This is a genomic window from Pseudomonas sp. VEM90 (assembly GCF_054611535.1).
The window spans coordinates 1-55,487 of record NZ_JBTRAR010000021.1 but is presented as its reverse complement, the minus strand read 5'-3'; the positions used below and the strand labels follow the sequence as shown (position 1 = coordinate 55,487).

At 62.3% G+C, this 55,487-nt stretch carries 51 protein-coding genes; 25 read left to right on the top strand and 26 right to left on the bottom strand.

Features of this window, described 5'->3' with window-relative positions:
• The first annotated feature begins 103 nt into the window (after positions 1-103).
• On the top strand, positions 104-670 hold the full coding sequence (dcd, locus tag ACYCCG_RS19420) for a dCTP deaminase (protein WP_176685345.1): 567 nt from the start codon (positions 104-106) through the stop codon (positions 668-670).
• A 94-nt stretch (positions 671-764) separates the two neighbouring features.
• Complete coding sequence (locus ACYCCG_RS19415) at positions 765-992, top strand: hypothetical protein (RefSeq protein WP_003254918.1); 228 nt, start codon at positions 765-767, stop codon at positions 990-992.
• 6 nt (positions 993-998) lie between these two features.
• On the opposite strand, the gene pdeM is transcribed toward ACYCCG_RS19415, so the two are convergent.
• The 7 genes from pdeM to ACYCCG_RS19380 all read right to left on the bottom strand — a co-directional run bounded on the left by pdeM (position 999) and on the right by ACYCCG_RS19380 (position 12,076).
• Positions 999-1,649, bottom strand: a complete 651-nt coding sequence (pdeM, locus tag ACYCCG_RS19410) for a ligase-associated DNA damage response endonuclease PdeM (RefSeq protein WP_176685344.1) — start codon at positions 1,647-1,649, stop codon at positions 999-1,001.
• Positions 1,646-4,096, bottom strand: coding sequence for a ligase-associated DNA damage response DEXH box helicase (locus tag ACYCCG_RS19405; protein ID WP_459671528.1), 2,451 nt, complete (start codon positions 4,094-4,096; stop codon positions 1,646-1,648). The genes pdeM and ACYCCG_RS19405 overlap by 4 nt, the downstream gene beginning before the upstream one ends.
• 68 nt (positions 4,097-4,164) lie before the next feature.
• On the bottom strand, positions 4,165-5,280 hold the full coding sequence (locus tag ACYCCG_RS19400) for a succinylglutamate desuccinylase/aspartoacylase family protein (protein ID WP_209967692.1): 1,116 nt from the start codon (positions 5,278-5,280) through the stop codon (positions 4,165-4,167).
• 113 nt (positions 5,281-5,393) lie between these two features.
• A complete protein-coding gene (locus ACYCCG_RS19395; RefSeq protein WP_209967690.1) occupies positions 5,394-7,052 on the bottom strand; it encodes an ATP-dependent DNA ligase in 1,659 nt (552 codons plus the stop codon).
• Positions 7,049-8,065 carry a ligase-associated DNA damage response exonuclease gene (locus ACYCCG_RS19390; protein WP_209967688.1) on the bottom strand — a complete coding sequence of 339 codons (1,017 nt, stop codon included), beginning with the start codon at positions 8,063-8,065 and terminating at the stop codon, positions 7,049-7,051. Before ACYCCG_RS19390 ends, ACYCCG_RS19395 begins: the two co-directional genes overlap by 4 nt.
• Before the next feature lie 126 nt (positions 8,066-8,191).
• Positions 8,192-10,633 (bottom strand): penicillin acylase family protein, encoded by a 2,442-nt coding sequence (locus ACYCCG_RS19385; RefSeq protein ID WP_209967686.1) that lies wholly within the window; start codon positions 10,631-10,633, stop codon positions 8,192-8,194.
• Positions 10,634-10,735: 102 nt separating this feature from the next.
• Positions 10,736-12,076, bottom strand: coding sequence for an aminotransferase-like domain-containing protein (locus tag ACYCCG_RS19380; RefSeq protein ID WP_176685338.1), 1,341 nt, complete (start codon positions 12,074-12,076; stop codon positions 10,736-10,738).
• A gap of 172 nt (positions 12,077-12,248) precedes the next feature.
• Between ACYCCG_RS19380 and ACYCCG_RS19375 the strand changes: the two genes are divergently transcribed.
• From ACYCCG_RS19375 to ACYCCG_RS19360, 4 genes are read left to right on the top strand one after another with little or no spacing between them, the layout of a single operon-like run.
• On the top strand, positions 12,249-12,962 hold the full coding sequence (locus ACYCCG_RS19375) for a serine O-acetyltransferase (protein WP_176685337.1): 714 nt from the start codon (positions 12,249-12,251) through the stop codon (positions 12,960-12,962).
• On the top strand, positions 12,959-13,747 hold the full coding sequence (locus ACYCCG_RS19370; RefSeq protein WP_459671525.1) for an alanyl-tRNA editing protein: 789 nt from the start codon (positions 12,959-12,961) through the stop codon (positions 13,745-13,747). Before ACYCCG_RS19375 ends, ACYCCG_RS19370 begins: the two co-directional genes overlap by 4 nt.
• Positions 13,744-14,955: an MFS transporter gene (locus tag ACYCCG_RS19365; protein WP_209967684.1), complete on the top strand. Its 1,212-nt coding sequence runs from the start codon at positions 13,744-13,746 to the stop codon at positions 14,953-14,955. Before ACYCCG_RS19370 ends, ACYCCG_RS19365 begins: the two co-directional genes overlap by 4 nt.
• Entirely contained in the window at positions 14,952-15,854 is a 903-nt protein-coding gene (locus ACYCCG_RS19360) for a pyridoxal-phosphate dependent enzyme (protein ID WP_209967681.1), read from the top strand. Before ACYCCG_RS19365 ends, ACYCCG_RS19360 begins: the two co-directional genes overlap by 4 nt.
• 169 nt (positions 15,855-16,023) lie before the next feature.
• On the opposite strand, the gene ACYCCG_RS19355 is transcribed toward ACYCCG_RS19360, so the two are convergent.
• From ACYCCG_RS19355 to ACYCCG_RS19340, 4 genes are read right to left on the bottom strand one after another with little or no spacing between them, the layout of a single operon-like run.
• Complete coding sequence (locus ACYCCG_RS19355) at positions 16,024-16,221, bottom strand: SEC-C metal-binding domain-containing protein (RefSeq protein WP_003254900.1); 198 nt, start codon at positions 16,219-16,221, stop codon at positions 16,024-16,026.
• Positions 16,222-16,228: 7 nt separating this feature from the next.
• Positions 16,229-16,702, bottom strand: a complete 474-nt coding sequence (locus ACYCCG_RS19350; RefSeq protein WP_176685333.1) for an LEA/WHy family protein — start codon at positions 16,700-16,702, stop codon at positions 16,229-16,231.
• A 2-nt stretch (positions 16,703-16,704) separates the two neighbouring features.
• Positions 16,705-17,181: a YchJ family protein gene (locus tag ACYCCG_RS19345; protein WP_209967679.1), complete on the bottom strand. Its 477-nt coding sequence runs from the start codon at positions 17,179-17,181 to the stop codon at positions 16,705-16,707.
• A 2-nt stretch (positions 17,182-17,183) separates the two neighbouring features.
• Complete coding sequence (locus ACYCCG_RS19340; RefSeq protein WP_209967677.1) at positions 17,184-17,678, bottom strand: DUF6231 family protein; 495 nt, start codon at positions 17,676-17,678, stop codon at positions 17,184-17,186.
• A 159-nt stretch (positions 17,679-17,837) separates the two neighbouring features.
• Here ACYCCG_RS19340 and ACYCCG_RS19335 point away from each other — a divergent pair, with 159 nt between their 5' ends.
• The 3 genes from ACYCCG_RS19335 (at position 17,838) to ACYCCG_RS19325 (ending at position 19,712) form a co-directional block, all read left to right on the top strand.
• Complete coding sequence (locus tag ACYCCG_RS19335) at positions 17,838-18,530, top strand: OmpA family protein (RefSeq protein WP_176685325.1); 693 nt, start codon at positions 17,838-17,840, stop codon at positions 18,528-18,530.
• Between the two features lie 89 nt (positions 18,531-18,619).
• Positions 18,620-19,339: an OmpA family protein gene (locus tag ACYCCG_RS19330; protein WP_209967676.1), complete on the top strand. Its 720-nt coding sequence runs from the start codon at positions 18,620-18,622 to the stop codon at positions 19,337-19,339.
• A 97-nt stretch (positions 19,340-19,436) separates the two neighbouring features.
• On the top strand, positions 19,437-19,712 hold the full coding sequence (locus tag ACYCCG_RS19325) for a DUF1145 domain-containing protein (RefSeq protein WP_209967674.1): 276 nt from the start codon (positions 19,437-19,439) through the stop codon (positions 19,710-19,712).
• Positions 19,713-19,828: 116 nt separating this feature from the next.
• On the opposite strand, the gene ACYCCG_RS19320 is transcribed toward ACYCCG_RS19325, so the two are convergent.
• On the bottom strand, positions 19,829-20,293 hold the full coding sequence (locus ACYCCG_RS19320; RefSeq protein WP_020191313.1) for a CopD family protein: 465 nt from the start codon (positions 20,291-20,293) through the stop codon (positions 19,829-19,831).
• A 98-nt stretch (positions 20,294-20,391) separates the two neighbouring features.
• On the opposite strand from ACYCCG_RS19320, the gene dinG reads away from it, so the two are divergent.
• The 5 genes from dinG (at position 20,392) to pdxH (ending at position 27,858) form a co-directional block, all read left to right on the top strand.
• On the top strand, positions 20,392-22,536 hold the full coding sequence (dinG, locus tag ACYCCG_RS19315) for an ATP-dependent DNA helicase DinG (RefSeq protein WP_209967672.1): 2,145 nt from the start codon (positions 20,392-20,394) through the stop codon (positions 22,534-22,536).
• A gap of 79 nt (positions 22,537-22,615) precedes the next feature.
• Entirely contained in the window at positions 22,616-24,850 is a 2,235-nt protein-coding gene (locus ACYCCG_RS19310) for a beta-galactosidase (RefSeq protein WP_209967670.1), read from the top strand.
• Positions 24,851-24,983: 133 nt separating this feature from the next.
• Positions 24,984-26,129 (top strand): serine hydrolase, encoded by a 1,146-nt coding sequence (locus tag ACYCCG_RS19305; RefSeq protein ID WP_176685320.1) that lies wholly within the window; start codon positions 24,984-24,986, stop codon positions 26,127-26,129.
• A gap of 99 nt (positions 26,130-26,228) precedes the next feature.
• The gene (locus ACYCCG_RS19300) at positions 26,229-27,191 is read left to right on the top strand and encodes an OmpA family protein (protein WP_176685319.1); all 963 of its coding nucleotides are present in this window, start codon (positions 26,229-26,231) and stop codon (positions 27,189-27,191) included.
• Positions 27,192-27,210: 19 nt separating this feature from the next.
• A complete protein-coding gene (pdxH, locus tag ACYCCG_RS19295; RefSeq protein ID WP_176685318.1) occupies positions 27,211-27,858 on the top strand; it encodes a pyridoxamine 5'-phosphate oxidase in 648 nt (215 codons plus the stop codon).
• 39 nt (positions 27,859-27,897) lie between these two features.
• Here the strand turns inward: pdxH and ACYCCG_RS19290 are convergent, their stop codons facing one another.
• Entirely contained in the window at positions 27,898-28,131 is a 234-nt protein-coding gene (locus ACYCCG_RS19290) for a hypothetical protein (RefSeq protein WP_176685317.1), read from the bottom strand.
• 147 nt (positions 28,132-28,278) lie between these two features.
• Here ACYCCG_RS19290 and ACYCCG_RS19285 point away from each other — a divergent pair, with 147 nt between their 5' ends.
• Positions 28,279-28,743 (top strand): outer membrane lipoprotein, encoded by a 465-nt coding sequence (locus ACYCCG_RS19285; protein ID WP_009684613.1) that lies wholly within the window; start codon positions 28,279-28,281, stop codon positions 28,741-28,743.
• A 69-nt stretch (positions 28,744-28,812) separates the two neighbouring features.
• On the opposite strand, the gene nhaA is transcribed toward ACYCCG_RS19285, so the two are convergent.
• The 8 genes from nhaA to ACYCCG_RS19245 form a co-directional block, all read right to left on the bottom strand.
• Entirely contained in the window at positions 28,813-29,988 is a 1,176-nt protein-coding gene (gene nhaA / locus ACYCCG_RS19280; RefSeq protein WP_176685316.1) for a Na+/H+ antiporter NhaA, read from the bottom strand.
• Between the two features lie 205 nt (positions 29,989-30,193).
• Positions 30,194-31,801, bottom strand: a complete 1,608-nt coding sequence (locus ACYCCG_RS19275) for an NAD(P)/FAD-dependent oxidoreductase (RefSeq protein WP_209967667.1) — start codon at positions 31,799-31,801, stop codon at positions 30,194-30,196.
• Positions 31,802-31,904: 103 nt separating this feature from the next.
• Entirely contained in the window at positions 31,905-32,579 is a 675-nt protein-coding gene (locus ACYCCG_RS19270; protein WP_084850151.1) for a COG3650 family protein, read from the bottom strand.
• 88 nt (positions 32,580-32,667) lie between these two features.
• On the bottom strand, positions 32,668-33,369 hold the full coding sequence (locus tag ACYCCG_RS19265) for an ABC transporter ATP-binding protein (protein WP_021785841.1): 702 nt from the start codon (positions 33,367-33,369) through the stop codon (positions 32,668-32,670).
• Positions 33,370-34,137, bottom strand: a complete 768-nt coding sequence (gene livG / locus ACYCCG_RS19260) for a high-affinity branched-chain amino acid ABC transporter ATP-binding protein LivG (protein ID WP_021785842.1) — start codon at positions 34,135-34,137, stop codon at positions 33,370-33,372.
• Entirely contained in the window at positions 34,134-35,390 is a 1,257-nt protein-coding gene (locus ACYCCG_RS19255; RefSeq protein ID WP_176685314.1) for a high-affinity branched-chain amino acid ABC transporter permease LivM, read from the bottom strand. Before ACYCCG_RS19255 ends, livG begins: the two co-directional genes overlap by 4 nt.
• Positions 35,387-36,310 (bottom strand): high-affinity branched-chain amino acid ABC transporter permease LivH, encoded by a 924-nt coding sequence (gene livH, locus ACYCCG_RS19250; protein ID WP_008097482.1) that lies wholly within the window; start codon positions 36,308-36,310, stop codon positions 35,387-35,389. Before livH ends, ACYCCG_RS19255 begins: the two co-directional genes overlap by 4 nt.
• Positions 36,311-36,495: 185 nt before the next feature.
• Positions 36,496-37,611: a branched-chain amino acid ABC transporter substrate-binding protein gene (locus ACYCCG_RS19245; protein ID WP_176685313.1), complete on the bottom strand. Its 1,116-nt coding sequence runs from the start codon at positions 37,609-37,611 to the stop codon at positions 36,496-36,498.
• Between the two features lie 358 nt (positions 37,612-37,969).
• Here ACYCCG_RS19245 and ACYCCG_RS19240 point away from each other — a divergent pair, with 358 nt between their 5' ends.
• Positions 37,970-38,275 carry a DUF2288 domain-containing protein gene (locus ACYCCG_RS19240; protein ID WP_209967663.1) on the top strand — a complete coding sequence of 102 codons (306 nt, stop codon included), beginning with the start codon at positions 37,970-37,972 and terminating at the stop codon, positions 38,273-38,275.
• Between the two features lie 197 nt (positions 38,276-38,472).
• The gene (locus ACYCCG_RS19235) at positions 38,473-39,360 is read left to right on the top strand and encodes an NAD(P)-dependent oxidoreductase (protein ID WP_176685311.1); all 888 of its coding nucleotides are present in this window, start codon (positions 38,473-38,475) and stop codon (positions 39,358-39,360) included.
• Here ACYCCG_RS19235 and ACYCCG_RS19230 read toward each other — a convergent pair.
• Together ACYCCG_RS19230 and rapA are read right to left on the bottom strand one after the other, a co-directional pair.
• Positions 39,260-41,524 carry a putative bifunctional diguanylate cyclase/phosphodiesterase gene (locus tag ACYCCG_RS19230; protein WP_459671519.1) on the bottom strand — a complete coding sequence of 755 codons (2,265 nt, stop codon included), beginning with the start codon at positions 41,522-41,524 and terminating at the stop codon, positions 39,260-39,262. The genes ACYCCG_RS19235 and ACYCCG_RS19230 overlap by 101 nt on opposite strands.
• A 268-nt stretch (positions 41,525-41,792) precedes the next feature.
• Positions 41,793-44,639, bottom strand: a complete 2,847-nt coding sequence (rapA, locus tag ACYCCG_RS19225) for an RNA polymerase-associated protein RapA (protein WP_209967658.1) — start codon at positions 44,637-44,639, stop codon at positions 41,793-41,795.
• A 150-nt stretch (positions 44,640-44,789) separates the two neighbouring features.
• On the opposite strand from rapA, the gene ACYCCG_RS19220 reads away from it, so the two are divergent.
• The 8 genes from ACYCCG_RS19220 (at position 44,790) to ACYCCG_RS19185 (ending at position 50,214) form a co-directional block, all read left to right on the top strand.
• On the top strand, positions 44,790-45,485 hold the full coding sequence (locus tag ACYCCG_RS19220) for a M949_RS01915 family surface polysaccharide biosynthesis protein (protein ID WP_209967657.1): 696 nt from the start codon (positions 44,790-44,792) through the stop codon (positions 45,483-45,485).
• A 63-nt stretch (positions 45,486-45,548) separates the two neighbouring features.
• Positions 45,549-45,878, top strand: a complete 330-nt coding sequence (locus tag ACYCCG_RS19215; RefSeq protein WP_176685307.1) for an aspartate-semialdehyde dehydrogenase — start codon at positions 45,549-45,551, stop codon at positions 45,876-45,878.
• 68 nt (positions 45,879-45,946) lie between these two features.
• Positions 45,947-46,108, top strand: coding sequence for a hypothetical protein (locus ACYCCG_RS19210; RefSeq protein WP_162948979.1), 162 nt, complete (start codon positions 45,947-45,949; stop codon positions 46,106-46,108).
• Positions 46,109-46,243: 135 nt separating this feature from the next.
• On the top strand, positions 46,244-46,360 hold the full coding sequence (gene ccoM, locus ACYCCG_RS19205) for a cytochrome c oxidase subunit CcoM (protein ID WP_003254862.1): 117 nt from the start codon (positions 46,244-46,246) through the stop codon (positions 46,358-46,360).
• Between the two features lie 205 nt (positions 46,361-46,565).
• Positions 46,566-48,554, top strand: a complete 1,989-nt coding sequence (locus ACYCCG_RS19200; protein WP_209967656.1) for an FUSC family protein — start codon at positions 46,566-46,568, stop codon at positions 48,552-48,554.
• On the top strand, positions 48,541-48,747 hold the full coding sequence (locus ACYCCG_RS19195; protein WP_012051433.1) for a DUF1656 domain-containing protein: 207 nt from the start codon (positions 48,541-48,543) through the stop codon (positions 48,745-48,747). Before ACYCCG_RS19200 ends, ACYCCG_RS19195 begins: the two co-directional genes overlap by 14 nt.
• Positions 48,748-48,759: 12 nt before the next feature.
• Positions 48,760-49,629, top strand: coding sequence for an efflux RND transporter periplasmic adaptor subunit (locus tag ACYCCG_RS19190; RefSeq protein ID WP_176685305.1), 870 nt, complete (start codon positions 48,760-48,762; stop codon positions 49,627-49,629).
• A gap of 246 nt (positions 49,630-49,875) precedes the next feature.
• Positions 49,876-50,214, top strand: a complete 339-nt coding sequence (locus ACYCCG_RS19185; protein WP_176685304.1) for a DUF2025 family protein — start codon at positions 49,876-49,878, stop codon at positions 50,212-50,214.
• A 19-nt stretch (positions 50,215-50,233) separates the two neighbouring features.
• Here the strand turns inward: ACYCCG_RS19185 and ACYCCG_RS19180 are convergent, their stop codons facing one another.
• From ACYCCG_RS19180 to ACYCCG_RS19170, 3 genes are all read right to left on the bottom strand, one after another.
• Positions 50,234-52,819, bottom strand: coding sequence for a bifunctional diguanylate cyclase/phosphodiesterase (locus ACYCCG_RS19180; protein WP_459671513.1), 2,586 nt, complete (start codon positions 52,817-52,819; stop codon positions 50,234-50,236).
• A gap of 51 nt (positions 52,820-52,870) precedes the next feature.
• Positions 52,871-53,944, bottom strand: coding sequence for a diguanylate cyclase (locus ACYCCG_RS19175; protein ID WP_176685302.1), 1,074 nt, complete (start codon positions 53,942-53,944; stop codon positions 52,871-52,873).
• 281 nt (positions 53,945-54,225) lie between these two features.
• Positions 54,226-55,122: a formate/nitrite transporter family protein gene (locus ACYCCG_RS19170; protein WP_339443713.1), complete on the bottom strand. Its 897-nt coding sequence runs from the start codon at positions 55,120-55,122 to the stop codon at positions 54,226-54,228.
• Between the last annotated feature and the right edge of the window lie 365 nt (positions 55,123-55,487).

Sequence of the window (55,487 nt, the reverse complement as noted above, 5' to 3'; positions counted from 1 at the left end):
CCCCACCCGGCGCGGGATTTGGGATGGAACTTTAACCTGGGCGCCGGGACCGGTAATATGCGCATCACGATTTTCACCACGCAACTCTTCAGGACACCCCGCCATGAGCATCAAATCGGACAAGTGGATTCGCCGCATGGCGCAGGAACACGGCATGATCGAGCCCTTCGTCGAGCGCCAGATGCGCGGCGAGCAGGACAGCCGTGTGATCTCCTTCGGCGTCTCCAGTTATGGCTACGACGTGCGCTGCGCCAACGAATTCAAGGTGTTCACCAACATCAACTCGGCCACCGTCGACCCGAAAAACTTCGATGCCGGCAGCTTCGTCGATATCAAGAGTGACGTGTGCATCATCCCGCCAAACTCTTTCGCCCTGGCGCGCACTGTCGAATATTTCCGCATTCCGCGTGATGTCCTGACCATTTGCCTGGGCAAGAGCACCTACGCCCGTTGCGGCATCATCGTCAACGTCACGCCACTCGAGCCCGAGTGGGAAGGCCACGTGACGTTGGAGTTCTCCAACACCACCACGCTGCCGGCGAAGATCTACGCCAACGAGGGCGTGGCGCAGATGCTGTTCTTGCAGTCCGATGAAGAGTGCGAAGTGTCGTACAAGGACCGTGGCGGCAAATACCAGGGCCAGCGTGGCGTCACCCTGCCGCGCACCTGAGCCGACAAGCGCGGGGAATTACCCGCGCATTTGGCACTCCAACGAAGTAACGCCGGTGTGCATGATGTGCATCGGCTTTCGTCAGGAGCAGCCTATGAAACTCCATCCCGCAATCAGTGCCAAGCTGGCAGGCCTGCAGCCCAATCACGTAGGGTTGTTGCCCTGGTCACTGCTGGCGCACCCGCTGCCCATGCAGGCGGGGGGCGTGCCCCATCAACCTGACCCCGATACTCCGCAACCGCCGGAACCTGGTGAGACGCCACCCATGGAGCCGGGTGAGCCGACCTTGCCGGACGAGCCGCCTCCCGCGCCAGTCGCCTGAGCGTCGCTATAGCGGCCAGATGCGGTCAGCGCCCGCCAGGTACACCCGGCTGGCGCTGGCGGGGGGGACTTCCCACCCTCCGGTGAACTCACCGAACGCAGGTAGCAGGCTGACCTGCTCATCGATCACGAAGCAAGGCAGGCGCAGGCGCTGACGGGCCTTACCGCGCAGGACGAACACCGGGTGTACATGGCCCGCGAGCACCGGATGGGTGCGGTGGGGCTGCGGTTCGTGCTGCAGGGCAAAGGGCTCCAGAACCCAAGGCTCGTCCACGATCTGAATATCGAGCGAAGCTGGTGGATCGCCGGCGTTGCGATCATGATTGCCGCGTATGAGGGCAATTTTCAGCTTTCTCTGTCGCTTCCGCCAATCATCCAGCTTGGCCAGTGTTGCCGGTGCTCGGGCCGTCCGGGCGTGAAGAAAATCGCCCAGGATGATCAGTTGCTCACAGTCGTGCTCGGCCAGCAGTCTATCGAGACGGGCGAGTGTCGCCTCAGTCGTTCCGCGTGGCACCGGTTGATGCAGGGCGCGGTAGCTGGCGGCCTTTCCGATGTGCACGTCGGCCACCAGCAGGGCGCGGCGGGCGGGCCAGTAGATGGCTTTGTCGGCGAGCAGCCAGAGCACCTGACCACAGTGTTCGATGGGTTGGTAATTCATTCCGCGTCCGCCGCTTGCTCCAGGTCCGCCACCATCCGCGCAATGCGGTCTGCCAGCTTCTCGGTGCTCAATGTCTCGCGCATGCCTTCCACCAGCAAGGCAAACGCCAGTGGCCCTGGCCGCTTCAACGCCCGCAGGTCCAGTTGCAGCGCGCTCATTTTCAGCAATTGCCGACGCAGCCGTTCGATTTCCAGCTCTTCGCTCAATACCTCATCCCGCGCCTGGCCAAGCAGCAGATTCCCCGCATCGTGTTTGCGAAACACCTCATAGAACAGCCCGCTGGAGGCCTGGATTTGCCGCGTGCTCTTCTGCGCGGCGGGATAGCCGCCAAACACCAGCCCGGCAATCTGGGCAATTTCCCGAAAGCGCCGCAGTGCCATTTCCCCGGCATTCAGGCTGGCCAGCACATCTTCCAGCAGGTGCCCGGTGCCGAGCGCTTGCGGCAGGTGACTGGCCCAGTCCACCTTGGCCGGGCTGAGGAGTTCGAATCCGTAGTCGTTGACGGCAATCGACACCGACAGTGGTTGTGCGCGGCTGACCCGCCAGGCAATCAGATTGGCCAAGCCCAGGTTGGCCATACGCCCGGCAAAGGGATACAGGAACAGGTGCCAGCCCTGGCGGGATTTGAAGGTCTCGGCCAGCAGTGTGCCTGTGGTGGGTAAGGCTGACCACTGCGCCTGAAGCGCAAGCAGCGGGCGTACTGCGCGCATTTCTGGCCCGTCAAAGCGTTCATGGGCGGCAGCATCGAGCTGCTCGACCAGCGCGTCGGCCAGTTCGCTCGAGAGTGGCATGCGCCCGCCGTTCCAGCGCGCTACAGTGGCCTTGCGCGCGGTGCTGCGACGCACATAGGCGGTCATGTTTTCCACCCGCACCAGCTCCAGTACCCGCCCGGCGAACACCAGCGTATCGCCGGGGCGCAGGCGGGCGATGAACGCTTCTTCAATACTGCCCAGCGTTTTCCCGCCGCCGCCCTTGCTCCAGTATTTCAGTTGCAGGTTGGCATCGCTGACGATGGTGCCGATGCCCATGCGGTGGCGCCGCGCCAGGCGTTCGCTGGTAACCCGGTAAACACCGTCGGCCTGGCGCTCGACGCGCTGGTAGTCCGGGTAGGCGGTCAGTGAGCTGCCGCCTTGGCAGACGAAGTCCAGCGCCCATTGCCATTGGTTGTCGCGCAACTCGCGAAAGGCCCAGGTGCTGCGCACTTCGGCGAGCAGTTGCTCCGGGCGAAAGCCACTGCCCAAGGCCATGCTGACCAGATGCTGTACCAGCACATCCATGCACAGGCACGGTGAAAAGCGGGCTTCGATGTGGCCGGCTATCAGTGCCTGTCGAGCCGCAGCCGCTTCCACCAGTTCCAGGCTATGGGTAGGCACCAGGGTGACCCTCGAGCGCCGCCCTGGCGCATGTCCTGAGCGACCCGCCCGCTGCATCAGGCGGGCAATACCCTTGGCCGAGCCAATTTGCAGCACCCGTTCCACAGGCAGAAAGTCCACGCCCAGGTCCAGGCTGGAGGTGCAGATCACTGCCTTCAGGCTGCCTTGCTTGAGGCTGCGCTCGACCCAGTCGCGGGTATCACGGGCCAGCGAGGCGTGGTGCAGGGCGATCAGCCCGGCCCAGTCCGGGCGGGCCTCAAGCAGGGCCTGGTACCAGATTTCGGCCTGGGCACGGGTATTGGTGAACACCAGGCTACTGGCACTGGCATCGATCTCATGGCTGACCTGGTCAAGCATCTTCAGGCCCATGTGCCCAGCCCAAGGGAAGCGCTCGATCGCTGCTGGCAGCAGGGTGTCGACTTGCAGCGCTTTGTCTTGCCGGCCTTGCAACAGCAGGCCACCTTGGGGCAGCAAGACATCCAGTGCGTGTTGCAGGTTGCCGAGCGTTGCCGACAAGCCCCAGGTCGGTAGGGCTGGGTGCCAATGGCGCAGGCGCGCCAAGGCCAGCTGCAGCTGTACCCCGCGCTTGTTGCCAAGCAGCTCGTGCCATTCATCCACCACCACCATTTGCAGCGTGGCGAAATCCTCACGTGCCTGTGCCCGGGTCAGCAGCAGGGTCAGGCTTTCGGGGGTGGTGATCAACACACTGGGTAGCCGCCGGGCCTGTCGGGCGCGTTCGGCACTGTTGGTGTCGCCGCTGCGCACCCCAACGTTCCAGGGCAGCTCGAGCTCTTCAAGCGGCGCTTGCAACGCGCGTGCGGTATCGGCGGCCAAGGCACGCATGGGCGTCACCCACACCACCTGTATGGGGGCCGGCTGGCGGCCCTGCGGCCTGGGCTTGAACGCACGTAGCGCAGCGAGCCATACCGCGTAGGTCTTGCCGGCACCGGTACTGGCATGCAGCAAACCGGACTCGCCCCGTGCGACGGCAGCCCATACGCGCCGTTGGAAAGCGAAGGGCTTCCAGCCGCGCATGGCAAACCAGGTGTTTGCGAGGTCGGTAGCAGCAGGCATGAGGCAGGTGGTCCCTCGACGGCTGTGCTTCTACAGACCACTGGCCGGCTGCAATGGTTTTACCCGGATCAATTGGCCAACAGGTAGCCGCTGCGGCATACCTGTTCGCCGGCCACATGGGCGATGACCATGCCAGCGGTGGCCATGCGCCGTACGCTACGCGCATACAGCAGGCCCGGCTGGCTGTTGCGCAGGGCGGTGACTCGGTCACTGAGTGGGTCGATGACTTCGGCAATCAGTTGGCCGGCCTCCAGGTGCTGGCCCGGTTTTGCATGGTAAACCAGCAACCCACCCAGTGGCGTTGCCACGGGTTCCACCGCGGCCAACGGCGTGGCGTGGCGTAACAGTGCGGGCAGGGCGGCCCTGGTGCCTTCGATGACACCGGCGTGGGTCAGGAAGTCGAGGATCGCCTGGCAGTCCTTGCTGGCCAGATCATGGCTGACATCCGCCTGGCCGCGCAGCTCGACGGTTACCGAGCAGCAGCCTAACGGAATCGGGAAGCGTTTGCCGAAACGCTGCTGCAATTGCCACCAGACCAGGCTGAAACACTCATCGAACGACTGCCCGCCCGAGTCGGTTGCCAGCAGGCTGGCCTGGGCGCCCAGGTAACGGGCCAAGGGTTCGATCTGGGGCCATGCATCGGGTGTGGTGTACAGGTGCTCGACCGCTTCGAAGTCGCAGTGCAGGTCCAGCACCATGTCGGCATCGCAGGCCAGGCGCTGCAGTATCAGGCGCTGGGCCTGCAGGGGGGTCCGGGCCGGGTGTGCATCCAGGCCGCGGCGCAGGTATTCGCGGATCAGTGCAAGGTTGTGCTGCGGGTCCTGGGTGAGGTGTTCTTCGATCTGGTCGCCGATGCTGTCCGACAGGTCGACGAAGTTGCGATTGAAGTTCTCGCCACTTTGCAGTTCAAAACGCCCCAATGGCGCATCCAGCAGCACTTGCTCCAGGCCCACCGGGTTGGCAACCGGCACCAGAATGATCTCGCGCTGCAGTCGGCCTTGCTGTTCCAGCTCGACCAGGCGGCGCTTGAGGTGCCAGGCTACCAGCATGCCCGGCAACTCGTCGGCATGTAGCGAGGCCTGTATATAGACTTTGCCACCACTGCGGGGGCCGAAGTGGAAGCTGTGCAGTTGGCGGGTGATGCCCGGAACGGGGGAGAGCAGGTCGTGGGTTGAGTGATGCATGTTGGTCCTGGCTGCGTGGCGAAAACGGTCTGCGACACGGGTCGGCTCAAAAATAGAAGCATAGTTTCAGCGAATGCGCCTCATCCTGCAGCAATCGGGCAACGCAAACTTTTTCAGGCCAGTAGCGCCTGCAAGGTGGCCAGGTCATCTGCCTCCTCCACCGGCTTGTCCAGCCGCCAGCGCAGCATGCGCGGAAAGCGCACGGCGATACCGCTTTTGTGACGCCGGGACAGTGCGATGCCTTCGAAGCCCAGCTCGAACACCAGCGTTGGCGTCACACTGCGCACCGGGCCGAACGTTTCCACCGTGGTCTTGCGGATGATGGCGTCCACCTTGCGCATTTCTTCGTCACTGAGCCCTGAATAGGCCTTGGCAAAGGGCACCAGCGCCCGATCAGGGGTACCTGCCGGTGCATCCCATACGGCAAAGGTGTAGTCGCTGTACAGGCTGGCCCTGCGGCCGTGGCCGCGTTGGGCATAGATCAGCACCGCATCGACGCTGAACGGGTCGATCTTCCACTTCCACCAAATGCCCATGTCCTTGGTGCGCCCCACGCCGTACAGGGCCTTGCGCTGCTTCAGCATCAGCCCCTCCACACCCAGGCTGCGCGACTGTTCGCGCTGGCGGGCAAGGTCGGGCCAGTCCGGGCCTTGCAGCAGAGGCGACAACAGCACGGGGGCAAGTGGGTGTTCATCCACCAGGCGTTCCAGCTGGCTTCGACGTTCGTGTTGCGGTCGGCTGCGCCAGTCATCGCCCTGCCACTCCAGCAGGTCGTAGGCCTGCAGCACCACTGGCGCATCGTTCAGCAGTTTTTTACCCAGCGTTTTGCGACCGATGCGCTGTTGTAGCAAGGCAAATGGCTGCACGGCCAGTTCAGTCTCGTTTTCACCGGGTTTCCAGACCAGAATCTCGCCGTCGAGCACCACGCCATCGGGCAACGTCTGTGCCAGACCATGCAGTTCGGGGAAACGCTCGGTAACCAGTTCTTCGCCGCGTGACCACACCCACAGCTGGCCATCGCGCTTTACCACCTGCGCCCGAATGCCGTCCCACTTCCACTCGATTTGCCAATCGCTTGGTGGCCCGAGCAGGGTGTCGAATTGATCGCTGGACACTTGCAGGGGATGGGCCAGGAAGAATGGGTAGGGCTGGCCGCCACGCTGGTTGTGTTCATCGGCGGACTCTGGGGCGATCAGCCTCTGGTAACTGGCTGCAGTCGGGCGATGGCCTATATCGGTGTAGCCGACCAGGCGCTGGGCCACGCGTTTGGCGTCCAGCCCGGCCAATTGTGCCAGGGCGCGGGTGACCAGCAGCTTTGACACGCCCACGCGAAAGCTGCCAGTGATCAGCTTCAGGCATAGCATCAGGCTGGCGCGTTCCAACCGGGCCCAGAGTGGCGGTAGGCGCTGCCGGACTTGCTCAGGCGGCAGCCCGCGCAGGGGCAGCAAATGCTGTTCCACCCAGGTGGCCAGGCCCTCCTCGTTGCCATCGACGTGCAGCGGCAGCAGCAGCGAAATGGTCTCGGCCAGGTCGCCCACGGCCTGATAACTTTCTTCGAACAGCCAGTCCGGCAGGCCTGCCAGCGCTGTTGCCAGTTCGCGTAGAAGGCGGGTGGGCACCAGTTGGCGTGGGCGCCCGCCGGCCAGGAAATACACCGCCCAGGCAGCATCTTCGGCGGGCGCCATGTCGAAGTAGCCGCGCAGTGCCTCGAGCTTGGCGTTGCTGGAGGTGGTCGCGTCCAGACGCAGGAACAGCGTAGCGAAGGCTTTCATGGCGAAGTGGCCGTGTTCGGCGCATCGTCTTCGTCGCCATACTCGGTGACGAAGGCGCGGGCATCCAGGCCTTGTTCGGTGAGGTAGCGCACCAGTACGTCGACCGAGCCGTGGGTGACCATTACCCGTTTGGCACCGGTCTGGCCAATGGCCCAGAGCAGGCCGGGCCAGTCGGCGTGGTCGGATAGCACAAAGCCCCGGTCCACGCCGCGCCGTCGGCGGGCGCCGCGTAGCAGCATCCAGCCGCTGGCGAAGGCATCACTGTAATCGCCAAAACGGCGCAGCCAGCTGCTGCCGCTGGCTGATGGGGGCGCCAGGATCAGTGCCTGGCGCAGCAGTGGATCGTTGCGCGGGATGTCGCCTGCGTAGCGGGTTTCCGGCAGGCGGATACCGGCAGCCCGGTACACCCGGTTGAGCGATTCCATGGCACCATGCACGAGGATCGGGCCGATGCTGGCATCCAGCCCATGCAGAATCCGCTGGGCCTTCCCGAAGGCATAGCAGAACAGCACGCTGGCTTTGCCCTGTTCGCTGTTGGCCCGCCACCAGGCATTGATGTCGGCGAAGGTCTCGCTTTGGCTTGGCCAGCGGTAGATCGGCAGGCCGAAGGTCGACTCGGTGATGAAGGTGTGGCACGCCACTGGTTCGAAGGGCGTACAGGTGCCATCGGGTTCTACCTTGTAGTCACCGGATGCAACCCAGACTTCACCTCGGTACTCCATGCGCACCTGCGCCGAACCCAGCACGTGCCCGGCCGGGTGCAGGCTCAACGTCACACCGTGGTGCAGCAGGCGCTCACCGTAGGGCAGGGTCTGCAAATTGATGGCCTGGCCCAGGCGGCTGCGCAGAATGCCGGCACCGGGGCTGGCGGTCAGGTAATGGCCATTGCCGGTGCGTGCGTGGTCGCCGTGGCCGTGGGTAATGACAGCCCGGTCCACGGGCCGCCAGGGGTCGATATAGAAATCTCCGGGCGGGCAGTACAGCCCTTCGGGGCGGGCGATGACAAGGTCCATGGCACGGGCACTGGTTCTGGGCTTACCCGTTAGGATACGTGGTGCAAGGCGTTAGTTCGGATGGATGTAGGAGGGAGCTGCTGAATACGTTCACCAGGCCCCCTCGTGCTTCCCTCAAGCACGCCTTTACCGCCCCGGCACCAACGTAAGCCGCTGGTTGCCATACGCCCTGGCGAAGTTCTGCTGTTGCAGCGGCAGGCTCATGAATCGCCCTTTGAACCAGGCATCCAGCCCGTCGCGGTAATGCGCGCTGGCCGGGTTGCCGGACTCGCCGTTACTGGTCAGTATCTGCAAGGGTTCGGCCTGGCCGAAGTCGACGATCATCCGTGCCGAGGCTGGCAGGCGAGTGTCGAAGTCGCTGCCCCAGGCGAATGGTGTGAGGGCCAGGGTAGTGAAGTCGCCGCCTGCGGCAAGCGGCGCACGGCTGATCGCATCACCCAGGCCATGGTAGGCCGGTGCCGGCCAGCGGTACTGGTGCAGCTTGCCCCACTGCCAGGTGCGTCGGTCGGCCCCCAGTTGCGCGATACCGGCCTCCATTGCGCCCGCCAGGCTGCGGGCGAGGATGGTGGGTTTGTCTTCTTTTTGCGGCGTGGTGCGGTCATCCCAGAAAGGGCTGTCATCGCGGCCCAGCAGGTGATCGGCCTGCGCCGAGAACGACAAACGTGCATTGCTGACGAACGCCTGCCAGGCCGGGCTGGACGCCGGGCCAAGGTCATCGAGGAAGGTCTGTCGAGCGACCTCCTGCAAGAACAACGCGTACAGCGCGGCATCTGCCGACACCGGGCTCAGGCGGCCATCGAAAGCCTTGATCCGGGCCAGTGTGTCGCGGGCCTTGTCGCGCTGCACAGCGGGGAGGGCGTCGATTGCCTGCTTCAGAGGCTGGGCCATGCCGGGGGCGTCGAACATCTGCTTGAGCTTGTTGGCCAGCAAGGTCACCTGGTCGTTCTGCAGGGCCATCAGGCTGCGACTGTCGTGGCGGCCGTTGCCGGCCAGCTGTGCCAGGCGTTCGGCACGTTCGGGGTAATACCAGGTGCTGGACAGCTGCATGCCATAGCCGCGCGGCAGGCTGCGCTGGTTGGCGTGGCCGATCCAGCCCGCGGGTGGGTCCTGGTCGTATGGGTGCAGCATCGGGTCGGCATAGCCGTCCCAGTCGTAACGCCCGTCCCAGCCCGGCGAGGGCAGCAAGCCCTGGCCTTCGCGGCGATTGGGGTAGCGGCCACTGACTTGCCAGCCGATGTGCTCAGGCTCGGCGAAAACGAAGTTGACGGCAGCAGCGGTCACTTCCCGGGTGCTGTCGAAGGCTCGCTCCAGGTTCTTGGCCCGCGTCAGGTCGAACAGCGCATCCAGGCTGCGATCACCTTTGAACTGTGGCAGGTTCAGCGCCAGGCCCAGGCTAGCGTTTTCTGGCTGGGCCAGCAGGGTGCCGTGGCGGGTGTCGTACATCACTTCGCGCAGTGGTCGTTGCCCACGGATAAAGAAGGTTTCGATACGGGTGCGGGCCGGCAGCCATTTACCGTCGGCCAGGTAGCTCAACTGATTGCCTTGGCGGCGCAACTGCTCAAGGAACACGTCCTGATTGTCGGCCATCACTGCGCTGCTGCTCCAGGCCAGCTTGCCATTGTAGCCGGCCAGCACGATCGGCAGGCCGGGCAAGGACAGGCCGGCCACCTGGTACTTGCTGGTATTGATTTGTACCGGGCTCAAGGCCCAGCCGGCGCGGCTGTCGCTGGCCAGCAGGCTCTTGCCGCTGCGGCTGCGCTGCGGGCCCAGGGCCAGGTTGGCCGACCCCGGGCTACCGAGCAGGTCGAGGTCGGCGAGCTTCTGGCTGGCGGCTGTCAGGGCGGGCAACCCCGGCAACTGGCTGGCGAGGTTCAGGCCCCTGAGCTTGTCCACTTCCATTTCGGCCAACGGCTCGTCCGGGGCCCCGGGCAGCAACCAGGCCAGCTTGTCGCTACCCACTTTCTGCGCCAGGGTCAGGGCGCTGAGTTCCTCGTGCAGGTTGACCGACTGGCTGAACGCGTACAGGCAGAAGATCAGCGCCGAGTCTTCAGGCTTCCAGTATTCGGGGCGATAGCCACTGCTGGCCAGGCCTGCTGGCAGCTTGTCGCGGTAGCGGAACAGGTAGGCGTTGACCCCGCGCGCGTACACTTCGAAGAAGCGCTTGAGCCGTGGCGATGCGTCGGCGTATTGCTGGGCGGCACTCTGCTTGAGGTTGGCGGCGCGCATGAGGCGGTCGATGTCCAGCGCTTCGCTGCCGGCCAGTTCGGCCAGACGGCCCTGGGCGAGCAGGCGCATGGCGACCATCTGTTCGATGCGGTCGCTGGCGTGCACATAGCCCAGGCTGAACAGCGCATCATGGAAGCTGCTGCTTTCGATCAGCGGCGCGCCCATTGCATTGCGCCGTACCGAAACGTTCTGCGCCAGGCCCTTGAGCGGCTGCACGCCGCTGGTCGGTGGCACGCTATCCTGGTAGCCGCCCATCTGGCAGCCGGCCAGCCCGAGCATGCCGAGCAGGGTGGCAGCGGTTGCGAACCGCAAGCGGAAGGGAGGAAAGGCGGGGGCGGCCATGGCAAGGGCTCCTGCAAGGCGAGGCTGGTTTGGAATGGCGCTAAGGTAGTAAGCGCGCAGGCGCCGTGCAAGGTCCCAGGTCGGTTTATTTGATTGCGCGGGTCAAACGTCGAAGTGCTCAGCCAAGGCGTCGGAAAAATGCGTGCAATTGATACGCGTGTAGCGTTGATAGTCACGGCTCACCGCGAATGCAGAGCCGGGCATCAGCAGGATCTTGTGCTGCTCCAGTTTACGCATGAAAGGTTGCAGGTCGGGCAGGTCCGGGTGGTAGACCCAGAGGAACATCCCCCCTTGTGGTGCAATGTCGAACTGCCAGCCGCGCTCGAGCAGCAAGCGTTGGGTTTGCACTTGCTGGCGAATCAGGCGCTGCTGCACGTCCTTCATGTGCCGGGCATAGGTGCCATCCGACAATATGGTGTTGACGAAGCGTTCGCAAAACGCCGGGACAGCAACGCAGGTCAGCAGTTTAAGGCGTGTGAGCGGCTCGATCAGGTCTTGCGAGCAGGCAATGAACCCCACGCGCAGCGATGCCGACAGGCACTTGGAGAAGCTGCCGATGTAGATAACCCGGTCAAGGTTGTCCAGCTCGGCAAAGGTCTGGCGCACGGCGGGGCTGAAGTCCCCATACACATCATCCTCGACCACGAAGAACTCGTGCTCCACCGCCAGGCGCAGGACGCTGAAAGCGTTGTGCGGGCTGATGTTGCTGCCGGTCGGGTTGTGGAAGGTGCTGTTGCAGAAAAACGCCTTGACCTTGTGCCTGGCCAGGTGGCTTCTCATTTCTTCCACGTCCGGCCCGTCCTGGGTCCGCCGAATGCCGACGACGTGCCCGCCCGCCAGCTGGATCAGCTTGATCAGGTTGCCGTTGCCCGGTTCGTCGACGAAAACGTGGTCGCCTGGTTTGATCAGCAACCGTGCCACCAGGTCCAGGCCTTGCGTGGCACCCAGTGTGGTCAGCAACTGGTTGGGGCGGGCTTCGACACGGGTCAGCCGTTTCATGTGCACGCACAGCTGTTTACGCATGGGCAGATAGCCCTGGATGTCGCCGTACTCTGCCAGCGAGCTCTGCTCCAACCGCGCCGTGCGCCGAATTGCCTTGGCCAGCAACTCGGTGTCGCGCCATGCAGGGGGCAGCCAGCCGCTGCCCAGTTTGGTGAAGTGCTGGCCGCCCTGCAGCAGCCGGAACAGCGGATCGCCGGCCATGCACTCGGGTTCGTGGATCACGCTGGTTTGCCGGGCGCGGTTTGCCACGAAGTAGCCACGGCCGGGTGATGCCGTCAACACACCTTCGCTGACCAACTGGGCATAGGCCGATACGACGTCGTGGTAACTGAAGTCGACTGCCGCCGTCAGCTTGCGGATGGAGGGCATGCGTTGCCCTGGCAACCACTCGCCTGCATCCAGGCGTTGTTTCAACAGGTGATGAAGGCTGCAGGGGGTCATGGCAGGTCCGAAACCGTTAGAAAAAAAAGCCTAACAGTTAACGGAAATGCTTGTCGACTGTTCGTTTGCAAATGGCCAGCACATGCCACTATCCCCGTGTCGAAACTTTCGGCTGCCAACAAAGGCGGCACTTATAGCGTTTGTGCAGACCCGACAACTGGATATCAAGCCCATGCACCCTATGGACATGCAATCAGCCGTCATTGCCAGGCTTCCTGTCCCTGACGAACTGGAGTCATTCAAAGTTGTAAAGAATCTTGTGACCTCGGCGTTATTGGAGTGTTGTTCAATCGTCGAGTTCGAAGCACTGAAAGAAACATCGGTCATTGAAAGTGTGACTGAACAGGCACATGCCGATTTGCAGGCATTTGCCATGAAAGATCCGGCTGCCGGCCGCGACCTGGTATTCATTGCAAAAACCTACACCTCTTATTCTGCGGTTTTGCATTATCGGCTTGCCCATTGGATCTACAACAATAGCGCCGCTACCTACGGCGCCGGCGGCCAATGCCTGGCCGCCATGATTTCCCGGCGCGGAAAAATGCTGTCGGGGGCGGAGATTCATTTCCGCAGCCGCATCGGTGCGCGCTTCATCATCGATCATGGCATGGGCACCGTCATTGGTGAAACGTCGACCATTGGTGACGATTGCTACGTGCTGGGCGGGGTGACCCTGGGCGCCCGCGGTATCAGTGACAACCCCTCGAACCCCAGGCATCCGACGTTGGGTAACCGGGTACAGATCGGCGCTTTCGCCAGTGTGCTGGGCGCAATTCATGTGGGTGACGGCGCGTTTATCGGACCGGGCTGCATTGTTACCAAAGACGTCCCGGCCGCTGCCCGGGTACAGGTTAAAACATCATTGCAGGTGGTATTGGAATCATGAACTCTCTTAACTATGAAGTTTTACGAAATACCGAGAAACTGTATTACAAAGACCAGTACCTGGCGGGCGCGAACACTCAAGTAGCACGCGTGCACAGTGACGGCATCGAGTTGTTGAGCACAGTGGCCTACCCGGAAGGTGGCGGCCAGGAAGCGGACTTCGGCACGATTGAATTACCGGTGGGTACCGTGCGATTCATCTGGGTTAAAAAACTCTACGGTAGCCCTATTCGCCTGGAGGGTTTCAAAGGCGGAAAACTGGGCGGCATCATTATTCACAGCTTGCACCCTGATGATTTGCACTTGCTTGATGAAGTCATCGTAGGCATGCCGGCCCGCGTCACTATCGATATTGAACGGCGCGAACGGCTGACGTTGTCTCACAGTGCCAGCCACTTCCTGTATGCCGCCGCCATCGGGCTGCGTGAAGAGCTGAAGCAATGGACGATCGGCTGCCATATCAAAGAAGACACGGCACGTTTCGACTTCCTGGTCGAGGACGCGTTCACGGCTGAAGACGTACTTGAAATCGAACGACGGGCGAATGAACTGATCGGCTGCGATGCGCCCATCGAGCACTACGCGGTTCAAGGCCTGGAGGACGCGCGTTTGTGGACCTACAACGGGATCGAAATCCCGTGCGGTGGCACGCACCTCGATTCGCCTCGGCGCATCGGGCGCCTTGGCGTCAAGCGCAAACGCCTGGGTAAAGGCAAGGAACGGCTGATCTGCGTGTTCCCCGAGGCCGAAATCGACCTGTCCCCTTATCACGAGCACGCATTATGAACAGCACGTTACCGCGGCGCACGTACCTGTATTTCACCGCACAGTCGATCAACCTGACGACTGCCGTGATGTCGGTGACGATGGCCGCCATTGTCGGGGCCTCGTTGGCGCCTGACGCCGCATGGTCCACGGTGCCGTACGGGTTCCAGTTTCTTTGCCTGATGTTGGCAACCTATCCGGTTTCCAGGCTGATGAGCCGCATCGGCCGTAAAAAGGCGTTCATGCTGGGCGCGATTCCCCTGGCGCTGTCTGGCGTAAGCGGCTTTCTGGCGGTGGAGCACCAGCATTTTCCAACGCTGGTCCTCAGCCACTCAGCATTGGGTGTGTACATCGCGTTCGCCAACTTCAACCGGTTCGCGGCAACCGACAATCTTTCCCAGGCCTTGAAGCCCAAGGCGCTTTCGCTGGTCGTGGCTGGCGGGGTCATCGCGGCTGTCGTCGGGCCAACGCTTACCGAGTGGCTGCGTGATGTTGGTGGCTTCCCACTGTTTTCGCTGTGTTATGCCGCGTTTGTCGGCCTGGCGCTGCTGTCGTTGTTGATTGCCCTGTGCCTGCCCAATGATGCGGGTACGGCCAGCGCGATCAACAGCGCAACACAGCCGGCAAGCACCCGCGCCGAGCCGGCAGGCCCGAGCGTGGTTGTGGCAATGGCTGTCGCTGCGCTGGGCTACGGGATCATGAACCTGCTGATGATCCAGGCTTCGATGCACATGAAACACATGCACGAGGACTTCACTGACGTCCGACTGGCGATCCAGTGGCATGTGATCGCCATGTTTGCCCCGTCGTTCTTCACCGGCGCCATCATCCAGCGACTGGGTATCAAGACCACCATTTGCGCGGGCCTGGCCCTGTTGATCGGTTGTTCGGCGATGAATATCTGGTCGCACAGCTACGCCATGATGACCCTGGCACTGATTGCCCTTGGACTGGGCTGGAACCTCACTTATGTAGGCGGAGGTGCGTTGCTGGCCCAGTCACTGCAGAACAGCCCGGCCGCGATGCAGATGCAGGGCAAGAACGACCTGGCCATTGCCATTTTTGCCACCCTCGGCGCATTCAGCCCTTCGCTGTTGCTGAGCTCGGTTGGCTGGGACGGTACCAATGCCATCTGCATGGTCCTCTGCATGGGGCTGCTGGTTGCCACTGCCGGGCTGCTGCAGAACAAGGCCGGTCTGCATACTTCAATGGAAGGTAGCCGCAAATGAGCGAGCTCATCAGTGTCAGCGATCGTATCTACACCAAACTGGAAATGAACAACCCGGGCGGTAGCCACAAATACCGGGCGGCGCGGCAGATCGTCGAACATGCCGTGCGCAAGGGTGACATCACTCCTGGGGTGACGACCGTCATCGAAAAGACCGGTGGCAGTTTCGGCTTTGGCTTGCTGGCGGCTTGCCACAAATACCAGGTCGCCGTAGAGCTGGCGGTCGGGCTGAGTTTCAGCCAGACCAAGCGGGATCTGCTGGAGTGTTTCGGTGCCCGACTGATCGGCAAGGAAATGCTGATGGCCGGTGCCACACCCAAGGACGTGGTGATGCATCACCTGGATAACCAGGCCGCGCTGGGCAAGTCATACTTCTACACCGACCAGTTCAACAACCCGGTAGGCATCGAGGCCCACCGCTATCAGACCGCCAGCGAACTGGCCATGCAACTGACCAACGCCGGGGCGGGGCGACAGATCCTGTTCGTGGGCTGTGCGGGTACTGGCGCCAGTTTCACGGGTATCACCCTGGGGCTGAAGGACCATGGCTTCGAGGTGTCGACGGTGCTGGTCGATCCCAATGGCTGTGACTCGAGGGCCGGCGTGTTCGCCGATCATCGTTTTGAAGGCATGGCCGTGGGCGTTTGCCCGCCGTTCATGGACTGGTCGCTGGTGGACGAGCGGGCCCAGGTGCACCATGCAGAAATGCTGGCCGCACAGCGCTGGTTCTACATGCAGAGTGGCATTTTCGTCGGTAATACAGCCGCTGCCTGCCTGGCGGTTGCCCAGCGCATGGCCCAGCACCCGCAGTATGTCGAGACCACCCTGGTGACCATCGCCTATGATGCCGGCCTCTGGTACCAGGACCTGCTGGGGGCTAACCGGCGAAAGGCCGCGTAGCCTACCTGTGCCAGGCTCATGATTCAGAGGCTGGCACGGTACCTGTGGGAGCGGGCAAGCCCGCGAAGCAGGTGGCGCGGTGGATGGCACGGGCTTCGCCCGTGTTCGCGGGCGCGCCCGCTCCCCACAGTGTTCGCGCAATCTCTCAGTTTTTTATCGAGTCAGTCGATCAGGCGCCGTGGCACTTCTTGTACTTTTTCTCGCTACCGCACGGGCACGGGTCGTTACGGCCAACGTCCTTCAGGGCGTTGCGTACCGGCTCCTGATGGCCGTGGTTGCAGTGCGGGCCGTGTACATGGCCGTGATCGTGGTGGTGATCATGGTCATGGTTGCAGTCAGGGCCATGAACGTGAGGCTGTTGGGACATTGCAGGGTTACTCCGGTATGTGATCGCCGGAGATTATCTCACCACTGCGTGATATGTGCAGGTCCCGATGGATGAGCAACCCGGTCGCCAGTTCGCCCTGCAGGGTGTAATGCAGCGGCTGCTTGCTTTTCAGCAGTTTGGCCAGTGGCTTCAGGTGCTGCCACAGGTTGGTTCGTGCGGTGATCTTGAACGTGCGCCGTGCATGCCCGCCCACGCTGCGCCATACGCTGGCTTGATCCTGCACCAGTAGCAGGTCATTGAGGCGTATTGCATACGACACGTTGCGAATGAACAGGCGGCTGTCATTGGGGTTGTCGACCCGCAGGTGCAACACGAACTCCTGTTCCAGCAACCTGGCCTTGACTGTTTCGACCTCGACCAGATGCACTTCGGGCTCGCGCCAGTCCTCGCCCCAGCTGGCACAACCCGTCAGCCATGCCAGCAGCGCACCGAGCAGTAGCAGACGGGTGCGCTTGATCATGTTCAGTTCCCTACGTAGCTGGCGCAGCATTTCTTGAATTTTTGCCCGCTGGCGCAGGGACAGGGGTCGTTGCGCCCGGCCTTCAGCCCGACCGTTGGGTCGATGAAGTACCAACGACCGGCATGCTGGACGAAGGCCGAGCGTTCACGGTGCTGATGATCGCCCTCTTGGTCGTGCCAACGCGCGGTAAAGGTGACGAAGCCGTGTTCCGGCTGGCCGCCCAGCACTTCTGCGCTTTCCACCTCCAGGCCCAGCCAGGTGCTCTGTGCACTCCAGTCGGCGATGGCAGCACGGTCCAGGTCGGCTTGCTGAACCGGTAGGGTGGTGGCTACCAGGTAGTCGACCAGGCCCAGCACGTACGCACTGTAGCGTGAGCGCATCAGGGCCTGGGCATCCGGTGCCGGGGTACCGGCATGGTAATGCCCGCAGCAGGCGTCAAGCAGGTTGCCACTGCCACAAGGGCAGACCGAGACACTCATCATCACCACCAGTACTTGCCGAAGTTTTCAGGGTTGGCCCAGAACCTGGCGTTGAGCCAGTCCGGTACCTGCTTATAGTCATGTAGATCATAGGTGAACAGGCTCAAAACCTGTTGGTCACGGCGGAATTTCTCGCTGGCCGACAAGGCCAGGGCGAAGAAGTCGGTGTCCTGCCAGCCGCAGGCGGCCAGGTCGGCCAGCACTGCAACCCGGCTGGCGTTGAGGTTGCGAATGCCGCCGAGCAGCTCCAGGCCGGTGCGCTTGGGCAAGTGCTCCAGGCAGTCCACCAGTACCGCCAGATCAAAGCGCTGGGCGGCCAGTTCGGCCGGCAGCGGGCCAGGGGCGGCGATGTCGATGGTCACCTGGGGGTGCGCCTGGGCGAAGGCGTCCAGCGCCGGAAAGCGCGTACCTACCAGCAGCAGGCGTCGCGGAGTGAAGCGCTCGAGCAGGGCTGCCAGGGCCTGTTGCGGGGTGCGTTTGGAAAAACCTTCGGTCATTGCCATTCCTCGTTCTAGTCGTCCAAGACTAGCGGGCTGCGGCGTGTGGGCAAAGAGGCATGTGGCCGTGACGTAGCTTATTGCTGGCAGGGTTGGGATGAGCGGTCTTTACTCCCAGAGATCGGTCTTATGCCGATTCCCCCTAGGAGAAGCAATGAAATGAGCATAGTACGCACAGCGATACCCCTGGTACTGCTCACCAGTGTGTTGACTGGTTGTGCAGGTTTGCAAAAAACCGACTGGCCGAAATGTGCCGCCGTCGGGGGTGTAGGCGGCGCCGCCTTGGGCGCCATCGAAAGTTCCAGCTGGGCTGGCTGGGGTGCGTTGTTGGGCGGTGGCCTGGCGGCGGGCTATTGCTGGGCCCACGGCGATGGCGACGAGGATGGCGACGGCGTGCCCGACAGCCGTGACAAATGCCCTGGCACCCCGCGTGGTGTGCAGGTCGATGCCAACGGATGCCCGCCTGAGCCGGTCGCGGTGGTCGAAGAAGTGGTGGTGCAGAAGGAAGAAGTCATTGTCATCCGTGATGTGCACTTCGAGTTCGATTCTGCGCGCCTGACTGCCAGTGACAAAGAGCGCCTCAATACCATTGCCACGCGTCTGAAGCAGGAAGCGCCATCTGCCCGCCTTAGCGTCAGCGGCCATACCGACAGCGTCGGTTCCGACAGCTACAACCAGAAGCTGTCCGAGCGACGTGCCCATTCGGTGACCGATTATCTGGTCGACAGCGGTGTAGCGCGCAGCAGCTTCGTTTCGGTGGTCGGCGCGGGTGAGACCCAGCCGGTGGCAGACAATGCCACAGCCGAAGGGCGTGCCATGAACCGTCGTACCGAGATCAAGATCCAGCGGTAAGACGGCGTGCGCTCGTGCCTTGAGCAGTGGCACGGGCGCATCTTCATGCCGCCCGGCCGTTTGTGGCCAATGACACAGGAGCATTCAGCATGAGTGTGACGTCGAAGGCGGCATTGCCGCTGTTGGTGGCTGCCAGCCTGCTCGCGGGCTGCGCTACGCACAGCGATGGCAGTGCGCCCCTCAATCAAAGGACCTGGCCCATCTGCAGCCTGCTGGGCGGCTTGGTCGGTGGTGGCCTTGGCGCCATCGAGAGTTCTTCCTGGGCTGCCGGTGGTGGTGCCCTGGGCGCCATCGCCGGGGGGCTGATTTGTTATGCCCAGGACGGTGACGAAGACGGTGACGGCATTTTCGATCGGCGTGATCACTGCCCCGAGACCCCAGCCAACACGGCGGTCGACCACATGGGTTGCCCACTCAGACAGTACCCGGCAGCGCCACCTGCCAGTGCTCCCGAACCCTCGCCAGAGGTGATCACCCTCGATGACAACGGCGCGGTGATGTTCGCCTTCGACTCCGCCGAACTGACGCCGGCGGCCCAGCAACGCCTGCAAGGCCTGGTGGCGAAACTCAACTCACCGACGGTGGCCAAGGTCCGTGTGATCGGGCATACCGACAGTGTGGGCTCCGACAGCTACAACCAGGCACTTTCCGAACGCCGCGCCAGCAGCGTCGCCGAGTACCTGATTGGTCAGGGCCTGGAGATGGGCAAGGTCACCAGCCAGGGCCGCGGGGAAAGCGAGCCGGTGACCGACAACGAAACCGAGGAGGGCCGCGCGCGCAACCGACGGGTGGAGCTGCACTTCAACTGAGTGGTGCAGGCGCCTGCCTTGGCATTACCGTCAATGTCGTTCGCACGGTTTGCTCGATCGGGTCGCCTCGACATGACAACAATCTATAGGGACGGGTATGAAGTTCATCCTGGGTCTGGGCAAGGTCCTGACGGTCGCTTTCTGGGGGGTGTTGTTGTTCAATCAGCTGATGCCACAACCTTTGCCCTTCAATCTGCTGATCAATGCCACAGGCATCGTCTTGTTGGGTCTGCACTTGCTTGAAGTGCTGTTCTTCAATCGCAGCCTGCGCGGGCGCAGTCACCGTTGGTTTGACCGGTTGCAAATCCTGTTGACGGGGATCTTCCATGTCATGTCCATTCCCCGTGTGCGCGAGGCGCCGCGGGTGAAGTGAGCTGCAGTGGCTGTGACTCTCACCGCGATCCCTTGTGGGGCTTGCCCGCGAACACCGGCAACGCCGGTGACATCCACCGTGGCACCGGTTTCGCTACTGGTTGCGCGCAGAACCTGTCAGATCACCAGCCGCGAACTGGCCACCGCAACCACGGCCAGCCCCAGCAGCAGATTGACCCCCACCATCCGCCGAATGCGCCCCAGTACCGCCGCCCCCGTCGGCCAGTCCTCGGCCTGCACTGCTGCCTTCAATTCCGGCAGCAGCAACGCCTGAATGCGCATGAACAAGGCAAGCATGGCGATCCCGCCACCGATCATCACGTGTACGTACCTGGGTGCTGTCTCGAAACCGCTGAAGCGCATGTGCAACATGCCGATACCACTTATCGCCAAAATCGCCACCGCCAGCCAGACCCAGCCGAAGAAGCGTCGGAAAACTTCCACCCACAAGCGCAGGCGGGCAGGCCCTTCCAGGGCTGCAACCGTTGCCGGGCGCAGCACCAGCCAGGCGAAGAACATGCCGCCGACCCATACCAGGGCGGCCAGAACATGCAGTGTGTAGGGCAGGGCAAAGGCGAGCATTCGGATCTCCATGCGGCAGAAAGGGCAATAGCGGGGTATGATAGCCGCCCCATGCGAAACACTGAAAATATATCCAGCCCTCCGGGCGCCTGCAGACCATGATCAGCAACGAACTCAAAGCCACTATCCAGGGCGCCTATTCGCGTTTTCTCGAAGCCAAGAGCCTCAAGCCGCGCTATGGCCAGCGCCTGATGATCGCCGAAGTGGCCAAGGTACTTGGCGACATTGCCTGCGACGATGAAGGCCGCCGCGCTGGCGAGCCTGCGGTGGTGGCCGTGGAAGCGGGCACCGGTACCGGCAAGACGGTAGCCTACAGCCTGGCTGCCATCCCGGCTGCCAAGGCCGCGGGCAAACGCCTGGTGATCGCCACGGCCACCGTGGCCCTGCAGGAGCAGATCGTCTTCAAGGACCTGCCCGACCTGATGCGCAGCAGCGGCCTCAACTTCAGCTTCGCCCTGGCCAAGGGCCGTGGCCGCTATCTGTGCCTGTCCAAGCTCGACATCCTGCTGCAGGAAGGCCACGCCCAGTCCGCCACGGCTCAACTGTTCGAAGAAGAAGGCTTCCGTATCGAAGTCGACGAGCGCAGCCAGAAGTTGTTCAACAGCATGATCGAGAAGCTTGCCGGCAACCGCTGGGACGGTGACCGTGACAGCTGGTCCGAGGCCCTGGAGGACCAGGACTGGGCACGCCTGACCACCGACCACAGCCAGTGCACCGGCCGCCACTGCCCCAACTTCCAGCAGTGCGTGTTCTACAAGGCCCGCGAAGGCATGGGCAAGGTCGACGTGATCGTCACCAACCACGATATGGTCCTGGCCGACCTGGCCCTGGGTGGCGGCGCGGTACTACCCGATCCGCGCGATACCATGTACGTGTTCGACGAAGGCCATCATCTGCCAGACAAGGCCATCGGCCATTTCGCCCATTACTCGCGGCTGCGCTCTACCGCCGACTGGTTGGAGCAGACCGCCAAGAACCTGACCAAGCTGCTGGCCCAGCATCCGCTGCCCGGCGACCTGGGCAAGTACATCGAGCAGGTGCCGGAGCTGGCACGAGAAGTACGCACCCAGCAGCAGTTCATGTTCACCCTTTGTGAACAGGTGGCCGACTTCCGTCCCAGCGAGGACACCGAAGGCCGTGAGCGCCCGCGTTACCGTTTCGAGGGAGGGGTGGTGCCGGAGCAGATTCGCGAAGTGGGCATCGAACTGAAAAAGGGCTTTGCCCGCCTCAACGATCTGTTCACCCGTCTGGCTGACCTGCTCAAGGAAGGCATGGACGGCGAGGTCAACATCGGCATCGCCAGCCACCAGGCCGAAGAGTGGTATCCGTTGTTCGGCAGCCTGGTCACCCGTGCTCAAGGCAACTGGGAGCTGTGGACAGCCTTCACCGCAGAAGACCCGGAAGACAGCCCCCCCATGGCGCGCTGGCTGACGTTGGCCGAGAGTGGCGCGCTGTTCGACATCGAAGTCAACGCCAGCCCCATCCTCGCCGCAGAAATGCTGCGGCGCAGCCTGTGGAGCGTGGCCCACGGTGCGCTGGTAACTTCGGCGACATTGACCGCGCTGGGCAAATTCGACCGTTTCCGCATGCGTTCGGGGTTGCCGCGCGACGCAGTCACCTGCGTGGTGCCCAGCCCGTTTGTGCATGGCGATGCCGGCCTTCTGCGGGTCCCCGACCTGCAGGCCGACCCGCGCGATGCGGCAGCGCACACCGCGGCGATCATCCGCGAGCTACCGAACATTGTCGAAGATGCCCGTGGCGCGCTGGTGTTGTTCTCGTCACGCAAGCAGATGCAGGATGTGTTTGACGGTCTGGACCGTGACTGGCGCAAGCTGGTGCTCATCCAGGGTAACCTTTCAAAGCAGGAAACCCTGAACAAGCACAAGGCGCGGGTCGACGATGGCCAGCACAGCGTGCTGTTTGGCTTGGCCAGCTTTGCCGAAGGCGTCGACCTGCCGGGTGCGTATTGCGAACACGTGGTCATCGCCAAGATTCCCTTCGCTGTGCCCGATGACCCGGTCGAAGCTGCGCTGGCCGAGTGGATCGAGGCACGTGGCGGCAACCCGTTCATGGAAATTGCCGTGCCCGACGCCTCGTTGAAGCTGATCCAGGCCTGCGGTCGCCTCCTGCGTACCGAGCAGGATCGCGGCGTTATCACCTTGCTTGACCGGCGCTTGGTCACCCAGCGCTACGGCAAGGCTATTCTCAATGCGCTGCCGCCGTTCCGGCGGGAAATTTCCTGACCGCCGAGCACTTGCGCCGGCGCATTGTCCATTACTCAGTCTTGGGCCCATCAGGGCCCTGAAGGAGAGCCCTCGCCTTATGATCCGCCGTACCGTGCCCGCCGTCTTCGCCTTGTTGTGCAGTTCGCCCTTGCTGGCCGAGCAGCAAACGCTGTTCAGCTTCGTGCGCCCGGCCTCGGTGGTCAATGTGGCGACCGTGAATGCCGGCATGCCGCAGTACAACGCGGAACAAACGGCCGAGGGCGAGGTGTTGCGGCGTGTGGTGTTCAACCCGGCGCAGCAGCCCACCCTGCGCCTGAGCCCGCAGAGCGGGGTGTGGGACTGGTCCGCCGGGCAGTTCCTGACCTTGCGCCTGCAAAGTGCCATGGATTGGGCATTGACCGTGGATGTCACGGTGCAAGGCAGCGATGGCGGCACCTTGACCAGCCGTATCGACCTGCCCGCAGGCCCCGCGCAAACGGTGATGGTGCCGCTGACAGCCAGTTCGCCGCTGGACCAGGGCATGCGCGCCGGCCCGCCGATGCCGTGGACCCACGGTGGTCAGCGCCTCCTTTTGACCAGCAGTGCCGGTGCAGTCGACCTCAAGCAGGTGATCTCGGTCAGCCTGAGCATCCCCAGCCCCAAGGTGGCGCAGAGCCTGTTGATCGAGCGTGTCGGTATCCAGGATGACGACCAGGCGTACAGGGCGGCCTATCACGAGCTGATTGATGCCTATGGCCAGTCGACTCGCGGGAACTGGCCCGAGAAGGTATCCAGTGACGAGCAGCTCAAGGCGGCCGATACCCGTGAACAGCAACAGCTCAAGGGTTGGTTGGCGGAGCGCAGCAAGCAGCAGCTGGACGCTTACGGTGGCCTGGTGGGCGGGCCGGCCTTTGCAGCCAAGGGCTTCTTTCGCACTGAAAAGCGTGATGGCCGCTGGTACCTGATAACGCCGGATGGGCACCCGTTCTATTCGCTGGGGGTGAACGCCGTGGCGGCAGACGGTGGGCGTACTTATGTCGCCGGGCGCGAAGGCATGTTCAAGGCCCTGCCCGCCGAGGGCGATGCACTGGCCGGGTTCTATGGCGAAAGCAACAACGACGATGGCAATGCCTCGTCGCAGGGGCGCAATTTCAAGCAGGGGCGTTGGTTCGACTTCTACGCCGCCAACCTGCAGCGTACTTATGGCAAACCCTGTCCGCCCGCAGTGGAGGGCCAGCCAGCCAACTGCGCACTGCCGGTGCTGGATGCCGACCGCTGGCAGGCGCACGCGCTTGACCGGCTTCTGGCCTGGGGGTTCAACACCGTTGGCAACTGGAGCGAGCCGGCCCTTGGCCAGGCCAGACGCATGCCGTATACCTTGCCGCTGTCGATCGTGGGCGACTATGCCAGCATCAGCACTGGCATGGATTGGTGGGGGCGCATGCCCGACCCGTTCGACCCGCGATTTGCCATGGCCACCGAACGTGCGGTGGCCATCGCCGCTCGCGATCACCGCGACGACCCTTGGTTGATCGGCTACTTCGCGGACAACGAACTGGCCTGGGCTGCCCCCGGAAGCGATCCCCAGGCCCGTTATGGCCTGGCCTACGGTACCTTGCGCCTGACCACCGACGTGCCAGCCAAACGCGCGTTTCTCAAGCAGCTGCGCGACAAGTATCGCAACCAGGAGGGGTTGTCCAAGGCCTGGGGGATCGAACTGACCGCCTGGGAGCTAATGGAGGATCCTGGCTTCGAGGCGCCGTTGCCTAACCCGGAGCACCCGGAAATCGAGCGTGACTACCAACACTTCCAGCGGGTATTTGCCGAGACCTACTTCAAGACCATTTCCGATTCGTTGAAGTGGCATGCGCCCAATCACATGCTCCTGGGTGGTCGCTATGCGGTCAGTACACCGGAGGCGGTCAAGGCCTGTGCCGAGTTCTGCGATGTACTGAGCTTCAACTTCTATACCCTCAAGCCACAGGACGGCTACGACTTTGCCCGCCTGGCGGAGCTGGACAAGCCGGTGCTCGTGTCCGAGTTCCAGTTCGGCTCGCGTGATCGCGGGCCGTTCTGGCCGGGGCCATTGGAGCTGGCGCGGGAAGAGGATCGCGGCCCGGCCTACGCAAACTTCCTCAAGGCGGCCCTGGCGCAGCCGATGATCGTTGGCGCGCACTGGTTCCAGTACCTCGACCAACCGGCCAGCGGTCGCCTGCTCGATGGTGAGAACGGCCACCTCGGGCTGGTGGCGATTACCGACATGCCCTATCCAGGGTTTGTCGATGCCGTGCGCAAAAGTAACCTGCACACCATGAGCCAGCTGCGTGCCGAGCTGGAAAGACCGGCCCCCTGAAGTCAGGCTGGTGCAGTCATCTTACGTGGGAGTGGCTTTGTGTCGCGACCACTTGGTCCAAGCCAGTTTGCAAAACGCCCAACTACTGAAACAATGCACACCTTTTTGGATATGGTCGTACGGAGAGCAGCGGGTGCAGATCCAGGGTCACTATGAGCTGAAGTTCGAAGCCGTGCGCGAAGCCTTTGCCGCGCTGTTCGATGATCCCCAGGAGCGTGGCGCCGCGCTGTGCATCCAGGTGGGTGGCGAAACCGTCGTTGACCTGTGGGCCGGCTGTGCCGACAAGGACGGCCAGCAGGCCTGGCACAGCGATACCATCGCCAACTTGTTCTCTTGCACCAAGACCTTCGCGGCCGTTACCGCCCTGCAACTGGTCGGCGAGGGCAAGCTGGCCCTCGATACCCCGGTGGCCAACTACTGGCCCGAGTTTGCCCAGGCGGGTAAGCAGTCGATCACTTTGCGCCAGTTGCTCAGCCACCGTGCCGGCTTGCCGGCCATTCGTGAGCTGCTGCCGGCCGAAGCTTTGTATGACTGGCAGGTCATGGTCGATGCCCTGGCCGCCGAGACTCCGTGGTGGACGCCAGGCACAGAACACGGCTATGCCGCCATCACCTATGGCTGGCTGATCGGCGAGCTGATCCGCCGTGCCGACGGCCGTGGCCCTGGCGACTCGATCGTGGCCCGTACCGCCCGCCCGTTGGGGCTGGATTTCCATGTTGGCCTGGCCGACGAAGAGTTCCACCGCGTGGCGCATATTGCCCGTGGCAAGGGCAACGCTGGAGATGCCGCAGCGCAACGCTTGCTGCAGGTGACCATGCGCGAGCCTGAGGCACTGTCGACCCGCGCCTTTACCAACCCGCCCGCGATACTGACCAGCACCAACAAACCGGAATGGCGACGCATGCAGCAGCCAGCGGCCAATGGCCATGGCAACGCACGCAGCCTGGCGGGGTTCTATGCCGGTCTGCTGGACGGCAGCCTGCTTGAATCCGAACTGCTCGATGAGCTGACCCGCGAGCATAGCCTCGGCCAGGATCGTACCTTGCTCACTCAGACCCGTTTCGGCCTGGGCTGCATGCTCGACCAGCCCGATGTGGCGAATGCCACCTTTGGTCTTGGCGCCCGCGCCTTTGGCCACCCCGGTGCCGGTGGCTCGGTCGGTTTTGCCGACCCGGAGCACGATGTGGCCTTCGGTTTTGTGGTCAATACCCTAGGCCCTTATGTGCTGATGGACCCACGGGCCCAGAAACTGGTGCGCGTTCTTGCCACTTGCCTTTGATCGGGTAATGCGGGTATTGCCACACCCCTTTGACTATCCTCAATGCCAAGGCCTGAAGTCCCTGGGCAAAATATCTTTCTATTTCATGGTGTATCGCTGATGTCTTCACATAAAACCTTAGCACTCGCCCTGTGCCTGACCGCCGTTACCGGCTGCGCCAGCCACTCCCCGGATGGCTCCAAGGTAGGTGGTTCCAGCTGGTGGCCTTTCGGTTCGGAAAAGGTTGCCGAGCAGGAAGTGAAGTCAGCCGTTACTGAAACCGTGGCCAAAGCCGATGCCAAATCCGAAAGCGCCAGCCGCTGGTGGTGGCCGTTTGGCGGTGACGATGAGCAAGCCAAGGGGCCGGTGGTGCCGAAGATTGATCAGAAGGCTACCCAGGCCTGGCTGGACGAATACGAGCCCAAGCTGCGTGAAGCGATCAAGGACAGCAAGCTGGAGCTGGAGCGTCGCGACAATGTGTTGGCGGTAACCCTGCCGGTAGACAGCTCATACAATCGTGATCGCCCGAACATGCTGCTGCCCCTGTCCCTGGGCCCGATCACCCGCGTCGCCAAGACTGTCGAAGGCGACCCCAAGACTGCCGTGCTGGTGCTGGGCCATGCCGACAGCAGCGGTGCCGCCGTTGCCAACCAGAAGCTCAGCCTGGAGCGCGCCGCTTCGGTATCGGCCATCTTCCGCCTCAGCGGCCTGCAGCGTGACCGCCTGACCCTCAAGGGTATGGGCTCGATGATGCCGCGCGCTGCCAACGACAGCGCCGAGGGGCGCTCCCTGAACCGCCGCGTGGAAATGTTGCTGACCCCGCAGAACACCATGGTTGCACTCCTGGCCAAATACCAGCAGGCCGCCCCGGCACCCGCCCCGGCCTCTATGGTGGCCGTGCAGGATGCCAAGGCTGCTGGCAGCAAGCCGGTCGCCAAGGCTGCGGCGAAGAAACCTGTAGCCAAGGCCAAAACACCTGCGAAGACTGCAGCCAAGAAAAAAGCTGCGCCAGCCAAGCCTGCGGCCAAGAAAGCTGCCGTTGACAAGAAAGTAGCTGCCAACAGCCCTGCGAAGACCAACTGATCGTCAAGGAACCGCAGTCATGACCCAATCCCTGGCCGATATGCGCCGCGACTACACCCGTGATGGACTGACCGAAGCCCAGGCACCGGGGGAGCCGTTTGCCCTGTTCCACCAGTGGTTCGCCGATGCGGTGAAAACCGAGCAGGTACCGGTGGAAGCCAACGCGATGACCTTGGCCACCGTGGACGGCGAAGGTCGCCCGCATTGCCGTGTATTGCTGTTGAAGGGGCTCGACGAGCAGGGGTTCACTTTCTTCACCAACTACGACAGCGCCAAAGGCCAGCAACTGCAAGCCAACCCCTTTGCGGCCATGACCTTCTTCTGGCCGGCGCTGGAACGTCAGGTACGCATTGAAGGTCGAGTGCAGAAGGTTACGGCGCAGGAGTCGGATGCCTACTACCAGGTCCGCCCGCTGGGCAGCCGTCTGGGGGCCTGGGCCTCGCCACAGAGCCGCGTGATTGCCGGGCGTGAGGAACTGGAGGGCCTGGTAAAGGCCACTGAAGCGCGTTTCTCCGACACCCAGCCGCATTGCCCTGAGCATTGGGGGGGATACCGTTTGTTGCCCGAGCGCATCGAGTTCTGGCAGGGGCGCGCAAGCCGCCTGCATGACCGGTTGAACTATCGGCTGGTGGATGGGCAGTGGCTGCGAGAGCGGCTGGCACCCTGAGTAACTGGGGCTGCCAAGCGGCCCCAGCCATCGATCAAGTTACCCCGGATATCCCGCCGCCTCGCGCTCCAACCACCCCGGTAGTTGCTTACGCCCTACCTTCTCCTGCCGCGCCTGCGCCAACCTTTCAAGCATGAACGCGCGTTTTTCAGGATCAGCCCCTGCCAGCGACAAGGCCAGGTCACGGTCCATCCAGCGGCGCATGCGCACATACAGCCACCAGTGAAAATACAGTCCCGTAACGGTGGTGACCACGACGATGAAGTAATCCATGGCTATTCTTGGTCTCACTTGAAAGGCCTTCGACACAGCCCGGCAGGCTGTACCCCGGCTGAATGAAAACAATTTTATTACGTTTGTACCGTGACAGCCGTCAATGTGCAGCGTCTAATGAGCACCTGACTTATGGAGACTTTACCCATGCGTAAATCCGCTTTGCTGGTGGCGACCTTTACCACCATGTCGCTGCTGCTGGGGGGCTGTGCCTCGAGCCTGACCGGTGACAGCTACTCCCGTGACGAAGCCCGCCGCGTGCAAACCGTGCGTATGGGCACCATCGAATCCCTGCGTCCGGTCAAGATCGAGGGCACCAAGACCCCGATTGGCGGCGGTGCTGGTGCCATCGTGGGCGGTGTAGCCGGCAGCGCCGTGGGCGGTGGCCGTGGCAGCATCGTGGCTGCCGTGATCGGTGCCGTGGCCGGTGGCTTGGCGGGTTCCGCAGCAGAAGAAGGCCTGACTCGTACCCAAGGTGTCGAAATTACCGTTCGTGAAGATGATGGCAGCATGCGCGCCTATGTGCAGGCCGTGCAGGAGAACGAAATCTTCCGTGTTGGCGACCGAGTGCGCATCATGACTGTAGACGGTACCAGTCGCGTTTCGCACTGACCGTAGTGCAGTAATAAAAACCCCGACATGGCTGCTGCCAGTCGGGGTTTTTCTTATGCTTCAGTCAAGTCAGGCAACGCTGGTTTTGCGGCTGGCCATCGCGGTGACGGCGTAGCCGATCACTGCGGCAAAGAACGAGCCAGTCAGAATACCCATGCGGTCCATGCCCGCGTAATCACTGCTACCCGGGGCGAAGGCGAGCGAGCCTACGAACAGGCTCATGGTGAAGCCAATGCCACAGAGTATCGCCACCCCCAGTATTTGCCCCCAACCAGCACCTGCAGGCAGCGAGGCCAGGCGCAGCTTGACCGCCACCCAGGTCAGGCCGAAAACCCCCACGGTCTTGCCCAGCAACAGGCCGACCGTGATGCCCATCGGCACTGGGTGGGTGAAGCTATCTACGGTCATGCCTGTCAGTGAAACGCCGGCATTGGCGAAGGCGAAAAGTGGCAGGATGGCATAGGCCACCCAAGGGTGCAGGGCGTGTTCCAGCGCCAGCAGAGGCGACGATTCAGCATGGCGTGTACGCAGCGGAATGCAAAAGGCCAGGGCGACACCGGCCAAGGTGGCATGCACACCACTCTTGAGTACGCAGACCCACAGGATCAGGCCAACGATCATGTAGGGTCCAAGCTTGACCACGCCAAGCCGGTTCATCGCCACCAGCACCACCAGACAGGCCGCAGCCAGCAGCAGTGACACACTCGACAGGGTGCCGGAGTAGAACAGGGCGATCACAATGATTGCACCCAGGTCGTCGATGATCGCCAGGGTCATCAGGAACAACTTCAGTGACACCGGTACGCGCTTGCCGAGCAGGGCCAGGACACCGAGGGCGAAGGCGATGTCGGTGGCGGTAGGGATTGCCCAGCCGGCCACGGCTGCGGGGTTGTCACGGTTGATGAACCAGTAGATCAGCGCTGGCACCACCATGCCGCCCACGGCTGCGGTGGCAGGCAGGATCACTTGTGAGGGCTTGGATAGGTGGCCGTCGACCACCTCGCGTTTGACTTCCAGGCCGATGAGCAGGAAGAACAGGGCCATCAGGCCGTCGTTGATCCACAGCAGCAATGGCTTGGCGATGTTCAGCGCGCCGATCTGGACGGCGACGGGTACGTCGAGCAAGCCGCTGTACAGGTAGGACAGTGGCGAGTTGTTGATGACCAGGGCCAGAACGGCGGCAGCGATCAGCAGCAGGCCGCTGGCGGCTTCCAGTTGGAAGAAACGGGTAAGCAGGCTACGCACGGGCTATAGGCCCTCCATGAGCAGTTTACGAAGGGTACGGGCGTACACCCTAGCCTGTGACGATGTTCCTTAAAACAAAAACCATATTCGTTTTTGTTATATGTTGTTGCCAGCAGGCCTTGGGGAAATCCGCCCCTGCGGGGAGACCACTGTTCCGTGCAGGAGCGGGGTCACCCGCGAAGAGGCCCTGTCATTCGATAAAGAATCAGATGCCGAGCATATCCCGCGCCACCGCCTCGGCGATGCGAATGCCATCCACACCGGCTGACAGGATCCCGCCCGCATACCCGGCCCCTTCACCCGCCGGGAACAGCCCCTTGAGGTTCAGGCTCTGGTAATCCTCACCCCGGGTAATCCGCAGTGGCGACGAGGTGCGCGTCTCGATCCCGGTCAACACCGCATCATGCAGGTTATAGCCCTTGATCTGTCGGTCGAACGCTGGCAGTGCCTCACGGATCGCCTCGATGGCGAAGTCCGGCAGGCTTGGCGCCAGGTCGCCCAAGGTCACGCCCGGCTTGTAGGACGGCTCGACGCTGCCCAGAGCGGTGGAGGGGCGGCCGGCGACAAAGTCGCCCACCAGTTGCGCTGGGGCCTGGTAGTTGCTACCGCCCATTACATAGGCGTGCGCCTCCAGGCGCTCCTGCAGTTCGATACCGGCCAGCGGGCCACCCGGGTAGTCGCGCTCGGGATCGATGCCGACGACGATGCCGGAGTTGGCGTTGCGCTCGTTACGCGAATACTGGCTCATGCCGTTGGTGACGACTCGGCCTGGCTCGCTGGTGGCCGCGACCACGGTGCCACCCGGACACATGCAGAAGCTGTATACCGAGCGGCCGTTGCTGGCGTGGTAAACCAGCTTGTAGTCGGCGGCACCCAGTTTCGGGTGGCCGGCGTACTTACCCAGGCGCGCCTTGTCGATCAGCGTTTGCGGGTGCTCGATACGGAAGCCCACCGAGAACGGCTTGGCTTCCATGTAGACACCTTTGGCGTGCAACATGCGGAAGGTGTCACGGGCGCTGTGGCCCAGGGCCAATACCACATGGCGAGAGTGCAGTTGTTCGCCGCTTTCAAGCACGACACCGGTCAGTTGGCCATCTTCGATCAACAGGTCGGTGACCTTCTCCTGGAAGCGCACTTCGGCTCCCAGGGCGATCATGTCCTGGCGCATCTGTTCGACCATGCCGGTGAGGCGGAAGGTGCCGATGTGCGGCTTGTTGATGTACAGGATTTCGTCCGGCGCACCGGCCTTGACGAATTCTTCCAGCACTTTACGGCCGTGGTGTTGCGGGTCCTTGATCTGGCTGTAGAGCTTGCCGTCGGAGAAGGTGCCGGCGCCGCCTTCACCGAACTGCACGTTGGACTCAGGGTTGAGTACGCTTTTACGCCACAGACCCCAGGTGTCCTTGGTGCGCTGGCGAACTTCCTTGCCGCGTTCGAGGATGATCGGCTTGAAGCCCATCTGTGCCAGCAACAGGCCGGCAAAGATGCCGCAAGGGCCGAAACCGACTACGATCGGGCGCTCCTGCAGGCCTGCCGGGGCCTGGCCGACGAACTTGTAGGTGACATCTGGCGCAGGGCCGATGTTGCGATCATCAGCGAACTTGCTGAGCAGCTCGGCCTCGTTGCTGGCTTCCAGGTCGATGGTGTAGATGAACAGCAGTTCGCTGTTCTTCTTGCGCGCATCGTAGCTGCGCTTGAACAGGTTGAAGCTGAGCAGTTGCTCGTCGCGGATGCCCAGGCGCTGGACGATGGCTTCGCGCAACGCTTCGTCAGGATGGTCCAGGGGCAGCTTCAGTTCGGTGATTCGTAGCATGGCAGGGTCCAGTATCCCGGCCATGGGCGGCCGGCGGCTTTACACAAACCGCCAAGTATAAGCTGTTCGCTGCCCCTACTGGCAGGATAAAAACGCCCGGTGATCAGTTGTCGCGTGCGCCGCCGTAGTAAGCACAACCCTGCAAGGTCTTGCCGTCGATGCGCAGTTCGGCGCGCAGGTGGTGGATGGCGCCAGTGGCGATATCTGCACAGCGCTGCGGAGCGACCCACAGTTCCACGTGCTGGCCGTTGGCTTCGCTGGTCAGGGTCAAGCCACCACCGGGTACTTCTTCTTCCAGGAACGGCAAGGGCAGGGGGGGCTGGCCGATTCGCTCGATGACCATGCCCTTGCCGCTGGCTTTGATGTCCCAGTCCGGTTCATGACCGTTGGCGCGCAGGGTCAGCTGCTTGAAGTTGGGGTCGTCGCAAGCGCGGGTGGAGGGTTCCAGGCGGTACAGGCGGCTGACCTCCAGCTGGCCGTCGTTGTCGGCCTGCTTGGCGCCAGTGAGGCGACCGCGCACGTCGGCGAACAACTTGGCGTTGGCGTCCTTGGCCAGGTTGGCGGCCTCCGGCAGGATGCCGGTGCCGGCGACGTCATTGATCACGAAGCGGCGTGCCTCGCTGCAGGGCTTGAACAACAGGCGGCCGCCATTGGCGCTCAGTTCGCCCTGCATGCGCGTGGTGCCGATGTTCGGGTCACGGGGCTGCTCAGCCAGTAACTGGCAGCCAGCGAACAGGGGCAGCAGGGCACTGAGCAGCAGGGTAGGGGTGAGGCGCATGGGGCGGGCTCCGGGGAATCTTTGCCAAAGAGCTGGCCACGATACACGTCCTGCAGGCAGAAAAAAGGGCCCGAAGGCCCTTTTTCATTCAACCCCCCAGGTACGCGTCGCGCACTTTCGGGTCGGTCAACAGTGCTTCCCCCGTACCCTGCATCACCACCCGACCGTTTTCCAGCACATAAGCCCGGTCAGCGATCTTCAGCGCCTGGTTGGCGTTCTGCTCCACCAGGAACACCGTCACGCCATCGCGGCGCAGCTGTTCGATGATGTCGAAGATCTGCTGGATGATGATCGGTGCCAGGCCCAGCGAGGGCTCGTCGAGCAGCAGCAGCTTGGGCTTGCTCATCAGTGCCCGGCCAATGGCGAGCATTTGCTGCTCGCCGCCGGACATGGTGCCGCCACGCTGCATGTAGCGCTCCTTCAGGCGCGGGAACAGTTGCAACACCTTGTCCAGTTGCTCCTGATAGTCGCCCTTGTCGGTGAAGAAACCACCCATTGCCAGGTTTTCCTCGACGGTCAGGCGGGCGAACACGCGGCGGCCTTCCGGCACGACGGCGATGCTTTTGCGCATGATGTGCGAGGACGGCTGGCCGACCAGTTCTTCACCCAGGTACTTGATGCTGCCACTGTGCGCCTGCGGCGAGCCGCACAGGGTCATGAGCAAGGTCGACTTGCCGGCACCGTTGGCGCCGATCAGGGTGACGATTTCGCCTTGGTTGATCTCCACGTTGACGCTGTGCAGCGCCTGGATCTTGCCATAGAAGGTGGAAACGTTTTCAAACTTCAGCATTTACGCTTCCCCCAGGTAGGCTTTGATCACATCAGGGTTATCGCGGATCTCTTCCGGCGTGCCGTGGGCCAGGGGGGTGCCCTGGTTGATGACCACGATATGGTCGGAGATGCTCATCACCAGCTTCATGTCGTGCTCGATCAGCAGCACGGTGACGCTGTGCGACTCACGCAAGTAGGCGATCAGGGCCTTGAGGTCTTCGGTTTCTTTCGGGTTCAGGCCTGCGGCTGGTTCGTCCAGCATGATGATGCGTGGCTGGGTCATCATGCAGCGGGCGATTTCCAAGCGGCGCTGCTGGCCGTAGGCAAGGGTGCCGGCGGTGCGGTTGGCGAACTCGGTGAGGTTGACCTTCTCCAGCCAGTACTGCGCACGCTCCAGGGCTTCCTTCTCGCTGCGGCGGAAACCCGGGGTCTTGAACAGGCCAGCGAAGAAGTTGGTGTTGAGGTGGCGGTGCTGGGCGATAAGCAGGTTTTCCAGCGCGGTCATTTCCTTGAACAGGCGCACGTTCTGGAAGGTTCGCACCACGCCCTTGCGCGCAATCTGGTGGCCGGCCAGGCCCTGGATCGGCTGGCCATCGAGCAGGATGGTGCCGCCGCTGGGCTTGTAAAAGCCGGTCAGGCAGTTGAACACGGTGGTCTTGCCGGCGCCGTTCGGGCCGATCAGCGCCACTACCTGTTTCTCCTTGACGGTCAGGCCCACACCGTTGACCGCCAACAAGCCGCCAAAGCGCATGCTCAGGCCGCTGACTTGCAGAATTTCGCGGCTCATCGGGGCAGCTCCATCTGTGGACGTTGCATAGGCAGCAAGCCTTGCGGACGCCAGATCATCATCAACACCATCAGCGCACCGAACATCAGCATCCGGTATTCGCTGAACTCACGCATCAGCTCAGGCAGCAGGATCATCACGATGGCCGCGAGAATCACGCCCAGTTGTGAGCCCATGCCGCCAAGCACGACGATGGCGAGGATGATCGCCGACTCGATGAAGGTGAACGACTCCGGCGTCACCAAGCCTTGGCGCGCGGCGAAGAAGCTGCCGGCGAAACCGGCGAAGCAGGCACCCAGGGTGAATGCCGAGAGCTTGATCACGGTCGGGTTCAGGCCCAGTGCACGGCAGGCGATCTCATCTTCACGCAGTGCTTCCCAGGCACGACCGATCGGCATGCGCAGCAGGCGGTTGATCACGAACAAAGCCAGCAGGGCCAGCAGCAGGGCCACCAGGTACAGGAAGATGACCTTGTTGATCGAGTTGTATTGCAGCCCGAAGAACTCGTGGAAAGTCTGCATGCCCTCGGCTGCACGGCGTTCGAAAGTCAAGCCGAAGAGCTCCGGCTTGGGGATGTTGCTGATGCCGTTGGGGCCACCGGTCCAGTCGGTGAGGTTACGCAGGAACAGGCGGATGATCTCGCCGAAGCCGAGTGTCACGATCGCCAGGTAGTCACCGCGCAGGCGCAGCACCGGGAAGCCGAGCAGGAAGCCGAATGTGGCAGCCATCAGGCCGGCAATCGGCAGGCACACCCAGAAGCTCCAGCCCAGGTAGTGCGAGAGCATGGCATAGCTGTAGGCACCGACGGCATAGAAACCCACGTAGCCGAGGTCGAGCAGGCCTGCCAGGCCGACCACGATGTTCAGGCCCAGGCCCAGCAGCACGTAGATCAGGATCAGCGTAGCGATGTCGACCGCACCGCGAGAGCCGAAGAACGGCCATACCAGTGCCATCACGATCAACCCGATGATGACATAGCGCTGGGTCTTGGGCAGGGTGAGGTAGTTGCTGACTGCCGGGGGGATCAGCTTGCGATCCGAACGGCGGCCCATCACCGAACTCCACTGCTTGTCGAACAGCACGCGCAGGAACATCAGCACCGAACACACGGCGATGATGCTGATGGTGAACGAGCCCTGACTGTGCACGACCAGGCTGATGCCGTCGATGCTCAGTTTCAGGCCCAGCACCGGGAAGGCCACGGCCCAGACCAGCAAGGCGCTGAAGAACGCCTGTTTGAGATTTCTGTTCATACTTTTTCAACCTCCGGGCGGCCCAGGATGCCGGTCGGCCGGAACAGCAGGACAAGAACCAACAAGCCGAATGCCACCACGTCCTTGTACTGGTCACCGAATATGTCGGCGCCAAATGCTTCGGCTACACCCAGCACCAGCCCACCGAGCATGGCGCCCGGAATGCTGCCGATGCCCCCCAGTACCGCTGCGGTGAAGGCTTTCAGGCCCACCAGGAAGCCGGCGTTGGGGTTGATCACCCCGTACTGCATGCTCAGCAGTACGGCCGCCACGGCCGCCAGGGCGGCACCGATGACGAAGGTGAGGGCGATGATGTTGTTGGTGTTGATGCCCAGCAGGTTGGCCATCTTGATGTCCTCGGCACAGGCGCGGCAGGCGCGGCCCAGGCGGGAACGAGAGATGAACAGGGTGAGCAGTGTCATGGCCACCAGGGTGACGACGAACACCAGGATCTGCATGTAGCTGATCAGTACTTCTTCAGCACCGCCTGGCCCGAAGGAGAAACTCCCGGGGATCAGGTTGGGGATGGATTTATCCTTGGAGTCCTGCGAAAGCAAGACCGTGTTCTGCAGGAAAATCGACATACCGATGGCGGAAATCAGCGGGATCAGACGGTTGCTGTTGCGCAGGGGGCGGTAGGCAACTCGTTCGATGCTGTAGCCATAGGCACTGGTGACGAAGATCGTCGCGACGAAGGCGACGGTCATCAGGATCGGCAGCGAATGGATACCCATCATGGCCAGACCCGCCAGGGCGATGAAGGCCACGTAGGAACCGATCATGTACACCTCGCCGTGGGCGAAGTTGATCATGCCAATGATGCCGTACACCATCGTGTAGCCGATGGCGATCAAGGCATAGGTGCTGCCGATGGTCAATCCATTAACCAGTTGTTGGAAGAAATGGTAGATCTCAGGCATTACAGCGCTCCTAAAAACCTGATTTGCATTTCACTGGCAGGGGTACGGCCAGGAAACCGCGGATGACGGTTTTAAGATTTTCAGGTGAGCCCGCCCCCGGATCGCGGGGATCGGGCCCATGAACCTCATAAAACGAAGCCCACTGCTCGCACAGTGGGCTCGTAGGTCAGCTATTAGTCACGCAGTTACTGAGGGGAGACTTCAGTCTTCGGCTTGCCGAAGTGCCATTCGTAGACCACGAACTTGAAGTCTTTCAGGTCGCCTTTCTTGTCGAACGACAGGTCGCCGGTCGGGGTCTTGAAGGTACCTTCGTGGATGGCCTTGGCCACCTTCTCGGTATCATCGGAGCCGGCTTTCTTGATGCCTTGAGCGATCAGTTCGACGGCCGAGTAGGCAGGGAATACGAACGGGCCACTCGGGTCCTTGCCATCAGCCTTGATGGCGTCGACGATCTTCTTGTTCTCCGGGTCTGCGTCGAACGACTTCGGCAGGGTGACCAGCAGGCCTTCGGAAGCGCCCTGGGCAATCTGCGAAATGGAGTCGTTACCCACGCCTTCCGGACCCATGAACTTGGCTTTCAGGCCTTTTTCCTGAGCCTGGCGCAGGATCAGACCCAGCTCTGGGTGGTAGCCGCCGTAGTAGACGAAGTCGACATTGTTCTGCTTGAGCTTCTGGATGATCGAGGAGAAGTCCTTGTCACCAGCGTTCAGACCTTCGAATACGGCAACCTTGGTGCCTTTGCTTTCCAGGGTCTGCTTGACGGCGGTGGCGATGCCTTCACCGTACTGCTGCTTGTCGTGCAGGACGGCAACGACCTTCGGCTTGACGTGGTCGGCGATGTAGTTGCCGGCTGCCGGGCCCTGGGCGCTGTCCAGGCCGATGGTGCGGAAGATCAGCTGGTAACCACGGGCGGTGATTTCCGGGCTGGTGGCGGCGGGGGTGATCATGATCACGCCTTCGTCTTCGTAGATGTCGGACGCAGGTTGGGTGGAGCTGGAGCACAGGTGGCCGACGACGAACTTGACGCCATCGTTGACCACTTTGTTGGCGACTGCCACGGCCTGTTTAGGGTCGCACGCGTCGTCGTATTCCTTGGCTTCGAGCATCTTGCCATCGACGCCGCCCGCGGCGTTGATATCCTTGATGGCTTGCTTGGCGCCGATGAACTGCATGTCGCCGTACTGGGTCACAGGACCCGTCTTGGGACCGGCGATGCCGATCTTGATGGTATCGGCGGCAAACGAATGGCTGGCTACCCCGGCCAGAACCATTGCGGCGAACAGCTTGGAAATCTTGATCATAGTGCTCCACTCATTCTGTTGTAATTCTTATAGTCCTGGCGGCCAGGGCTACAGACCGGGCGGGATTCGCGGCGTGGCCATGCCAACGCGCAAGCCCACCTTCCCCCGGAACATGTCCCGGAACTGTACCGGTACAGTGTAGAGCGCTGTTCGAGCGCTTGAAAAGCGGTCGAAAAGTGCGTCTTTCCTGTGTTGTCGCTTGATCGACAGAAAGATACAGAAAGGCGCCATCAAACTGCCTGCATCTGCGACCCCGTCCCACAAACCCGGGGTCAATCGACCAAATTACATATTTGAAACCGGGTTTTTCTGCAAAAATGCCGGCCTTTTTATTGGCCGATTTTTGCGGATACCGCCCATGACTGATCAAACAAGCACCCTCTATGCCAAATTGCTTGGCGAGACGGCAATCATTGAGTGGAAAGCGCTGGAGCGTTTTTGGGCCAAGGGTGACCTGATTTGGGTCGACCCCAGCCTTGACCTGATCGCTGTTGCCGAGGCGATGGCCGAGAATCGCAGCGAGATCTTCGCCAAGTGGCGTAGTGATGGCACCGTTGGGCCGGTGTCGGCCGAGCAGGCATTGGACCTGCAAAGCCGCGAGCCAGAGATCTGGGCGGTGGTGGTGTCGCCGTTCATCGTGATCCAGGTGAAGAGCCAGGAATAAGCGTGATCTTTTTTGGTGCGCAAAAATACGCATCAGCGCCGTTTTGGTGATTGAAAGCAATCAGGATGGGTAGAGGGAAGTAACAATTCGGCGTGGCGGTAACAGTTTACGGGATGCGTAATGTGGCACCGTTGTGCCAGGCGCCACCGGGATCGTCGCCAATCTAGGAAATGTTCGAATCAGTCAGGAGTTTATCGATGAGCACTGCACGACCTTCGCTTGGATTCGCCGGCATCGGCCTGATGGGCCTGCCCATGTGCCGCCGCCTGCTGGCAGCGGGTTATCCATTGACGGTTTGGAACCGCAGCCCGGACAAGTGCGCTGCCTTGGTCGCCGCTGGCGCTCGCCTGGCCAACAGCCCGGCCGAATTGTGCCGTGACAGCGACATGGTGCTACTGTGCCTGGCCGACACGGCGGTGGTGCGTGAAGTGGTGTTCGGTGAGCAAGGCATTGCCCAAGGCGGGCGCAGCGGCCAGTTGCTGATCGATTTCTCTAGCCTGGAACCCACCGCCACCCGTGAAATGGCCGCCGAGCTGGCGGCACTGTGCGGCATGGCGTGGCTGGATGCACCTGTATCTGGCGGTACGCCCGGTGCCGAAGCTGGCACGCTGGCGATCATGGTTGGTGGTGAAGCGGCCGACCTGCAGCGTGCACGCCCGGTGCTGCAGGTGCTTGGTCAGCGCGTGACGCATATGGGGGCGGTAGGCGCGGGCCAGGTGACCAAGGCTTGCAACCAGATGATCGTCGCGTGCAATGCCCTGGTAATTGCAGAAGTGGTGGCACTGGCCGAACAGTCGGGCGTGGATGCGACGCTGATCGCTGAAGCGCTGGCCGGTGGTTTTGCCGATTCCAAGCCATTGCAGATTCTTGCGCCGCAAATGGCCGAGAGCCGCTTCGAGCCAATCAAGTGGCACGTACGCACGCTGCTCAAGGACCTCGATGGTGCGGTCAAGTTTTCCCGCGAGCAAGGCTCAGCAACGCCACTCAGTGGCCTTGCCGCGCAACTGATGCGGCTGCACGGTAGCCAGGGTTACCTGCAAAAAGATCCGGCGACCCTGGTAGAGCTGTACCGCAACAAGGAGTGATCCGGCCACTCTGGCGCTGCAACCGCTCCAGCAGAGGACGCAACTCGGCCAGCGGTACGGGGCGCCCCAACAGGTAGCCCTGCAGGTAGTCGCAACCATGGCTTTCGAGGAAAGCCTGCTGCTCGGCGGTTTCCACGCCCTCGCTGACTACCCGCAGGTGCAGGGTATGCGCCATGGCGATGATTGCCTGGACAATTTCGCGGTCTTTCTGGCTGCCCGGTACATCCTGCAGGAAGGTGCGGTCGATCTTCAGTACATCCAGCGGCAGGCGTTTGAGGTAGGCCAGTGACGAGTAGCCGGTACCAAAATCGTCGATCGAAAGTGCCACCCCCAAGGCCCGGACGCGTTTGAGCAGGCTGACCGTGCGCTGGATATCGCCCACCAGGGCGTTCTCGGTCACTTCCAGCTCCAGATGGCGCGGCGCAAGGCCGGCGTGGAGCAGCGCCTTTTCAACTTCGTTGGGCAGTTCGTCGTGGCTGAGGGTGACTGCCGAGCAATTGACCGTGACCTTGACTTCGCCGCAGCCGTGACGCTGCAAGCGGGCCAGGTCGGCACAGGCGTGGCGAAGCACCCACAGGTCCAGGTCGATGATCAGGCCGTTGGCTTCGGCAATGCCGACAAAACGGTCGGGCCCGAGCAGGCCGTGTTGAGGATGCTGCCAGCGTACCAGCGCTTCCAGTTTGGCCACTTGCCCACTGCGCAGGTCGAAGATCGGCTGGTAGTACACACGCAGCCCACGCTCTTCGAGCAGGGCCAGGCGCAGCTCTTCTTCCAGTTGCAAGGCGATCGACGCGCGGGCCTTCAGGCTGTCATTGAAGAAGTTCAGGCTGTTGCGCCCGTTGTCCTTGGATTGGTAGAGGGCCAGGTCGGCATGCTTGAGCAGCTCTTCGGCTGTGCCGCCATCGTCCGGGAAGATACTTACACCGATGCTGGTGGTCATGACCATGCGCCGCCCGCCCAGGTCGATGGGGTCTTTCATCCGTTGCATGATGCGCTGGGCCAGGTGGCGGGCTTCGTCGCGGCTGTTCAGGCTGGTGACCACACAGAATTCGTCGCCACCAAAGCGCGCAACCAGGTCGTGGCTGCGGGTAGCGGCCTTGATGTGGTTGGCGATCACCTTGAGCAGCTCGTCACCGGCGTCGTGGCCGAGGCTGTCGTTGATGCGCTTGAAATGGTCGATGTCGAGGAACATCACGGCCAGGCGGTTTTCACTGGCCTGATGTTCGACCAGGCGCTCGGCGAATACCTGGTTGAATCCACGGCGGTTGAGCAGGTTGGTCAGGGCGTCGTAGTGCGCCGCCTGCTGCAGCGAAGCGCGGGCCTGGTCCAGTTGGCTGAGCAGCACGCTGACCCGGCGCAGGTCGTGCTCCTTGCTTTGCAACTTCTTGTCGGCCAGTGCGGCGCTGATGCTGGCACCACTGATCAGCAGGGTGATGAAGCCGATGCCCAGTCCCAGTTGCAGGCTGTTGTCGCCAGACGGTAGGCGCAGTGCGGTATCGGCAGGGATGATCAGGGTCATGGCCGACATCGCGGTGAAATGAGTGGCGACGATGCCGCCGGCCATCAGCAGGCTGGCGCCGTACTTCATGGCCTGGTACAGGGTGCCGCTGCCATTGCGCAAGTAGCGGGCCAGGTACAGCGCGGTCAGGGCGGTAAGCAGGGCAATGGCGGCAGAGGCAAGTAGCAAGCCGGTCTGGTAGTACTGGCGGGTACCCGTTTCCATTGCGGCCATGCCGACAAAATGCATGAGGATGATGCCCAGGCCGATCAGCACTGCGCTCGGCACAAAGTGGTACGCGCGCATCTTGCTGCGTTCGAGGCTGTGCATGGCCAGCCAGGCCACGCACAATGCGATGAGCAGTGAAAGAATGGTCAGGGATACGTCGTAGTGCACTTCTACCGGGGCCCGAAAAGCCAGCATGCTGATGAAGTGCATGGCCCATATACCGCCTGCCAGGCAGCAGGCTCCCAGCATGTTCCATTGCCGGTGGGCGGTCGGGTCGTCGCTGTGGGACTGGCGCTCGGCCATCTCGAGGGTGGCTAGACAGGCCGCGCAAGCAACGAAATAGGCGAGCAGAACCAAGAACGGTTCATGACGGCAGTCGATGACGATGCGCCCGGTTGCGGGAAGATCGGCGAACAGTTGCAGCCCCAGCCATTCCATGGAATGCCTCTTGATCGAGTCTTCACTCGTCTGCGCTACAACCCTGTGCAGACTGTCCAGAGGCAGTATAGGAAGGAGTATTTAAGCCTTCCTGACTAATGGCACAATGACTTCTACGATTTGGTTATCACTGTAATCGCAGTCAGGAATATTGCTTGCCCGGTCAGAGCGGGCGTGCCCGCGAAGAATCCAGCACGGTGGCTGTCACCGACTGCGCCGGTGTTCGCGGGCCGCCCGCTCCCACAAGGGCAGCGGTGCCTGGTTTTTCTTAGCCAGCCACCAGCACGCGGATGGCTTCCAGCCGCAGGGCGGCCTTTTCCAGCATCGCCAGGCCATCTTCGCGCTGCTTGCGCAAGGCGTCGATTTCGCTGTCACGCACACTCGGGTTGACCGCTTGCAACGCTACCAGGCGCGCCAACTCTTCGTCGGCCTCGGCTGCCAGGCGGCGCTGGGCTTCGGCCACGCGCTCGACGTGGGTTGGCAGAATCTTCTCTTCACCGCCACTGATACGCTTGGCCAGCACATCGCGCTGGGCCTGGACGAACTTGTTGGCGCTGGCGCGCGGTACGCTCTCGAGCTGGTCATTGAGGGTTTCGAAGGCCACGCGCGACGCCAGGTCGTTGCCATTGGCATCGAGCAGGCAGCGCAGTGCCGCCGGTGGCAGGTAGCGGCCCAGTTGCAGGCTGCGGGGTGCCACTACCTCGCTGACGAACAGCAGTTCAAGCAGTACAGTGCCTGGTTTGAGCGCTTTGTTCTTGATCAACGCCACGGCGGTGTTGCCCATCGAGCCTGACAGCACCAGGTCCATGCCGCCCTGCACCATCGGGTGCTCCCAGGTGAGGAACTGCATGTCCTCGCGCGACAGCGCCTGGCCACGGTCGTAGGTGATGGTCACGCCTTCATCGTCGCCCAGCGGGAAGCTGGCATCGAGCATCTTCTCGCTCGGCTTGAGGATCAGGGCGTTCTCGGAATGGTCTTCGCTGTCGATGCCGAAGGCGTCGAACAGGGTTTCCATGTAGATCGGCAGGGCGAACTGATCGTCCTGTTCGAGAATAGCCTCGACCAGCGCCTGACCTTCGCCGGCACCGCCGGAGTTGAGCTCCAGCAGGCGGTCACGGCCAGTGTGCAGTTCGGCTTCCAGACGCTCGCGCTCGCCGCGGGCGTCGGCCACCAGGGTATCCCAGGCCTTGTTTTCGCCGCCTTCGAGCAGCGGCAGCAGGCGTGGGCCAAACTGGTGTTGCAGGGCATTACCGGTGGGGCAGGTGTTGAGGAAGGCGTTGAGGCCTTCGTGGTACCACTGGAACAGACGCTCCTGCGGGCTGTCCTGCAGGTACGGGATGTGCAACTGGATAGTGTGCTTCTGGCCGATCCGGTCAAGGCGGCCGATGCGCTGTTCGAGCAGATCGGGGTGCGCTGGCAGGTCGAACATCACCAGGTGATGAGCGAACTGGAAGTTGCGGCCTTCGCTGCCGATTTCCGAGCAGATCAGTACCTGGGCACCGAACTCTTCATCGGCAAAGTAGGCAGCGGCGCGGTCGCGCTCGAGGATGCTCATGCCTTCATGGAACACCGAAGCCGGGATGCCGGAGCGCACGCGCAGGGCATCTTCCAGGTCCATGGCGGTTTCGGCGTGGGCGCAGATCACCAGCACTTTGGTGCGCTTGAGCATCTTCAGGGTGTCGATCAGCCAGTCGACACGCGGGTCGAAACGCCACCAGCGCTCGTCATCCGCAACGTCACCCTGGGCCTGGAAGGCAACTTCCGGGTACAGCTCGGCGTGCTCGCCGGCTGGCAGGTCGCGGTACTGCTCGGGCATGGCCAGCGGATAGGCGTGCAACTGGCGCTCGGGGAAGCCCTGAATCGCCGCACGGGTGTTACGGAACAATACGCGGCCGGTGCCGTGGCGATCCAGCAACTCGCGAATCAGCCGCGCGCTGGCCTGTGTGTCGCCGTCGCTGACCGCAGCCAGCAGGGCTTCGCCTTCGGCACCCAGGAAGCCCTGGATGGTGGCGTGGGCCTTGGGCGACAGACGGCCCTCGTCGAGCAGCTCCTGCACCGCCTCGGCTACCGGGCGGTAGTGCTCGCTCTCGGCGCGGAAAGCGGCCAGGTCGTGAAAACGGTTGGGGTCGAGCAGGCGCAGGCGGGCGAAGTGGCTGTCCTGGCCAAGCTGCTCTGGGGTGGCGGTGAGCAGCAGTACGCCCGGGATCACTTGGGCCAGTTGCTCGACCAGGCCGTACTCGGCGCTGACCTGGTCTTCGTGCCAGACCAGGTGGTGGGCTTCGTCGACTACCAACAGGTCCCAGCCTGCGGCAAACAGCGCGTCCTGGGCCCTTTCGTCGTCGACCAGCCACTCCAGGGCAACCAACGCCAGTTGGGCGTCCTCGAACGGGTTGCTGGCGTCACTCTCGATGAAGCGCTCGGCGTCGAACAGCGCCACTTGCAGATTGAAGCGCCGGCGCATTTCCACCAGCCACTGGTGCTGGAGGTTTTCCGGTACCAGGATCAGTACGCGGCTGGCGCGACCCGACAGCAGCTGGCGGTGAATGACCAGGCCGGCTTCGATGGTTTTGCCCAGGCCCACTTCGTCGGCCAGCAGAACGCGCGGGGCGCTGCGGTCGGCGACTTCGCGGGCGATGTGCAGTTGGTGGGCAATGGGCTGTGCGCGGCAGCCGCCCAAACCCCACAGTGCCGACTGCATCTGCTTGCTGGTGTGCTGCAGGGTGTTGTAGCGCAGGCTGAACCACGACAGTGGGTCTATCTGCCCGGCGAACAGACGGTCGCTGGCCAAGCGGAACTGAATGAAGTTCGATAACTGGGTTTCGGGCAGGGTGCGAGGCTGGTTCTGCCCGTCCAGGCCGTGGTAGACCATCAGCCCGTCGATGTCCTCGACCTCGCGCACGGTCAACTTCCAGCCCTCGAAGTGGGTGATCTGGTCACCTGGCGAGAAGCGCACGCGGGTCAGCGGCGCGTTGCGCAGGGAATACTGGCGGGTGTCGCCAGTGGCCGGGTAGAGCACGGTCAACAGGCGGCCATCCTGCGCCAGGATGGTACCCAGGCCGAGCTCTGCTTCGCTGTCGCTGATCCAGCGTTGCCCCGGTTGATACTGCTGCGCCATACTGCCTGAACTCCCGCGGTGAAAAAGCCGATTATGTTAACGGATCGGCCGGTCAGACCAAAGTGCCGATAGCATCGAAAGGTACCGAAAGGCACAGTCTAGTCGTTTCATCGTTCTGCACAGCGCCGCCGACGAGGGCCCTGGATCAACATGTCTGCCAAGCAACGCTGGATCAGCGCTTCGATAGCCGTGGGCAGCCTGGTGCTGCTGAGCGCCTGCGAGCAGAAAGACTTTGAGACATTGCCCCCCATCCCGATGGAGCAGCTTGAGGTACTGGGCGTGCAGACGCCGATAAAGAGCGTGCACTTTCGGGACGTTGACGGCGAGGGGCTGCTGGTTCTGAGCCGCAGCGATGGCCAGGCCAGCGACCTGGAAAGCGGACAGGAAGTGGACAAGGTGGTGCTCAAGGCCACCTTGTACGGGCGCACGGCCGAGAACGACACCTTCAGGGCGCGTTGGCAGATCGAGCAGGAAACCACTTGCCCGGGGCTGGATCTGGACGTTGACTTCTATAATGACGTCAGTGATGTCAGTGACCTGAACAAGAATGGCGTGGCCGAGGTAACGTTGGCCAGCCATGCGTTCTGCGGCGGCGGTATCGACCCGCACGACATCGACATCGAGATGCGTGAAGGGCAGGCCAGTTACACCATTACCGGTCAGTCGCTGATCAGCCCGGCGGGCGAGGAGCCGGTCGGTGGTGAGCGCGAGGACAGCGCCTCGCTGAAAGCCGCGCCGCAGGCAATACGCGATCATATGGCTGCGATTTGGCAGCAGGTGTACAAGCGACCTTGGAGCGAGGCCAGCCCGCCAGGTGACGACTTCCCTGGTGACGAAGCCGAGTAAATGTTGTCCATGACATCAAGGTAAAGCTGCGCCTGCCGATACAGGGGGCATAGGAGAACGTCCATGCTGCCGCCGATCATTCCGCTCAGTGCCGCCCCGGTCACCTCGCAACAGGACCCGGTCAAGCCAACACCTGACATCAAGCCGGTGGTGCCGACGCAGCCTGCGTCCGGCGATAGTGCCATCGACCTCAAGCGCCAGCGCGATCCGCAGGAGCAGGTACTGTTGCTGCGCGATGAACAGCGCCGCCAGCAGCAACGCCGGCAAAAGGGCGAGCACGAGCGCTACGATGCCGTCCCGGGTGACGAGGTCAATGCCGACAACACCGTGCCGGTAGCGCCATTGATGGGCGAGCATGTACGCCAGGGACTGCTGGTGGACATCGAAGTCTGATACAGGGGCTGGTCAGCGCCTGCGCCTGGCTTCATCATGCAATTCTCTGTTGATCGTCGAGCCCACCCATGAGCCAAGACAACCTCATCGATTTCGATGCCGAACGTGCCAAGCGCGTCCACGACCTCAAGGAAAAGCGGCTGAACGAAATGCGCAATGCTTTCGAGCAGGCCCTGCCATTGAATACCAGCAAGAAAAAGAAGCCCAAGGGCAAGCCGAAGAAGCGCTGAAACTTGACGCAGGTCAACCCTGCGCCCCCCTCGCGTGCCCGGCCCCGGGCACCATTGACGCTGATCAATTTTCCCCGCCTCCACATTGGTTAACTTGCACCCATCGGACAACGGCAAACGAATGGGGAGGCCAACATGTTCTTCGACAACGTGGTTATCGCCGGTGTGGTAACGGTCGGGTTGATGGTCGCCTTCTTTGCCGGTCTGGGCATTTTCATCTGGAAGGACTCGAACAAGCGCAAGCCGCGCTGACCTTCCGGGTACACGAGCACGCAAGGCATTTAGGGCGACTTCGGTCGCCCATTTTTTTTGCCTGCATTTTTTACTGCCTGAGCTGTCCCTTTCAGTGCAGGCCAATCGAATATACATGATTAGCTAGCTAATTAATCGTTTCCGCTTTATCCTGCTTATCATTGTCTATCTTTTCAGCAAGACTTTTCCCCGCAAGGTCCGCCTCGTGCCCATCACCTTTCAGGCCCTGTTCGCTCCCAGCAGCCTCGCCCTCAAGTTCGCCATCAAGACCCTGCTCGGTGGCGGCCTGGCGTTGTGGCTGGCGATGCGCTGGGGGCTCGAGCAACCCTCCTGGGCATTGATGACTGCTTTCATCGTCGCCCAGCCGCTATCGGGCATGGTGGTGCAGAAAGGCTTGGCGCGGTTGGCCGGCACGTTGGTAGGTACCGTCATGTCGGTGCTGTTCATCGGCCTGTTCGCCCAGACCCCCGGCCTGTTCCTGCTTACCTTGGCGCTGTGGCTGGCCCTGTGCACCGCCGCGTCCACCCAGTTGCGCAGCGCCTGGGCCTATGCCTTTGTACTGGCCGGCTATACCGCAGCGATCATTGCCTTGCCGGCCATCGATCACCCCCTGCAGGTATTCGACCAGGCCGTGGCTCGCTGTACCGAGATCTGCCTGGGTATTTTCTGTGCAACAGCCAGCAGTGCCTTGCTTTGGCCCATGCGGGTCGAGCAGCAACTGGGCGGGCAGGCGCGACAGGCCTGGCAGAACGGCCTGCAGGCCGCCAGAGCCATGCTGGGCGGAGAGGATGAGGCGCGCAAAGGCCTGCTGGAAAGCCTGGGGCGCATCGTTGCCATCGACAGCCAACGTGAGCATGCCTGGTTCGAGGGCAATCGCGGGCGCCAACGTGCTCGTGCCATTCGTGGCCTTAGCCAGAAACTGATGGTGCTGTTGCGTATTTCCCGTTCGGTGCGCCGCCAGTGGCGGCAACTGGAAGAGTGTGAGGTCGAGCACCTGACGCCCTGGTTGCAGGAAGTGCGCACGTTGCTGGACCAACCCGACCAGCCCAGCCTGTTGTTGCTGCGTCAGCGCATCTGGGATGCCGCACACGATGAGCAGATCAGTTCGGCTGAACACTTCTGCCTGGCGCGCATGGCCCTGCTGCTGGACTATGCCATGGCCGCCAGCCAGGCACTTGAGGATGTGGAGGCGGGCAGGGCACCCAAGGACGTGTCCCAGGGATTGGCTGCGCACCGAGACTGGTCGCTGGCCCTGCTGTTCGGCTCGCGCAGCGCGCTGGCCTTTCTGGTGATGAGTGGCTTCTGGCTGGCTACGGCCTGGCCTTCGGCCCCGGGTGGCCTGGTGCTGACCTGCGTGGTCTGCAGCCTGTTCGCCAGTCGCGAAAACGGCGCGCAGATCGGCCTGAGCTTCCTGCGCGGGATATTCCTGGCAATACCGGCTGCGTTTCTGGTCGGGCAGATCATGCTGCCGCAATGGAGCAGTTTCGCCATGCTCTGCCTGGGCATGGGCGTGCCGCTGTTTCTTGGTGCTCTGGGCATGGCCCATCCGCGTACCGGGGCTACGGCCACTTCCTATTGCCTGCACTTCATTGTGCTCGTGTCGCCGCTCAACGCCATGCAGTTCGGCGTGGCGACCATGCTGAACAGTGCCCTGGCCATGCTGGTGGGGGTGTCGGCAGCGGTCATGGCCTTTCGCTTATTGGTGTTCCGCCACCCGGCCTGGCTGGGCCGGCGCTTGCGTGCTGCAACCCAGAACGACTTGGTGCGCCTGACTCGGCGCGACCTGCGCGGGGCTGACAGCTGGTTTGGCGGGCGCATGGCCGACCGGCTGATGCAACTGGCGCGGCATGCGAGTGAATTACCGGAAGGTGAACGCAAACGCTGGGATGACGGCCTGCACGGGCTGGATATCGGCGACGAGCTGGTGCACCTGCGCATGTGCCTGGCGGTCGCCCAGGCCCCCCTGGGGCGGGCCGAGCGCGAGTACCTGCAACAAGTGGAAGCAGTGCTGGCCAATGGGCCTGCTGCCGGGCGAGGGCAGCGGTTGGATGCTGCCAGTGAGCAGTTCATTGCTGCCTTGCGTCGGCTGCCTGCCAGCGACCCGCTTCGGCTGGCCGAGGGGGCGGTGCTGCAATTACAGAAAAGCTGGGGCAAATGGTGCCGCTGGCAGGAGGACACCCATGGGCTTGCGTGAGTGGGAAGTGGGCGGTGTGCTGCTCAGCCCGTTTCTGCTTTATGTGTTGTTGGCGCTGCTGCTCACCGGCCTGCTGCGCCTGGTGGTGCATGCCACACCGTTGGGGCGTTGGATCTGGCATGAGGCGCTGTTCGACGCGGCGCTGTTCGTTTGTGTGTTGTTCCTGGTGGTACGCCTGCTGGGAACTTTATAAAGGAGTGTTTCGATGCGTGCGGCCGTACGTACTCTGGTGACCCTGTGTGTGGTGGCCCTGGCCGTGTTGGCCGGCTACCAGCTGTGGCAGTACTACATGCTCACCCCGTGGACGCGCGATGCCCGTGTACGCGCCGATGTTGTGGTGATTGCGCCTGATGTGTCTGGCTGGGTGCGCGAACTCAAGGTCCATGACAACCAGCAGGTCAAGGCTGGCGACCTGTTGATGAGTATCGACCGCGAGCGTTTCCAGGCCGCCTTCGACCAGGCCAGTGCGGTGACCGAGACCCGCGCCCAGCAACTGCGCTTGCGCGAGCGTGAAGCGGCCCGGCGTACTGCTTTAGGGCCAGAGGCGATCAGTGCCGAGTTGCGTGAAAACGCCCAGATCAATGCCGCCATTGCGCGCGGCGAGTTGCATGAGGCCGAGGCGCAGTTGCAGGTTGCCAAGATCAACCTGGCGCGCAGTGAAGTGCGGGCACCGCGCAGCGGGCATATCACCAATCTGCGTCTGGCTGAAGGCAATTATGTGAACACCGGGGAATCGGTGATGGCACTGGTGGATGATTCGACGTTCTACATCCAGGCCTATTTCGAAGAAACCAAGCTGCCGCGCATTCGTGTTGGGGACACCGTGAAAGTCTGGCTGATGGGGGCGGGTGAACCGATGCAGGGGCACGTGGAGAGCATCAGCCGCGGCATCACCGACCGCAACAGCAATCCGGACAGCCAATTGCTGCCGGAGGTAGAACCGACTTTCAACTGGGTGCGACTGGCCCAGCGCATACCGGTGAGGATTCGCCTGGACCAGGTGCCGGAAGGGCTGACCTTGAGTGCGGGGATGACGGCGAGTGTGCAGGTGCACGAGGGCGGCGACCCGCAGTGATGGTGCTGCCTCGTCAGGCAGAAATGTAACTTTCGAAGCGGTAAGCCTGTGCGTGTGGTGAAGGCAGTGCAGCTTTAATTCGCCGACGACCGTCAGGCCAAGCCGGCATTGACTGTCGGGCAAACACGAAAAAACTTGGCGAGCGGCCCGCCAGTTGCGTTAGGCTGCCGTTGTGAGTTGCCCGACAGAGGCAACCCTTCTCCTGCCAGGCGTGCGTATCTTCCGATTTCATTGCGAGGTTACGTCATGGCCATCACTTCCCAGGATATCTGCAACGCCGCCGATCAGCTAAAGGGCTTTGTCGGTTTTCACGGCAAGCGCGGTGTTCATATCGTGCGTTTCTCCGAGGACGCGTTCGGCATGGACGTGGCCGACGCCAGTATCACCCCCTGCAGCGAGTTTGTCTGGCGGCCCGAGCAAGGGCAGCGCATGGCGCTGTGCCGCGAACGACTGTCGCTGTTGCTGGATCAGCATGTGGATGACCGCTTGAACATTGGTGAACCGCTGCGCACCTATCTGCGTCGGTGTGATCTGCCCGAGATCGTGGCGCAGCGCAGCCTGCAGCAGCGCACCCAGTCTGTTTAGGAGCAGTACCAGGCCGCGTCTACAAGGGCTGTGCAGTGCTTTGGGATGTTTGGTGCAGCAACGCCGCCAACCCGGCGCTGTCCAGGGGTCTGCTCAGGTAATAGCCTTGCACTTCATGGCAGCGGTCCTTTTCCAGCGCCTTGAGTTGATGTTCGCTTTCCACGCCTTCGGCTGTCACTGTCAGCCCCATCGCCTCACCCAGGTTGATGATGGCCTGGACCACAGCGCGGTCGCTGCCGCCGTTGTTGTTCAGGCCGCTGATGAAGCGCTTGTCGATCTTGATGCTGTCGAACGGGTAGGTACGCAGGTAGCCCAACGACGAATAGCCGGTGCCGAAATCGTCCATGTTCAGACGCACGCCAAGCTCCTTGAGCGACAGCATGGTACCTAGCGCACCCTCGATGTCGTTGAGCATCACGTTCTCGGTAATCTCCAGCTCCAACCGTTGGGCGGGGAAGGCGGTGTCCAGCAAGGTTTCGCGCACGTCGGCTACCACATCGCTGCGCAAGAACTGCGCAGGCGACAGGTTGACCGAAACCAGTACGTCGGCCGGCCAGTCATGAGCCGTGCGGCAAGCTTCGCGCAGCACCCAGCGGCCTAGCGCAACAATGATGTCGCTCTGCTCAGCCAACGGGATGAAGGTGTCCGGCCCCAGCAAGCCTTCCTGGGGGTGCTGCCAGCGCACCAAGGCCTCGACCGCGACGATACGCAGGTCGTCGAGGCGGTAGCGCGGCTGGTAATGCAACTCGAACTCCTCATTGCGCAGGGCCCGGCGCAGGTCGTTCTCCAACTGACGGCGATACTGGATCTGCTGATTCATTTCGGCAACGAAGTAGCGCCATGTGTTCTTTCCATCGGCCTTGGCCTGGTACAGGGCGATGTCGGCACAGCGGATCAGCTCACCGGCATCGAAGCCCTGGTTGCGCGTCTGGGCAACACCAATGCTGGCACCAATGTGCAGAGGCTGGCTGTCGAAAACGATGGGTTGCTGCAGCAGACCGATCAGGCGCGCACAGAAGCGGTCGATTTCGCTGCTGTTGTCCATGCCGCTGAGTACCAGGATGAACTCGTCGCCGCCCAGACGCGCGACCAGATCGCCGTCGCGGGTGGTGTCGCGCAGGCGCGTTGCCACTTCTTGCAGCACGGCATCTCCGGCGGCATGACCAAGCGAGTCGTTGATCGGCTTGAAGTTGTCCAGGTCCAGCAGCAACAAGGTCAGCGGCGGCGAGTCACTGCCGCGCAACAAGGCCTGCTCCAGGTGCCTGGCGAGCTTGTTGCGGTTGGCCAGCCCGGTCAGTGGGTCGTGCTGCGAAAGGTGCTGGATGCGCGCGTGGGCGTCGACTTCGTCGGTAATATCGCTGGCGGTACCCCGAAAACCGATGGCCTTGCCATCGCGCCAGATAGCGCGGGCGGATATCCGGCAGTAGCGGTTCTGGCCATTCTGGTCGCGGTAAGTGCAGCGCAGGTTGGCCAATTGCTGCGGGTCGGCGGTAGCCAGAGCGTCCAGCCAAGGTGACAGCGGCGTGGTATCGCAGGCCAGCAACTGGTTGAGCGGGCGGCCCAGCCAGCCGTCCACCTGGTAGCCGGTGACGGTGGCGAAGCGTTGCGACAGGTAGGTCAGGCGTTGTTGCCGGTCGGTTTCCCAGATCCAGTCGGATGCCGACTCGGCCACCGCGCGGAAACGTTGCTCGCTGGCCTCCAGGGCCTGGTTGCTTTGTTGCAGATGCACGAGCGTGAGGCCGACTGCCCGGGAGCTGCGCAAGGCATGGCGGAACAGGTAAAGCATCACCAGTCCAAGTATCAGTAGTGCGCACAATAGTGCTGGCAACACAGCCCACAGCATCTGACGCCCCGGCAGCGGGCTGTTCCAGGTCAGATGGTAGCCGGTGTCGCCCAGGTCGATACGCAGGTGGCTGTGATCCTGGCTATCCTCCTTTTCCACGTGCATGCCGGTCAGGCCGGCGCCGTTGCCCAACTGTGCCAGTTTGCTTTCGGTGAGCTGGTCGATGAACAGCATTACCGGCGCCTGGCTCACTTCGCTGTCGGTAACCTCCCTGTCCGGGCGCACGGCTGCTGCACTGAGTGCGGCCGGCCAGCCATTGAACAGCACGAAACGGGTGACCTGCTCGCGTGAAATTGCTGCTGCGCGGGCCTGTTCGATGATCGGCTGTAGCGGTGTGTCTATAAAGGTGTTGGCACCTGCCTGGCTGGGCTGGCCTTTGAACAAGGCATAGGTGGTGCGGTCGTTTTCCACGACGAACACCCCTTCGTAGCCGCTGGCGCTGTACAGCGACTCGCCTACGTTCTTTTCCTCGTAGGCCCATTGCCAGTCGGCTTGGCCCGCCAGGTGCTCGAAGGCTGCATCCCATACGGCATAGCTGGACAGAAACTGGCGTGAGGCGAGCAGCCGTTGTTCCAGCGCCTGGTTCGCATGGAAGGCGCTACGTTGGCGCTCCTGTCGGTCGAGTGTGCTAGCGATATTGAACAGCGCGCCGAGAATGACCAGGCAAGCCAGACCGAACACTGCGCTGAAACCGGCAATGAGGTGGCGCACCTGAAAGCGCGGTGTGGGGCTAGCGGGTGAAAGCTTGGCGGTCCTGGCCATGCGCGAGCGGCTCCTTCAGGCAACCTCCCGCCAGGCAGTCAGGAAGGAGGTTCAATCAGGATAGGCCAGCCTGAGCGTGGCAGCTTGACCGCGGGCAAAATTGACCTGATCGCGGCCAGCGTGCTTGGCGAGGTATAGCGCCTTGTCCGCCTGTTCGAGCCAATGTTCAGGGGACTCGAGGTCGGCCTCGAAGGGCGACAGGCCGATACTCAGGCTTATGCGCAGGTGCGGTAGCTGCGGGTTGCGGTAGCTGGAAACCCGTTCGCGCAGGCGCTCCATTGCTTGGCAGGCCTGAGCTTGGCTGGTCTCGGGCAGGATCACACAGAACTCGTCGCCGCCGTAACGTCCGGCCTGGTCGCCCTCGCGCAGGCTTCGCCGCAGCTCAGCGCTGAGCTGGCGCAGTACACAGTCGCCGACCACATGGCCAAAGGTGTCGTTGATGGTCTTGAAGTGATCGATGTCGATCAGGGCAATCACCGCGTGCCCCTGTTGCTGCTTGCAAGCCTGGAACTTCAGCAGCAGCAGGTCCTTCCAGGCGCCGTGGTTGAACAGGCCGGTCAGGCTGTCGGTGAGGCTCAGGGCACTCAGCCGGCGCTTGTGGTCGCCCAGCTTGATCGCAAGCTGGTAGCACACCCAGCCCAAGGCCAGCGGGTACAGCGCCAGCATTGGCAGGCACGCATAGACTTGCTGGGGCGTGGCGATCAATTGCAAGCCAGGGCCAAGCAGCAGGAGGGCGGCGAGCATGCCGGCCAGTTGCGCCAGCATCCCGCGAAAGACCATGCGCTTGCCGCCGGCGGCGACGTTGTTCATCGTCATCATCGACAGCACGGTCACGCTGGGCAGCGGGTTGAAGTGCATGGCGGCGGTCCAGAACCCGCCCATCAGCGAGTCCAGCAGGAGGTTGCGCTGTTCCGCCTGGTAAGGCGTTGTCGAGCGGGAAGCCCACAGGTAGGCCGCGTGCGGCCACAGCAAACCATTGAACAGTACCAGCAGCCATGTCCAGAAGGGTGGCGACAGCGGCGCAATGGCCGCCATGACCGTGAACAGGCCGATTCCCAGGCCGATGACACGCGGCAGGTAGATGCGCTTGACGAATGAAAGCCCTTTGCCGTTGCGGTTGTCCATAATGCTCATCTTCTTTTGCCGATGTACCGTTCAGCGCATAATTCGCTTGAATATTGTTGAACAGTGCTTCATTGGCGAGTAATGACCTTACAAGCCAATTCACGGTTGATTCGATCAAAGTGGGGGCAGTTGACGGTTCCTTGTAATGTTGGCCAACCCGGCTCAGATGGAGACGGGGTAGCCAGGACTCGCCGCATGGCGGGCGGAACTGGTGTGTAGCCCCTGGCCCGTGAGTTAGCAAGGCCAGGGGGAATGAACTCACCGTAGCGGCACGCTGAGTATCATTTGTGCTCGTGCCTGCTGCGCGCGGACAGGGCCTGGTCGTCGTCCAGAAGTCGCGAGGGTGGTTTACCGCTGTCACTGCGCACTTGTGCATGGCTGATCAGGGCGAAGATGAAACTGCCGCCTATGATGTTGCCCGCCAGCGTCGGCAATGCAAATTCCAGCCAGAAGCGGCGCCAGGTTTCGTCGCCAGCCCACACCAGGTAGGACACTTCGACTGACCCCACCACTATATGAGTGAAATCGCCAAGGGCCATCAGGTAGGTGATCATCAGAATGATCCAGATCTTGGCGTGCTCCATTGACGGAATCATCCAGACCATGGTGGCAATCATCCAGCCCGATATGATGCCCTTGGCGAACATCTGGCTGACGTCGTTCTTCATTACCTTGCGGCCGACCTCCAGGAATGCCACATCGGTCTTGCTGTCGAAGATCGGCAGTTCCAGCATCACCCAGGCTATCAGCAGAGTACCTGCCAGGTTGCCAAGCAACACCACGCCCCAGAGACGTAGCAGTCGTCCAAAGTTGGCCAGCGTAGGGGCGGTCATGACGGGCAGCACCGCGGTGATCGTATTTTCGGTGAACAGTTGCTGGCGGGCCAGTATCACGGCAAGAAAGCCCGCGCTATAGCCGATGCTGGCGATCACGTGGGCACCGTCGCCTTCCGGCAGGCGGGCGTAGAATAGCCCCATGGCCATCAACGACAACCCCATGGACAGGCCGGCGGCCAGTGCCGACCACCACAACGCGGCAAGTGTACGTTCCAGCTCCTGATCGCCCTGGTAGCGAATGATTTCATGCAGCAGTGCCGCCCGCGGCGGTTGGCTGTGGCTGACCTCCTGCTCTTCATCTGCAGAGAGACCGGGGGTTTTCTCGCTTTGCCCATTGCTCATGGCCGCTACGCTCCGTGGTGTGTTTCTTTACAGATCCACTGCGCTTTCATTAGTTGCCAGGTAGCGGCAAAAGGTTGTTGGAAAAGTTTTTCAGAACAAGGTGTTGACTCTGATTTCAAAGCGCGTATTATTCGCCTCCTCGCAGCGATGAACGCTTCGGGGCAAGCAGTAAGTTTTTGAAGTTGTTAGCTTTCGAAAGAAAGTGGTAGTAAAAACTTCAAAACAAACGCTTGACAGACTCTGAGGAAAGCGTAGAATGCGCGCCTCGGTTGAGACGAAAAGCTCTTAACCAAACGCTCTTTAACAAATCGAATCAAGCAATTCGTGTGGGTGCTTGTGAGTACGGACTGATAGTCAAAAAGATT

What these genes read in the sequence shown, in the direction of transcription:
- ACYCCG_RS19325 (WP_209967674.1), top strand. Translation starts at nt 19,437, where the DNA reads ATGAAGTTCATCCTGGGTCTGGGCAAGGTCCTGACGGTCGCTTTCTGG.
- ACYCCG_RS19210 (WP_162948979.1), top strand. Translation starts at nt 45,947, where the DNA reads ATGAGCCAAGACAACCTCATCGATTTCGATGCCGAACGTGCCAAGCGC.
- ACYCCG_RS19330 (WP_209967676.1), top strand. Translation starts at nt 18,620, where the DNA reads ATGAGTGTGACGTCGAAGGCGGCATTGCCGCTGTTGGTGGCTGCCAGC.
- ACYCCG_RS19320 (WP_020191313.1), bottom strand. Translation starts at nt 20,293, where the DNA reads ATGCTCGCCTTTGCCCTGCCCTACACACTGCATGTTCTGGCCGCCCTG.
- ACYCCG_RS19345 (WP_209967679.1), bottom strand. Translation starts at nt 17,181, where the DNA reads ATGAGTGTCTCGGTCTGCCCTTGTGGCAGTGGCAACCTGCTTGACGCC.
- pdxH (WP_176685318.1), top strand. Translation starts at nt 27,211, where the DNA reads ATGACCCAATCCCTGGCCGATATGCGCCGCGACTACACCCGTGATGGA.
- ACYCCG_RS19355 (WP_003254900.1), bottom strand. Translation starts at nt 16,221, where the DNA reads ATGTCCCAACAGCCTCACGTTCATGGCCCTGACTGCAACCATGACCAT.
- livG (WP_021785842.1), bottom strand. Translation starts at nt 34,137, where the DNA reads ATGAGCCGCGAAATTCTGCAAGTCAGCGGCCTGAGCATGCGCTTTGGC.
- ACYCCG_RS19400 (WP_209967692.1), bottom strand. Translation starts at nt 5,280, where the DNA reads ATGCATCACTCAACCCACGACCTGCTCTCCCCCGTTCCGGGCATCACC.
- dcd (WP_176685345.1), top strand. Translation starts at nt 104, where the DNA reads ATGAGCATCAAATCGGACAAGTGGATTCGCCGCATGGCGCAGGAACAC.
- livH (WP_008097482.1), bottom strand. Translation starts at nt 36,310, where the DNA reads ATGCCTGAGATCTACCATTTCTTCCAACAACTGGTTAATGGATTGACC.
- ACYCCG_RS19180 (WP_459671513.1), bottom strand. Translation starts at nt 52,819, where the DNA reads ATGGCCAGGACCGCCAAGCTTTCACCCGCTAGCCCCACACCGCGCTTT.
- ACYCCG_RS19265 (WP_021785841.1), bottom strand. Translation starts at nt 33,369, where the DNA reads ATGCTGAAGTTTGAAAACGTTTCCACCTTCTATGGCAAGATCCAGGCG.
- ACYCCG_RS19385 (WP_209967686.1), bottom strand. Translation starts at nt 10,633, where the DNA reads ATGGCCGCCCCCGCCTTTCCTCCCTTCCGCTTGCGGTTCGCAACCGCT.
- ACYCCG_RS19215 (WP_176685307.1), top strand. Translation starts at nt 45,549, where the DNA reads ATGCTGCCGCCGATCATTCCGCTCAGTGCCGCCCCGGTCACCTCGCAA.
- ACYCCG_RS19175 (WP_176685302.1), bottom strand. Translation starts at nt 53,944, where the DNA reads ATGGACAACCGCAACGGCAAAGGGCTTTCATTCGTCAAGCGCATCTAC.
- ACYCCG_RS19185 (WP_176685304.1), top strand. Translation starts at nt 49,876, where the DNA reads ATGGCCATCACTTCCCAGGATATCTGCAACGCCGCCGATCAGCTAAAG.
- ACYCCG_RS19170 (WP_339443713.1), bottom strand. Translation starts at nt 55,122, where the DNA reads ATGAGCAATGGGCAAAGCGAGAAAACCCCCGGTCTCTCTGCAGATGAA.
- ACYCCG_RS19335 (WP_176685325.1), top strand. Translation starts at nt 17,838, where the DNA reads ATGAGCATAGTACGCACAGCGATACCCCTGGTACTGCTCACCAGTGTG.
- ACYCCG_RS19405 (WP_459671528.1), bottom strand. Translation starts at nt 4,096, where the DNA reads ATGCCTGCTGCTACCGACCTCGCAAACACCTGGTTTGCCATGCGCGGC.
- ACYCCG_RS19230 (WP_459671519.1), bottom strand. Translation starts at nt 41,524, where the DNA reads ATGGAATGGCTGGGGCTGCAACTGTTCGCCGATCTTCCCGCAACCGGG.
- ACYCCG_RS19290 (WP_176685317.1), bottom strand. Translation starts at nt 28,131, where the DNA reads ATGGATTACTTCATCGTCGTGGTCACCACCGTTACGGGACTGTATTTT.
- ACYCCG_RS19235 (WP_176685311.1), top strand. Translation starts at nt 38,473, where the DNA reads ATGAGCACTGCACGACCTTCGCTTGGATTCGCCGGCATCGGCCTGATG.
- ACYCCG_RS19240 (WP_209967663.1), top strand. Translation starts at nt 37,970, where the DNA reads ATGACTGATCAAACAAGCACCCTCTATGCCAAATTGCTTGGCGAGACG.
- ACYCCG_RS19245 (WP_176685313.1), bottom strand. Translation starts at nt 37,611, where the DNA reads ATGATCAAGATTTCCAAGCTGTTCGCCGCAATGGTTCTGGCCGGGGTA.
- ACYCCG_RS19390 (WP_209967688.1), bottom strand. Translation starts at nt 8,065, where the DNA reads ATGGACCTTGTCATCGCCCGCCCCGAAGGGCTGTACTGCCCGCCCGGA.
- ACYCCG_RS19380 (WP_176685338.1), bottom strand. Translation starts at nt 12,076, where the DNA reads ATGACCCCCTGCAGCCTTCATCACCTGTTGAAACAACGCCTGGATGCA.
- ACYCCG_RS19220 (WP_209967657.1), top strand. Translation starts at nt 44,790, where the DNA reads ATGTCTGCCAAGCAACGCTGGATCAGCGCTTCGATAGCCGTGGGCAGC.
- ACYCCG_RS19370 (WP_459671525.1), top strand. Translation starts at nt 12,959, where the DNA reads ATGAACTCTCTTAACTATGAAGTTTTACGAAATACCGAGAAACTGTAT.
- ACYCCG_RS19415 (WP_003254918.1), top strand. Translation starts at nt 765, where the DNA reads ATGAAACTCCATCCCGCAATCAGTGCCAAGCTGGCAGGCCTGCAGCCC.
- ACYCCG_RS19195 (WP_012051433.1), top strand. Translation starts at nt 48,541, where the DNA reads ATGGGCTTGCGTGAGTGGGAAGTGGGCGGTGTGCTGCTCAGCCCGTTT.
- dinG (WP_209967672.1), top strand. Translation starts at nt 20,392, where the DNA reads ATGATCAGCAACGAACTCAAAGCCACTATCCAGGGCGCCTATTCGCGT.
- ACYCCG_RS19285 (WP_009684613.1), top strand. Translation starts at nt 28,279, where the DNA reads ATGCGTAAATCCGCTTTGCTGGTGGCGACCTTTACCACCATGTCGCTG.
- ACYCCG_RS19300 (WP_176685319.1), top strand. Translation starts at nt 26,229, where the DNA reads ATGTCTTCACATAAAACCTTAGCACTCGCCCTGTGCCTGACCGCCGTT.
- ACYCCG_RS19275 (WP_209967667.1), bottom strand. Translation starts at nt 31,801, where the DNA reads ATGCTACGAATCACCGAACTGAAGCTGCCCCTGGACCATCCTGACGAA.
- pdeM (WP_176685344.1), bottom strand. Translation starts at nt 1,649, where the DNA reads ATGAATTACCAACCCATCGAACACTGTGGTCAGGTGCTCTGGCTGCTC.
- rapA (WP_209967658.1), bottom strand. Translation starts at nt 44,639, where the DNA reads ATGGCGCAGCAGTATCAACCGGGGCAACGCTGGATCAGCGACAGCGAA.
- ACYCCG_RS19360 (WP_209967681.1), top strand. Translation starts at nt 14,952, where the DNA reads ATGAGCGAGCTCATCAGTGTCAGCGATCGTATCTACACCAAACTGGAA.
- ACYCCG_RS19395 (WP_209967690.1), bottom strand. Translation starts at nt 7,052, where the DNA reads ATGAAAGCCTTCGCTACGCTGTTCCTGCGTCTGGACGCGACCACCTCC.
- ACYCCG_RS19255 (WP_176685314.1), bottom strand. Translation starts at nt 35,390, where the DNA reads ATGAACAGAAATCTCAAACAGGCGTTCTTCAGCGCCTTGCTGGTCTGG.
- ACYCCG_RS19375 (WP_176685337.1), top strand. Translation starts at nt 12,249, where the DNA reads ATGCACCCTATGGACATGCAATCAGCCGTCATTGCCAGGCTTCCTGTC.
- ccoM (WP_003254862.1), top strand. Translation starts at nt 46,244, where the DNA reads ATGTTCTTCGACAACGTGGTTATCGCCGGTGTGGTAACGGTCGGGTTG.
- ACYCCG_RS19340 (WP_209967677.1), bottom strand. Translation starts at nt 17,678, where the DNA reads ATGACCGAAGGTTTTTCCAAACGCACCCCGCAACAGGCCCTGGCAGCC.
- ACYCCG_RS19365 (WP_209967684.1), top strand. Translation starts at nt 13,744, where the DNA reads ATGAACAGCACGTTACCGCGGCGCACGTACCTGTATTTCACCGCACAG.
- ACYCCG_RS19190 (WP_176685305.1), top strand. Translation starts at nt 48,760, where the DNA reads ATGCGTGCGGCCGTACGTACTCTGGTGACCCTGTGTGTGGTGGCCCTG.
- ACYCCG_RS19350 (WP_176685333.1), bottom strand. Translation starts at nt 16,702, where the DNA reads ATGATCAAGCGCACCCGTCTGCTACTGCTCGGTGCGCTGCTGGCATGG.
- ACYCCG_RS19270 (WP_084850151.1), bottom strand. Translation starts at nt 32,579, where the DNA reads ATGCGCCTCACCCCTACCCTGCTGCTCAGTGCCCTGCTGCCCCTGTTC.
- ACYCCG_RS19310 (WP_209967670.1), top strand. Translation starts at nt 22,616, where the DNA reads ATGATCCGCCGTACCGTGCCCGCCGTCTTCGCCTTGTTGTGCAGTTCG.